This window comes from Bacteroides sp. NGMCC 1.200775, assembly GCF_040798045.1.
GTDB lineage: Bacteria > Bacteroidota > Bacteroidia > Bacteroidales > Bacteroidaceae > Bacteroides > Bacteroides hominis.
On sequence record NZ_JASCQK010000002.1, the window covers coordinates 403,699 to 461,369 of the forward strand.

Consider the following 57,671-nt stretch of genomic DNA (forward strand, 5'->3'; position numbering starts at 1 on the left):
GAGTGATGTGAAGCGGATCGGCAATAATCATTTCCACATCCCGATAAATACCACTGTAATAATAAAAATCCATTCCTCCCTGTGGCTTACCGGGAGGTGTAAGCGGATCATACTCTGCTGAAACTCTGACAGCCAACAAATTATCTTGATTCCAATTAAGATAAGAAGTGAGATCTGCCACAAAACCAATATATCCGCCTCGATGAGTATATACTTTTTGCCCGTTCAGAAATACCTCACAGGCGTTCATCACTCCTTCGAACGAGATACTGATCCTTTTATCTTTGTATTGTGACGGTACCTTGAAAGTGCGTCTGTACCAACCTATTCCATCATAGATAATATCCCCGCCACAATGTTTCTTCTCTAATTGCATAATATGAGGAAGGGTAGCGGCTATCCAGCTGGAATCATCTAAATCAGGATATTCACCATTTACAATATCCCCGCGGTGAAAGGCCCAACCAAGATTCATGTTCAGCGAAATTCTTGTCTCCACTTCCCCCGCATAAAGCAGAGAAAGTGGAAACAGAATAGCTAAACAAGAAAAAATAATCCTATAATACAATCTTTTCATCTTCACAAAAAACTTTAATCATTTGTAATCCTTTCGCTTCAAACTCAATAGGACCCGGACAATAAGTTATCTTACTCTTACGTCTTTTACCCCAGTAGTCCTCCTTTAACGACACAGGTAGTCCGCCCATTTTGTCAAAAGCTTGATTTGAAATAATTGCATATCTCAACTGTCCAACAGTAGGAATAACCCGTTTTTTTTCTTTCTCCCAACTTTCGGGAACATCTATTTGTAAGTACCAGCCATCCTCACATTTCCTTATCCCAACCAGATGTTGAGTGGTATCTACTGCACACATAGTCTCATGAATGGATGGTATAGCCCCTGACCAAAACACGTTATCCTTCATTTGCACTGGCAAACGACACTGATCATAAGGAGTCAAATCTGTCCGCATGAAAATATTGTTGAAATAGGACACGTTGCCGCAAGGACAATCATGAAATCCGATAATAGATGTACCATGCGGCTCTAAATAAGGGGTCTCACGCTTATCAACGCTATCAGTAGGCCAAATCTCCCAGGCAATCAAGTTATTGACGAACGCAACTCCCTGCGAAAGTCTAATCTGCGCCAGTTCCGGAGATAAAAACAAGTTATGATCTATCAGTATGGGACCATGATTCACTTCCAAAGAAAGATCTTGTGTCTGGTTGTCATGTAACAGATTACCTTTTATCCGGGTTCCCTGTGCCATCCAATCAAGCCAAATTCCTCCTTCTGTCCGATAGATATGATTCCCGCTTATCATTACATCCACTGCAGCATGCAATTTTATTCCGGCTAATTCGTATCCCCAAAAAGTTTCCTGTAACCCGATATCATGTATGACATTCGTTTCTATTCTACTAAAAACAGCTCCAAGACTTCCGGCTATTCCAGCTTGACCACAATAGGAAATATGGTTATTCCTCACCAAATGGTTACCAATCCGCTTTTCATCCCAACCATTTTCAAGTGCCCGTTGGGTAGTTTGTATATAGCCTTCAACAGATTCGGATTTATTATCCCATTCATCTCCATATTTTCCCAGTGTAATGCCGACACACTTGGAATGGCTTATCGTATTATTTTCTATTATCCACCCCTTACTCCAATGTGTACCCACCAATCCTATCTGTTCAGCAGTCGGCGGTGCCCATGGAGTAGCGGCATGGCTCATGCGAAATCCGCGCACAACAATATAATTGACGAATGGCTTTTCCGGATAGAACACAGCTTGCCGAACATTTATTTCGGTCAATTCTTCATTCGGGTCTTTCTGACCGAAATTAGCCCACAAATAAGTTGTGTCTTTAGTAACTTTACAAAACCACAGGGCACTATCTGTCTTGTTTAATAATACATTTTCCAGTCGTGGAGCTTCCGTAAGCGCCCGATCATTCAAATAAACTTCTCCGGTATGTGCCCATTTACCTTTTTCAAGCCAGTCTCCTTTCAAAGTATCAGCATAGGGATTGAACGCAGCGAATATATTATTCGAGATTGCTACACTCCAGGTAGTATTACTCAGCCTTTTCCAGTTTTTAATTCTCTCCGAACCTTTGATTTCCACATACTCTCCTCCGGCAGCCTGATAAATAATAGGTTTATCCGCTGTTTCCCCTCCAACGGGGGGATTCACCCATTCCCGATAGACCCCCTCATGAACAGTAATGACATCTCCCGGCCGCGCAATATTGGCAGCAGCCTGTATGGTCTTTAAAGGCCGGGCTTCCTCTCCTCCATAAGAATCATTACCACGCGAAGAAGACACATGAATTTCCCTACCCGACGGGCATGATTCAACACAATTCGAGTAAACATCTGTAGTAACAAAGAGTGCAAACAATAATATTGCACTCTTTGTATATAAGTATTCAAAGTTCCCCATCCAAATCAATAATTGGGATTCTGTACAATTGCCGGAGTGGCATCGATCACTGTCTGCGGAATAGGCCACAGATAATGCTTTGCCGGATCAAATTTCCGGTTCTCAACAAAAATCCGTTCATTTGTCAATGAAAGGGCACCGGTTACAGGATCGACCGTTCCAAGTAAACAACCGTATACCTTACCGTTCAACACTTGTTCACCGATTTTCCAACGGCAAATATCGAACCACCGAAGTCCTTCCATAGCAAGTTCCACACGTCTTTCTCTTCTGAGTAATTCGCGCAACTTCTCCTGACCGGTATATCGGGTTCTGTCTACAACCGGCATTTTAGCACGGGTACGTATGTCGTCCAAAATATCGTAAACGGAATTATCAATCTGATTCAGCTCTATTTTACATTCGGCATACATCAACAGCACTTCTGCATAACGCATGACAATGGCATTCATGCCACAATCCCACATATCCGCATAATCAGACAAATCGTCCACATATTTACGAACCAAATATCCTGTTTTAGAACGTCCGTAGGGAGCATAATAATCTCCATTCGGATCTTTCACATCAATTGGGTCGTAACGTTTTCCTTCGTATAGATTTCCCGGAGCTAATACGGTAACAGCCAAACGAGGGTCTCTGTGCAAGTAAGGTTCTTTCGGATCATATACCTCAGACTCTTCGATCGTTTTTCCATCTTCACACTCAAAAGCATCTACCAGTGATTGAGTAGGATTGATAGAACACCATCCACCCACACTGGCCGGAGGCAATACTCCTAAAACCCAGTTACCATACAAGCTTTCTACATATTGTATATCCAGAATAACTTCCGAATTATTTTCATTCGCAATCTTAAACAAACCTTTATAATCGGGAAACAGTTCGTAGCCCAATCCCATTACTTCGCTACAAGTAACCATACAATCATCATACTGGTGTTCGAACAGTTCCAGACGGGCTTTCAGTGTCAAAACTGCGCCACGAGTAATACGTCCGACATCACTTCCGGAGTAAGATTCGGGAAGTTGCGGAGCGATCTCTTTCAGTTCATTCAAGATAAACTCAACCACTTTCGCTTTCTCGGTACGTGGTAAATTGGCATTTTTAATTTCAAGTACGGAAGTTACCAACGGGACATCACCATAATGTGTCACTTTCTGAAAATAATCCCACGCACGCAGAAAACGTACTTCGGCTGTCAAGCGTTTGCGTAAATCTTCATTCATTTCGGGGCGGTGGATATTCTCCAGGAAATTATTATAGCGAACCATGTTCCCATATCCCATATAGCTATAACCCGGATCGGTAGGGGTCGCTGTTCCTGCGGCCTGTACCGCCCAGCCTTCCCAAGTAAAAGGATTATAAGCATTATCCGACGCACAGTCGGCATAAATCACTTCATCCATAGAAAACCAACCATTATAACATCCTGTAGCTGCGGCCATGGCATCTTTTTCAGTTCTCCAAAAGGCTTCGTTTGAGGGTTTGTCCAAAGGATTCCGATCCAGAAAATCGGTACTACATGCCGAGAACAAAGCGGCAAATAACAAACTATATATTATCTTTTTCATACGTATTATCTATCAGAAAGTTATGTTTAAACCAAATGTATTTGTTTTGACTTGAGGATAAGAGCTTCCTCCTTCGGGTGATTCCGGATCGAAGCCTTTATCAAATTTGGTAAAGGTAAGCAGATTCTGCCCGCTATAATAAACTCTGATTCTCGAAATCCCCATCACATTACACCATTCTTTGGGCAGTGTATATCCCAACTGGAAGTTCTTCAAACGTAAATATGAAGAGTTGACAATCCAGAAAGAAGAGGGATTATAGATACTGTTGTTCTGGCGATAAGAAGAGAATGCTCTCGGAAACTTGCCATTCGGATTGGTTTCAGCATCCCAACAATCACGATACATATAAGAAGGTTTTCCCTTAGCTCCGATCATTTCGCCCACTACACCGGGGCCTGCAAGATACCCTTGCACATCAGCAGCTCCCTGGAACAGGAAAGTAGCATCAAACCCTTTCCATTCAGCAAACAGATTCAGCCCGAAAGTCCACTTAGGCATTGTATTACCGATATAAACACGATCCTCTCCGTCAATTTTTCCATCATTATTGATATCGCGGTATTTGATGTCACCGGGTGCAGTTTCGGTACCGGGTATCGTAGCGCTATTGGCAACCTCTTCTTCTGTTTTGAAAAGTCCTTCCGCAATATATCCTCCGATAGAATTGATGGCATAACCTTCCTGATTAAAATACTTACCGCTCCAGATACGTGCTCCGCCATTCTTCAGGTCAAGTACTTCATTCTTGTTATATGCAGCATTAGCCGACACCTGGAAGTTCCAGCCATGAGTATTCAGTTTATAGCCTGCAGTCATTTCAAAACCGGTATTTTTTACTTTACCTGCATTCTGGTAAGGAGCATTCAGACCGTACAAGGTGCTCACCGGCAATTTCATCAGAATGTCATAAGTCAGTTTACGGTATCCTTCAATAGACAAAGTATACTGATTGCCCAAGAATCCCATATCGAGTCCGAAGTTCAATGTTTCTGTGGTCTCCCAAACAAGGTTACGGTTAGCACCATCTACCGGAGCCACTCCCTGTACAACTGTTCCACCGAAGGAATAATTGGCTTGATCAAGTACAGATTGATAAGAATAGTAAGAAATAGCCTGATTGCCCAGAACGCCCCAACCTCCACGCAGCTTCAGATCGGACAGTACATTGCGGGTTCCTTCCATAAACGGTTCATTGATGATTCGCCATGCCCCCGAGAAAGAGGGGAACACACCCCAACGGGAGTCTTTAAAGATGCGTGAAGTTCCGTCACGACGGATATTTGCCTCTACCAAATAGCGATTGTCATAGTCGTAAGTCAGACGCCCAAAGAATGAACGCAATGCGTATTCATTGGCTGAGCCATTGGCTGTCTGTCCATCAGGTGAACCGGCATTCAATTCCCAAAGATCATTGTTCAAGAAATTTTTCCGGTATCCCTTAGTCCAGTCCTCACGGTAATATTCCTGTTCGTATCCCGCCAGTGCACCTACAGTATGTTTTCCAAACGTATTGTTATAACTGACCAGTGTCTGTAAATTCAGTTTCAGCCCATTCTTACGTTCATCAGTCTGACTGTTAGGTCCCTGATATTTTGTAGGCTCTCCTGTTTTCCAGTTATAATACTGGATATCCTTAATAAACTTCTCGTCGGAGATCGATTTATATTCATAACCCACGATTTCCTGAATCTTCAATCCCTTGACCGGTTCATAGCTCACATTTCCGATGGCTCTGGTGATGTGTTGCTTGGTGGTACGCAAGTTGCCTTCCTCGATAAAAGCCAACGGGTTACCGTCATTGGCATATCCATAATATCCGTTTGAATATTTATAAGGAATAAAAGGAGCGATCTGGTTGATTTGTGAAAAAATATTAGACATCTCACCGGTAAAACCACTCACAGGTTCCTGTGCCTCACCATACGTGAAAGAAAGGTTCATCCCTGCTGTAAACTTTCCCATCTTGGCATTCATATTACCCCGTACCGAATAGCGATCGTATTTAGCAATATCGATAATACCGTCCTGTCCCAGATAACCGGCAGAGAACATATAAGTCATCTTATCCGTACCTCCCGAAATCTCGGCACGGTGGCTGTGTTGCAAACCGGTTTTGTAGAATAGCCCCTGCCAATCCGTATCGGGATAGTTGTCAGGATCTGAACCGTTTCTGAACTTTTCAATCTCTTCGTCCGTATAAATAGGTTTCTTACCTTCATTAACCATGGCTTTATTGTACAGCTTTGCGTATTCCCATGAATGAAGATATTCGGGAAGAGCTGTAGGTTTCTGCCAGCCCACATAGCCGTCATAACGTAGAGTAGGTGCTTTATCACCTCCCTTTTTAGTAGTAATCAGGATAACTCCATTTGCCGCACGTGAACCGTAAATAGCTGCTGAAGAAGCATCTTTCAGTACTGAGATATTCTCGATATCGCTGGGATCTACCTCATTGATACTCGATACGGGTAAACCATCCACAACATACATCGGATTAGAGTTATTTAAAGTCCCGACACCACGCACACGAATGGTTGTATTGTCACTTCCCGGCTGTCCGGTTCCGGAAATAACAGTCACACCGGGCAATAACCCTTGGATGGCATTCGATACGTTAGTCACCGGACGGTTTTGCAATGATTTGGAATCGACTGCAGCAACTGCTCCCGTCAGATTCACTTTCTTCTGAACACCGTATCCCACAACTACCACCTCTTCCAGGGTTTTGGTATCCTCCTTCAGAATGATGTTAAACGCATCCTTCCCCTTTGTTGAAACATCTTGTTGCAGATAGCCGATGTAACTGACAGTCAAAGAAGCATTCTCCGGAACCTCCAGCGTAAACTCCCCATCCAGATTTGTTATCACCCCATTGGTACCTGCTCCTTTTTCAACAACATTGGCTCCGATGACAGGTTCCCCCATAGCGTCCTTCACCACTCCGGATACCTTCTTCTTCCGGGAACCGGGTTGTTGGTCCGTTTTCTTTTCAATAAAATAAATCTTATTATTTCTGACCTCAAAAGTAACTTTCGTTCCTGCCAATAGTTTTGTCAACGCATCCTCCAGAGTGGCATCTTTCAACTGAATGGATACTTTACGGTTTACGTTGATCAATTGATCGCTGAACACCAGCCCTAGCCCTGTCTGGCTTTTTATAGAAGACAGTACCTTCTCTACCCTCTCATTATTAAAATTTAAAGAAACTTTTTGTGACCATGCCGAAACAGTGAAGCCAAATAAAAGAACTCCTAAGAGCAACAGCATTTTCGTTCTGGTTCTTGTTTTCATTTCATACAGTATTAAATTAGTTATTTTTATGATTTATAAAAAGGCCTTTCTATATAGGCTAACACACCATCCCAAAGAAGGTATGAGTGTCATTTTCATTTTTCTGCAAAAAAATGTGCAGAGAAATGATAAGCCTTGCCTTCACGTAGCTGTAATCGTGTTCTCCGATCCCCATAAGCTACTTCATAGGACTCGTTTTGCCGTGCATGCAGGACGGCTTCCACCAGCTGTCCGGATTTCCACGTAATATCCAATGTGTGTCCACCGTACACCTGTATCCCTTTTATGCAGCCATCGGCATATTCATGGGGCCAAGCCGGCAGTAGTTCTATTTTCCCCTCTTCCGTATAAACCAGCATTTCCATCAAAAGACGCGGAAAACTCAGAACCGCATCCAGATTGTAAACCTGATGTTCGGGATCATGCGAGGTAACCAGTCCGTCATATAAATAATGGCGGCGGCAAAAGCGATCCAGATTGGTCTTCACTTTCTCTATATCGCCCAGCCGTACAGCCTGTAGTGCTACATGGATTAGTCCATGAGCCGAACCGGTATCGAAGGCAAAACGTTTGTCCAAAGCTATACCTGCTGCTTTAATAAGACGGGGATCTCCTTTTGACTTACCCAACCGGGAACCGGGAAACACCGGATATAAGTGTGAAAGATGTCTGTGGTTATACACATCCGGATAACAGGGATCAATCCATTCGGCCAATGCTCCATCGTTATTTATCCGATAAGCCGGCAAGTGTTGCAGGTAGTGACTCCACCGTTCCAGTTCTTTCTTATCCACATGGAACTTATGCCCCATCTCCAGAAGCAGATCAAACACTTCTCTGGCAATGGCAACATCCATCGTAGCATCTTTGCTCAGCCAGGTATCAGTTCCGGGAGGTGCGTTTTCCGGTGAAACACTCGGACAGATATGATAAAGGCTGTCACAGCCCATAATAAGATAATCTTCATAAAAACCGGCCATCTCCCGATAGAGGGGGAATACGTGTTCTTTTAGGAAGATCTCATTACCAGTCAGCATAGCATACTCGTAGAATGGCCGTATATTCCAACCGGCTCCACCTGCCCAGAACATCCAGGGGAAAGATCTTCCGAAATGGGTCAGATATCCGTTTTCCGGATCATTGTAATGGGCTACAAGAAAGCCCCGGCATCCCAAGTAGTTTTTCGCATTCAGTCTCCAACCCGGCAATAGATTTTCGACATATCCAATATAAGACTCCGCACATTCGTGCAAGTTGCCCATAGATGCTGCCGAAATAGCCAGATTAATATTTGAATCCCAGACAAATCCGCCAATCCATCCGGGTTTCCAGCCTCCTCCCCAAATTCCTTGTAAGGGAGGCGGATATTTGCCGGACGAAGAAATCAAGAGATAACGGCCCATTGCGTGAATCTGCTCCAAAAACAAGGGAGTAACCCCACATTCGTGAATCGTCGAAAGCATTTTCTCAGTCGGAACGGTCTTCCAGTCGGACGAACATCCCAGATCCAACTGCATGCGACGGAACATTTCCCCATGTATCCGGCTATGAGGTTTCAGCAATTTGCCATAATCAAGCGGCAAACCCGACAGTTCTTTTTGTACGGACGAACGCACGGATAAACGGGCCTCCTCCAGAGGAGCGATCCTAATGAGCACCAACACCTCTTCAGCGTCCGTTATCCGTAGAGAATCTCCTTCAGCCGTCATACTTCCTCCCTTAACCGTCACACGGGCTAACCCTTCATAGCCACCGGCATCATATTTATAGCCGGCACGATAGGATAACCAACCCGACACGGCTTCTGCTTTCACCGATGAAAAAGCACTGTCCAAGTTATGTTCAAAGTGCATGCCTTCACGTCCAGGAGTCTCTTTCAGACTCAGCACCAGATTCATCTTATTACACTCATCGGCTTTCAAGCGGACTACATTCACATTATGCTCTCTGGACGAGAACACAGATTCCGTCACCTTCCCATTTTCGTACCAGGAAGTGAGCACTTCTCCAGTCTCCAGGTCGAGCTGCCTTCTATACTGTTTTTCGGTTTGTAAAGGTATACCCGTATGCCGGATACACAGGTCGAAAGCCGGATGAGGAATCAAAGGCCAACGTTGGCGGGCTCCCATGGCAACCAACTGACGGTCCGCTTCGCTCGTCATCAACGCATCCGCGGCATCACTTTTTCCTGATTCCATCAGACTTCGTACTTGCGGGAGCAAAGAAGCGGTGCAAGGAACCGCCACTTTATTGCGGTCCCATCCCCTTATAAATAATTCTTCGTGGACACAGATAATCCTTTCTTCTCCCGGCTGTCCCATCACCATTGTTCCATGACTTCCATTACCGGTAACGAATGCATCCTGCCAGGATGCAGCAGGTTTTTCGGACCAAACTACCCATCGTCCGGACGAATTTAGAAAAGATGGATGGCTCTTAATCCCATGAGTAAAGGAAAACGGGAGACAGGCCATCAACAAAGTAAACAAATACTTCATATAAACACATAATCATTGTGATATCTTTATGTACAGACATCTGGTTCATACTCAAAATAAATATTCCGAAAGGCCTTTTTAGTATACATAAGCTAACACCTCACCCGAAAGAAAGTATGAGTCTTCTGTTTCAGAGTACATCTAAAAAAATAGATGCAGTCCCTTTTGTCTGGTCTGCATCTATCTATATGGGAATGATGAAATCCATCTATTCTTTCTTCAAGACTTCGAACACCCCGTCTTCTGTTTGTGAGAAACGTATCCATGAAACCGCCTCCAAATCACGCAATACATCATCAACGTTCACTTTGCTGGTAGACAGAGTAAACCTGTTATTCAATAAAGTAGAATCACGCACTATGAAATGAACATCATACTGCCGTTCCATCACTTTTATGATCTCTTTCAGCGGAGTGAGATAAAAGTTCAGGCTATTGGAACGCCAGGAAGAGATCTGGTTCATATCTTCCGGTTCGGATATCTGGCAACGTCCGGACTTTCTGTTATATTCCGCACTTTGACCGGGTACAAGAGGGTACTCCTTATGCTTCGAATCCTTTAGCAGAACTCCGCCCTCTTCCAGTGTCACCCATACATTCTGCTCTGCAGGATATGCCTTCACATTAAATTTGGTTCCGGTCACCTTCACCTCGATTCCCTTCAGATCAACAATAAACGGACGGTTCTTTTCTTTGGCTACCACAAAATAACCTTCTCCCCACAGCTCAACACTACGATTGAACAGCCCAAATTGTTTGGGATATCGCAAACGAGTATCCGAGTTCAACTGTACGACCGTGCCATCCTGCAAAACAACCTGCATCTGTTCACCGCAAGGAACCTTCAGTTCAGCATACTCCGTAGCAGAGAATACACCGGTCCTGTCGGCCAGAAACCAAAGCGACAAACTGAGAAAAAGGAAAGGGATCAACACGGCCGCCGCTATCAGTCCGCGACGATAAGATATTGTTTTTTTCTGTGGTTTGATCTCTCCCATAAAGCGTTGCCGCATCCGTTCTTCCGGCACCGGATGGTCCAGCCAATCCAAGGTCTGCTCTTCCGTCAACCGCAAAGATTCATTTTCCAGCCGTTCCGACAGATAGCGGCTACCTTTCTCTGTAGCAAACCATTCCGCCACCTTTCCGGCCTCCTCTGCAGAAGCTTCATTATTGAGCACCTTATCTATAATCGCATCATCTATTTTCATTTCTACTTTTCTTTATCTACTAATAAAAACACTTCACCAACTTAAAAGTATGAGTTGACACTCACCCTAAAAAATGAATCCACAATACATGAAGTAATACAATCAACGATTCTATTTCTGCACGAAGTATCTTAATGGCCTGGGTATAATGTGATTTTACGGTAGGAACCGTGATGTGCATCTCGTCCGCTATTTCCTGATTGGAAAGCCCTTTCTCTATTTTCAAACGGCATATTCTTTGCTTTTGAGGGGGGAGTTTGCCGATAGCAGCCCGGAGATGCTCCCTGAAGTCTTTATCCTCGAAATCTTTCAGGAAACCATCATCGGCTTCTTCGTCTTTCTGGGCCATTTCATAGTGCTTCTCGAAAACAAGGTTACGATGTCGTAATTCATTCAGTATGTAGTTCTTTAAAATAGTAAATAATAAACTCCGGATTCCGGACTGAAAGTCAAACCTTTCCCGCTGTTCCCACAGTTTCATAAAGGTGTATTGTACGGCATCTTCAGCTTCTTCACCGGATTTGAAATACCGATAGGCCAATGCATACAACAAGCGATTGTACTGCCGGAAAACAGTAACGAAAGCATGCTCGCTACCTTTACGGAGTTCTGCATACAGTTTCTGGTCAAAGTCTAAGAACTGATTCATTATCGAATATTCCCCACTTAAAGATTTAAGGCAAAATACAGAGACCGCAAAGATAAGAAAAAACAGATTGAACCTTATACTCTTTCAGAATGTTTTATCTGTAGAAATTTAAAACAACAACGGTTATGGAAAAATATCTTATTCACAGTAATGAGCTGCACCTGATCGATCAAGAAAGAATCCACCAGGCAGTAGAACAGATGGTAGAGTCATTGGATATGGCAGCCGGATCTACATTCAGTTTCGATCTTTACAAAGTGGTGGAAACCTATTTCAAGGATTTGGATAAGCGGAGAGAGATAAACCATCTGTTAGGCATCACAGACAACACGTATGATCCGACAGAAGATTTTGGAGTGTGTTAATCGGTTAAATATAAATCTTGAAAAAGGGTGGTTACCTCCGACGAAGTAGCCACCCTTTTTGCATGAGTTATCAGTTGGGTGCCTGATGAACTGTGAGTTGAGGGAAGGGGAAGTTAATGCCTTGTTCGTTGAATGTAGCATAGATCGCCTTGTTAATATCGAAATATACTCCCCAATAATCGGCACTGTTCACCCAGACACGGGCCACCACGTTCACACTGCTCGCATCCAAGGCATGGAGAGCTATAAAGGGAGCAGGATCATCCAGGATACGCTTATCGGCAGCCAGCACCTCACGTACCACCTTCTCAACCTTATTATAATCTTCACCGTAATCCACACCGACAATCCACTCTACCCGCCGGGTTGTCTGATTGCTGTAATTAGTCACGACCCCACTGCTCAGTGCACCGTTCGGAACATAAATCAATTTATTGTCGGCAGTGGTCAGGATAGTGTGGAAGATCTGGATTTCCTTGACAGTACCGGAAACGTTCTGTGCATCTATCCAGTCGCCCACCTTATAAGGCTTGAACAGCAGGATGACCAGTCCGCCGGCAAAGTTCTGCAGATTACCCGAAAGAGCCATACCGACAGCCACACCGGCAGAAGCCAGCAGAGCGGCGAACGAAGTGGTTTCCACTCCTAATGCACCTACCACGGAAATAATCAGCAATACGGTGAGAAGGATATTAACGAGGCTCCTTACAAAAGTTTTGATACTGATATCGACATTTCTCTTATCCATAAGACGCCTTACAAGTCGGTTCAGCATCCGGATCAGAAAACGTCCGACCAGAAAGACAATCACAGCCTTCAGGATGTGACCTCCGGCCTGTATACCCGAATCGATCAACTGCTGGGTAACCAGAGCCAGTTTATCCAGTCCATCGGCCTGTGCAATGGCCTGATCAAGCTTATCGGCCGCCACCTGCAGAGAGTCTGCCACTTGTTGCGCGGCTTGAAAGAATAGTAGCATAATAGTACAATTTTAGAAGTTTTTCATTTAATAACAGCAGACAAAGCTACAATGTTTTTATCAAATAGCGAAGTGTTTCTTGCTTAACACGCCCAAAAAGCGTAAATTTGCCACCGATTCACTGAGTAGGGGTGCCTTAACATGACGGGCTGAGAACATACCCTTTGACCTGATCCGGGTAATGCCGGCGTAGAGAAAAATAAATTAGCAACATGAAAAAGATGATTTTTGCCGGCTGTCTGATAGCCGGAGCAAGCGTCTTCGCGCAAGCGGGCGAGACAGACAGCTTGAAAGTAGTAAACCTGCAAGAGGTGCAGGTAGTATCCACACGTGCCACTTCGAAGACTCCCGTAGCATTTACCAACGTGTCGAAAGAGGAACTCAAAAAGCAGAACTTCGGGCAAGATATCCCGTATCTGCTCAGTATGACACCTTCAGCACTGACCACCAGTGATGCCGGAGCAGGCATCGGCTATACCACCCTGCGTGTGCGCGGAACGGACGGGACACGTATCAACATCACCGCCAACGGCATTCCGATGAACGATGCCGAAAGCCATACGCTTTTCTGGGTGAACATGCCCGACTTTGCCTCATCGGTGAAGGATATACAGGTGCAACGCGGTGCGGGAACTTCGACCAACGGTGCCGGTGCTTTCGGTGCCAGCGTGAATATGCAGACGGAGGGGATTTCGATGAAGCCGTATGCCGAACTGAATGCTTCGTACGGAACCTTCAATGCGCACAAAGAAACGGTAAAATTCGGTACCGGACTGTTGAACGACCATTGGGCCTTCGATGCCCGCCTGTCCAACATCGGTACGGACGGATACATCGACCGGGCTTCGGTAGACCTTTATTCTTTTTATGCACAGGGGGGATATTTCGCCGACAACACTTCGGTGAAGTTCATCACTTTCGGCGGAAAAGAGAAAACGTATCATGCCTGGAATTATGCCAGCAAGGAAGAAATGGAGAAGTACGGACGACGTTTCAACTCGTGCGGCATGTACACGGATGATGACGGCAACATCCGTTTCTACAAAGACCAGACAGACAACTATCTGCAAATGAACTACCAGCTCTTACTGAACCACACTTTCTCGCCGGAATGGAACCTGAACGCAGCACTCCATTATACGAAAGGAGACGGATATTATCAGGAGTATAAGGAGGACCGGACACTGAAGGAGTATCGCCTGCCACCTTTCATGCACGATGGCAAAGAGGTGGACAAGAGCGACCTGATCCGTCAGAAGAAGATGGACAACCACTTCGGTGGCGGCGTGTTCTCGGTAAATTACCAGAACGGAAAGCTGAACGCTTCACTGGGAGGTGCGCTGAACCATTATGACGGATGGCACTTTGGACGGGTGATCTGGGTGAAAAACTACATCGGCGAACTGCTCCCCGACCACGAATATTACCGGAATAAAGCGAAGAAGACGGACGGCAACCTCTATCTGAAAGCCAACTATAACCTGGTGGCGGGGCTCAATGCGTACGCCGACCTGCAATACCGCTACATCAACTATAAGATAAACGGCGACAACGATAAGTTTGACTACAACGCGGATGCCCTGCAAAAACTGGCGGTAAACGATCACTTCAACTTTTTCAACCCGAAAGCCGGGCTGAACTGGGACATAGACGCCAACAACCGGGTTTACGCATCGTTCTCCATCGCCCAGAAGGAACCGACACGGAACAACTATACCGACGGCAACGCGGACGAGTATCCAAAGGCGGAAAAACTGCTCGACTATGAGTTGGGATATACCTACCGGAACACTTGGCTGAGCGCCGGGGCCAACTTCTACTATATGGACTACAAAGACCAGTTGGTACTGACCGGAGAGCTGAACGAGATAGGCGAGGCTATGGCGCGCAACGTGCCCGACAGTTACCGGATAGGAATGGAACTGATGCTGGGTGTGAAGCCCTGCCAATGGTTCCAGTGGGACATCAATGGTACACTGAGCAAAAACCGGGTGAAGAACTTCACCGAAAAGCTGTATGAAGACGAATGGAAGAATCCGATCGAGGTCAGCCACGGAAATACACCGATTGCCTTCTCGCCGGACCTGATCCTGAACAACCGCTTCTCGTTCAGCTATCGGGGATTCGAGGCCGCCTTGCAATCACAATACGTCAGCAAGCAGTACATGAGCAATGCCAGACAGGCTGACCAGACGCTGGACGCCTATTTCGTGAGCAACCTCAACCTGGCTTACACCTTCAAGCTCCCTCACGTAAAGTCGGTTACGGCAGGATTCACCATCTACAACCTCTTCAATGCCGAGTACGAAAACAACGGATATGCACGCAGCGGTTATAAGATAGTAAAAGGAGAGGTAGAGCGCTACAACTATGCCGGCTACGCCGCACAGGCCGGAACGAATGTAATGGGTAACATTTCCATCCGCTTTTAAGCCATGAACTACCTCGAAATCACAGGTACCCTGATCGGGCTGATTTATCTCTGGCTGGAATACCGTGCCAGCATTTACCTCTGGATAGCAGGCATCATCATGCCTGCCATCTACATCTTCGTCTACTACCGGGCGGGACTGTATGCCGACTTCGGAATCAACATCTACTATCTGCTGGCGGCCGTTTACGGATGGATTGTCTGGATGCGGGGTGCCGGCCGGGAGTCGAAAGCCGAACTCCCCATCACATATACTCCGCTGAAAAGGTATCTTCCGCTGACCGCGGTATTCTTAGCAGCCTTCCTCGGCATTGCCTGGATACTGATCCGGTTCACGGACAGCAACGTACCCTGGCTCGATTCGTTTACCACGGCACTGAGCATCATCGGCATGTGGATGCTGGCGCGCAAATACGTAGAACAATGGTGGGCATGGATACTGGTCGACGTGGTATGCTGCGGACTTTACATCTACAAAGAGCTTTATTTCACATCCGCCCTTTACGGACTTTACTCAATAATTGCTATCTTTGGCTACTTTAAATGGAAACAAATGATGCACTATGAAAGTAAATGATATCGATATGGATGCCGTGATACTGGGCAACGGCGAATATCCAACCCACTCCATGCCCGAAACCATGCTGATCATGGCTCCCTATGTGGTATGCTGTGACGGATCGGCCGATGAACACATCCGCCGGGGATTCATCCCGAATGCCATCATCGGTGACGGGGACTCCCTCTCGGCGGAGAATAAAGACCGTTTCAGGGAAATATTCCATCAGATAGACGACCAGGAAACGAACGATCAGACCAAAGCGGTCCATTTCCTGCTGGACCAAGGCAAGAAGGTGATCATCCTTGTAGGTGCAACCGGCAAACGGGAAGACCATACATTGGGAAACATCAGCCTGCTGGTGGATTATATGAAGGTGGGAGCACAGGTGACGATGCTGACCGATCATGGCATGTTCGTTCCCGCATCGGGACGGAACACTTTCAAATCACGCCCCGGACAACAGGTCTCTGTCTTTAACTTCGGTGCCACCGGACTCAGAGGAGAGGGATTGGTATACCCGCTCAGCGACTTCGACAACTGGTGGCAAGGGACACTGAACGAGGCGACAGGTGACGAATTCACGATCCATGCGGAGGGAGACTACCTGGTTTATCTGAATTACTGAGAGGTTTCTCCTTCGTTTCCGCCACCTCGACCAGATAGACACTGATGCATATCATGCCGATGGCAATGGTCTGCGCCCAGCTGAAGCGGTCCTGCCCGACCAACAGGGAAACGATGGTGGCCACCATCAGAATCAGATAACCATAAATGGCGACCACGGTAGTCTTCAGATATTTCAGTCCTATGGGCACCAGCAGATAACTGACGACCGTAGGGAAAATCAGGACGAACAGGAGGACAGACAACGGAAACCAATGCACCGGTCCGGAAAATACCGGTGCATGAAAACCGGTGATGGCAGAGACCAGAATGCTCGAAAAGGCTGCTCCGGCAAAGGTATACTTCAGCACCGTAAACATTCCGACCGATTTCAGGATACGGTTGCTCGCCACCAGATAGATGGCATAGGCAATCGAACTCAACAGGCACAGCACGTTCCCCGTCAGGGCGTCCGAAGCCAAGTCGTCACTCTTTTGTGCCAGGATACAGAGGATGGCCCCGCCGAGTCCGAGGGAGATGCCGGCAACCTTCAGGACACTGATTTTCTCTTTGAAGAAGACAACGGCGATGACAAACACCCAAATGGGCTGGAGACTGGTGAAAATGGAACTGGAGACGGGGGTCGTCTTACTCAGCCCCACCAGATAGAGAAACATAAAACCGTAAATGCCCAACGCACCAAGGAGGAAAAGGTAGATCTTTTCTTTGCGGGTAGAAGTCTCGGGCTTGACAAACATTCCGATGATCCAGAAAGCAACGGCGGCAAACACGCACCGGAGGGCCACTCCCGAAAGAGGGCTGACCCACACGGGAAGCAGGTATTTCAACGCATTCATATTCAATCCGCTAAAGGTTTTGGACACCACCATGCTCAGATTGGCCTCCACTTTTTTATTCTTCATCATACACAAGGGGTTAGGTTTTATTGGGGTACAACAAAAGAGGCGGCGGAAAGTTCGGGAAAAGGAGGGCGATAAAGCCCGGAGCGGGAAGCGGATTCCAGTTATTTAGTTTTACACAAGAACCGGCTTTCACCCGCATGTGGAACGAAAAAAAAACCGCATACGCGCGGAAGCGAATCCGGGGGAAAAACCGGCGGCGGGGGAAAAAGCATATTTCATCACCGAGGGCACAGAGCGGCACAGAGTATTCACGTCAATAATCCATGACCTAAATCGTCTGCGTTACCCTGTGCCCTTATGTGTCTCCCTGTACCCTCAGGGGTGAGTTTCTACCTGCCCAGCAGGTAGCTCTTGAAATCGGCAAACTCCTTCGTCATCGGCAAGCTTTGCTTCTCACCTTTCATAAATGCCCGGAGTTTGGCAGGTATCTCGACCTCAGTACCGATGATGGCCTCAACCGTCTGCAAGAATTTTGCCGGATGGGCCGTCTCCAGGAAAACACCTGTCTCACCCGGCTGCAAGCCCTCTTCCAAGGCACGGAAGCCGCATGCACCGTGGGGATCGAGCAGATAGCCGGTCTCCTGCCATACGGTTTTCACAGTCTCACGGATCTGCCCGTCGGTATACGTCGCACCGGAAATCTCGGCTGCGACAGCCGCATGCGAGTCACCATACAGATCGAGTACACGGGCAAAGTTACTCGGATCGCCCACATCCATCGCATTGGCAATGGTAGCAACCGATGGACGAGGATTGTACTGCCCCGTCTGCAAGTATTGATAGAAAATGTCATTCCTGTTATTGGCAGCGATAAAACGCCGGATGGGCAACCCCATCTTCTTACCGAACAAGCCTGCCGTAATGTTTCCGAAGTTTCCGCTCGGCACGCAGATGACGGCATTCGCTGCCCGTCCCGCCCGTTTCAACTGTGCGTAAGCGTAGAAGTAATAGAAAGCCTGCGGCAGGAAACGGGCCACATTGATGGAGTTGGCCGAAGTCAGCAACAACCGCTCGTTCAGTTCACTATCCATAAAGGCCGCTTTCACCAGCGCCTGACAGTCGTCGAAAGTGCCGTCCACTTCGAGTGCCGTGATGTTCTGCCCCAGCGTAGTGAACTGTTTTTCTTGTATCTCACTCACCTTTCCCTTCGGATAGAGCACATACACATGGATGCCTTCCACTCCCAGAAAGCCATTGGCCACGGCACTGCCCGTATCTCCGGAGGTAGCCACCAGCACATTCACCTGCTTCCTGCCTTCCTTGCGGATAAAGTAGCTCAGCAAACGGGCCATAAACCGTCCGCCCACATCCTTAAAGGCAAGCGTGGGACCGTGGAAAAGCTCCAGTGAGTAGATATTGTCCTTAACCTGTACCAGCGGAACATCAAAGTTCAATGTGTCATAAACGATCTCTTTCAATATTTCCGCCGGGACATCTTCGCCCAAAAAGGCATCCGCCACCCGATATGCGATCTCCTGAAAAGAAAGGCTGTCTATCTCGTCGTAAAACTCCTGCGGCAAACGCCGGATGGTCATGGGCATAAATAAGCCCTTATCGGAAGCAAGCCCTTTTACCACTGCTTCTTCAAGTGAAGCAAGCGGTGCCTGCTTGTTTGTGCTATAATATTTCATAGATACTTTTATAATGATTATGCGCTAAATGTTTCATTTCCGTTTCACCACAGATTACACAAATTTTCGCAGATTAATAATATAGATCGTTGATATTTAAGATTAAAAGTTCTGTGTTAATCCGTGTAATCTGTGGTGAACCGTATTCGCTAATGATTCATAAACTCTTTGATAAATTCGTCCTCTTTCATCAGCCCGTAGCTCCCTTCCACTGCTGCCATTTCATCGAAAGTCTGCACACTGTCCGGTTCGATGCCCGGATACCAGATGAAAAACGGTACCGGTTCATTAGTATGCGTGCGCAGCTCGCAAGGAGTGGGATGGTCGGGCAATACGGCGATGGCCACCGGTTCGTCCCAATCCTTCACCGCCTCGTAGACAGGGCCTACGGCACGGCTGTCCAGGTTCTCGATGGTCCGCAACTTCAGTGCTACGTCACCTTCGTGCCCGGCTTCGTCACTGGCTTCGATGTGCAGATAGACAAAGTCATCCGTCCTCAAGGCTTCCAATGCGGCGGCCACCTTATTCTCATAGTTGGTGTCGTACAGTCCCGTCGCCCCTTCCACCGCGATGCGGCGCAGTCCGGCATAATATCCGATACCGTTGATCAGATCGACAGCCGAGATTACGGCTCCCCTCTTCACTTGCGGAAATGTATCGGACAGACGTTCCATCTGCGGACGATAACCCGGACTCCACGGCCAGATACTGTTGGCAGGGTCCTTGCCTTCGGCCATCCGCTTCAGGTTCAGCGGATGATCCTTCAGCAGTTCCTGCGACTTCAGGATCAGTTCGTTGAGCAAGCCGGCTGTCTCTTCGGCCTCCGGCACCAGCGGTTTCACCATCAGCGGACGGAAAGGCTTTAAAGGCACATCGTGCGGCGGAGTGCAGTCCAACTGCTTGTTCCCCCCTTTCACCACCAGCAAATGGCGGTATTGCACACCGGTATGAAACCGCACCCGGTCGTCACCTAACTTCTCCTGAAGATATTGAATCAACACATCCGCCTCTTCCGTGGTGATATGCCCGGCCGAATGGTTCTTCAGGATATCCCCTTCCGTACAAATCAGGTTGCAACGCATCGCCATCTCGCCCGGCTGCAGATCTACACCGATACTGGCGGCCTCGAGCGGCCCGCGCCCCTCGTATACCTGCGGAAGATTGTATCCCAAAACCGACATGTTGGCTACTTCACTTCCCGGATGAAACCCGTCGGCTACGGTCACCAACCGTCCGACCCGTCCCATGCGGGCCAGTTTATCCATATAAGGCGTTTTTGCATATTGCAGGAGCGTCTTGCCTCCCAACGATTTCACAGGCCAGTCGGCCATTCCATCGCCTAACAGGATGATGTGTTTCATAAGCTTCTTTTTATACGTTTGCAATACTCATGATGTCGGCAAACACACCGGCGGCTGTCACTCCGGCACCCGCACCGTATCCCTGAATCATCATCGGGTATTCCTTATAGCGCTCGGTAGTCAGCAGGATGATGTTGTTGCTGCCCTCCAGTCCGTAGAAAGGATGGTTGCGGTCCACTTCCTGCAAGCCTACGGATGCCTTACCGTTTTCCAACTTGGCAACGAAACGCCAATGTTTATTCTCGCTTTCGAGCACCTTGCGGCGGGCCTCGAAGTCAGCATCCAGACTGGGTACCTTCTTCCAGAAGTCTTCCAGCGAACCTTCGAAAAAGTCGTTCGGCACAAACAGGTTCTTTTCAACCTCTTCCTGCTCCAGCTTATATCCGGCTTCGCGGGCCAGGATCACCAGCTTACGGATCACATCCTTGCCACTAAGGTCGATACGCGGATCAGGTTCGGAGTAGCGTTCCTCCTGCGCCATCTTGATGGTACGGCTGAAAGGCACATCGGCACTGATCTTATTGAAGATATAGTTCAGTGTGCCCGAAAGGACGGCTTCGATTTTCAGGATCTTGTCACCGCTATGTATCAAGTCATTGATGGTATTGATAATCGGAAGTCCGGCACCCACGTTGGTTTCAAACAGATATTTCACACCACGCTGACGGGCTATCAGCTTCAGTTCGCGGTAATTCTCGTAAGCCGACGAAGCAGCGATCTTATTGGCCGCCACCACAGAGATGTTGTGTTGCAGGAAGTCCTTATACAAAGATGCGATGTCCGGACTGGCCGTACAATCCACAAATACCGAGTTGAATATATTCATGCCGATAATCTCTTCGCGGATAGTGTCCAGCGAACTGTCGGTTCCTTTCTCTTTCAACTCCTCACGATAGTTGCCCAAGTCGAATCCGGCACGGCTGAACATCGCTTTCGTCGCATCGATGATACCCACCACATGCAGTTTCAGCCCATTCTCCATCATCAGTTTCTTCTGTTGCTGGCGTATCTGTTCGACAAGGCTTCCACCCACCGTACCCACACCGCAGATAAAGAGGTTGAGCACCTGGTATTCCGAGAGGAAGAAAGAGTCGTGGATCACGTTCAGCGATTTACGCAGTGATTTTGAATCGACCACAAACGATATATTGGTTTCGGACGCTCCCTGCGCACAGGCAATCACATTGATGCCATTCCGTCCCAGCGTGCCGAACAGCTTTCCGGCAATACCCGGTGTATGTTTCATATTCTCACCTACGATAGCCACAGTAGCCAGGTTCTTTTCTGCCTGGATAGGCGAGATCTCACCCATCTCGATCTCTTTGGCAAACTCTTCGTTCAGCACCTCACAAGCCAGATCGGCATCGGCATTACGCACACCGATAGAGGTACTGTTCTCTGAGGAAGCCTGCGAAACGAGGAACACACTGATGCCGTTCTTTGCCAACGCCTTAAAGATGCGGTAGTTTACACCGATCACCCCCACCATACCCAAACCTTGCACCGTAATCAGGCTCGTGTCGTTGATAGACGAAATACCTTTGATGGCCTTGCTCTTCGTATGGTCTACATTCTGCTTGATCACCGTTCCCTGCCCATCCGGATTGAATGTGTTTTTAATCAGAATCGGTATATTCTTGTGACACACCGGATAGATGGTAGGCGGATAAACCACTTTTGCACCGAAGTTACAAAGCTCCGTCGCTTCAACATAGGTCAGCTCACTGATGGTGTAGGCCGTACTGATCACCCGCGGATCGGCAGTCATAAAGCCATCCACATCTGTCCATATCTCCAGGCTATCGGCACCGAGGGCTGCAGCAATGACGGCGGCAGTATAGTCGGAGCCACCGCGTCCCAGATTGGTCACGTCTCCCGAAACCTTATCAGAAGAAATAAATCCCGGTACGAGTGATACCTGTGGAATCTCTTTGAAAGCCTCCCGCACCAACCGATTGGTCAGTTCCGTATCCAGTGTATGCTTATTGTGTTTTTTTTCTGTCTTGATAAAAGTGCGTGAATCGAACCACACAGCCCCCTGAATCAGCCGTGACGCAATCAGTGAAGACAGGCGTTCACCATAGCTGACAATGGTATCGGATGTTTTCGGGGAAAGGTCTTTAATCAGATAAATGCCCTGAAAAATATCTTTCAGTTCATCAAGCAATTCATTCACTTGATAGTGCAACAAAGTTTGAGTTTCTCCGGCAGGAATCACTCCCTTTACCATTTCTTCGTGACGGCGTACTATTTCCCGATATGCCCCTTCGTAAGCTGCATCGCCGGTGGCGGCCATTCGGGAAGTACTAATCAACTGGTCAGTGATCCCGCCCAATGCGGACACTACAACGATTACCGGCTCACCGGCAGACTCTACGATTTTCTTTACGCTTAAAATGCTGTTCACGGAACCTACGGACGTTCCGCCGAATTTCATTACTTTCATGCAGATACTTATTTAATGAAATGCTTTGTACGCTCCTTAAGGCATACAAAACCACTTTTGTTGATACAAATAATAAAATATAAAATTGAGTTTTGCTTACTTCCTGTAAGCGTGAATCACGTAGATACACATCATACTATATATTAACCCCTAAGGGTCATCCCCATTGTCCCCTGTGTCCCGATCATCAGGATACACATCGATGTGACTGTATGTGGATAGTAATGCATCATTGTCTCTGTTTCTACTTTTGATTTTGATAAGATGTTGCAAAAATAAGAATAATTTCATTCAATCTATCACTTTTTGCGATTATTTTGCGATAAAAATACAGATAAGCTCCGAAAGAGAATAAAAAATGTAGAATAGCAAGCTCCATGCCGTCCTCTTTCCATCTTACCGGGAACCGCTTCCTTCTTTCTATCGCCTCCTGTTTATGGCAAATTCCATAAAAGAAAAAAGTTAAACCGGACTTATGATGAAATAAAGAATCAATATTATTGCCTTTTATAAATTATTGATTATTTTTGCACTCAGTTTAAAGAGCGTTGATGTATCTTTTAAACTAAACATATTTAAGTAGTTAGAAGCGTTTACCATATTATTCTTGTCAAAGGAAATCGCCAATTTCAGAGGAGTATAAGAATAATAGGCAACAAAACGCTCATGCTCAATGTATATCCTTCAATAGTATATAGTTGGGCGTGGGCTGTTGTCTTTATTATCTATACTCAGGCGTTTGGCGATGCCTCTTTGACAGATAACAGCAACAGTTCCCACGCTTTTTTTATTTACTCAAACGCCGGTTCGGGGAATGACGGGCAGCGATATACAATGATGAAAGAAACCGTATGGACAGCGTTATTTTGGTGCATTCTCTGCACATCATGTTCCTCAAGCAAACGAGTAGCTTATTTACAGCAGTTAGGTACGGAGCAGAACAATGCTCTTGTAGAGTTCAATGCCCGTATCATGCCGAAAGATTTGCTTACGATTTCCATTAGCTGCTCCGAACCGGAAGCGGCCCTCCCTTTCAATTTAATAGTACCCACATCACAAAACGAGCTTAATACCACCAACTCGACGAGCCAACCGATCCTGCAAAACTATCTGGTGAACAGTGAGGGAAGGATTACCTTACCCGTACTTGGAGAGTTAAAGGTAGAGAGAATGACAACCCAGGAGATTTCGGATATGATCGCCGAGAAGCTGAAACGCTATCTGAAAGAACAGCCCATTGTTACGGTGCGCCTGGTGAATTATAAAATCTCCGTAATCGGAGAAGTAAACCATCCCGGCATATATACGGTAAACAATGAACAGGTGAATCTTCTTGAAGCAATAGCAATGGCAGGTGACCTTACCATCTATGGCAAACGGAACAACGTACGCATCATCCGCAAAGAAAACAACCGGCAACGATTAATCACCGTCAACCTCAATGATGTAAACGTCATCCACTCTTCCGATTTTTATCTGCACCAGAACGACATTGTATATGTGGAACCCAATAAAGCCAAAACACAGGGAGCCAATATCGGTTCTTCCACCAATCTGCTGATTTCTATTACATCTATATTAATATCAATGGCCGGACTGATTGTGACCATATTAAGATAACAAAACAAATTACGCCCCATGGAAAACGAACAGAAACAACAAGAACAGGAAATAGACTTAATCGAACTATTCTATAAAATCATAGTACACTGGAGGTGGTTCCTGATAGCAATCGCTGTCGCACTGACAGGCGCATATATCTATGTACACATCACCACACCGGTATACCAGGCTTCAGCCTCGGTAGTGATCAAAGATTCTGAAGGAAGCGACAAAGCAATCAACGATCTGTTTAATCAAGTATCTCCGTCCAATATGGCGGCAACAAATACTCAGATAGAAGACGAACTGGAAATATTGCGTTCAAGATCCATATTATTGCAAGTCATCAACGAACTGAATATGCACACGAGCTATAGAATAAAGGAAGGACTCGGATATACGGAGACCACCACCCCTCCCATCAGCGTGACGTTGGAGAAAGCCGCAATGGATACTTTACAGGAGGCACTGCTGATACAAATAGAGAAAATGGGCGATCATTATGAAGCGCGGAGTGCCCTGCATGACATTTGCCTGACAGAATCTTTCACCACCTTTCCCGCAACCATAAAGACTCTGGCAGGATTATGTACCTTGGAGTTACTTCCCAATAGAACTTTCGACCGGACCGTCAAGGTAAATATCTGCCGGCCGACAGACGCAGTAAACCATTACTTGCAAAAGCTGACCGTTGCCACAACTTCGAAAAAGACATCCATCATCAGCCTCACTTTCAAGGATACAGATAAGAAGCGGGCAGAAGCATTTCTTATCAAACTAATAGAAGTCTACAACCGCGATGCCATGAACGACAAGAATAAGGTAACAGGAAATACATTGATCTTTCTGGAGGAAAGGCTGGACAGCATCAGCCGTGAATTGGGATTTGTAGAAAAACATCTGGAACAGTATAAAGAAAAGGAAAGACTGATCGATCTTAAAACGAACATGGATCTCGACTTGAACACCAACAACGAATACGAAAAGAAGCTGCTGGAAGTGGAAACCCAATTGAACATGACCACCTACATCTACGATTATCTGAAAGATGAACAGTATCACTTCTCCCTATTGCCGGTAAATACCGGGATTTCGGACATGGAATTGATGCGTCTGATTAACGAATACAATAAGGAACTACTGGAACGTGAACGCCTGTTGAATACCATGAAGCCGGACAATCCTACCATTGTAAACCAAAATATAAACATCACGGCTTTGCGAAAAAACATCTTGTCATCTGTCACGGGAGTCAAAGAGGGACTCGAGATTGCCCGCAAGGATATCATACGCAAGACGAACTATTTCAATTCACGTATTGGCAACATGCCCAAACAGGAGAGAGAGTTCAATAACATAGACCGCCAACAGCAGATCAAGGCTAACCTGTATCTGATGCTATTGGAACGGCGCGAACAGGCCACCATCTCTTTGGCGGCAACCATAAATAAAGCAAGGGTGATCGACGCACCGTTAACCGCCGATGCTCCCATTGCCCCCAAGAGTCCGATGATTTATGCAGGAAGTTTGTTTATGGCTTGCATCATGACCATAGCACTGATTCTGTTCAAAGACATGTTCCGTACCAAGATTTCATCAATATCCGAGGTAGAAGCCATACAACTTCCCATAGTAGGGACGATTCCCCTCGATAAAGAACAAATCGGTGTGACCGAAGGCAAGAACGGGCTTATGGAAGAGTCTTTCCGCCGACTGCGAAGCAACCTGCGTTTCTTGACGGAAAAAGGAGACGAGAAGTGCATACTCATTACCTCGTCCACCAGCGGAGAGGGCAAGAGCTTCATCAGTATCAACTTAGCCCTTTCCTTTGCTTTTCTCGGATGCCGGGTACTCATTGTCGGTTTAGACATCAGACGCCCCCGGTTAGCAGAGCATTTTCATATTCAGAACCGGCAAGGAATAACGAATTTCCTTGCCGGAAACGAGGTAAAACCGGAAAGTATCATTTATCCATCGGGGGTACACGAACTGTTATCCGTGGTTCCATCGGGTCCTGTCCCTCCCAATCCGGCAGAACTGTTGGAAAGGGAAAGGCTGAAGGATGCCTTTACTTACTTCCGGAAGCACTTCGACTATATCATTGTAGACTCAGCACCTACCGGCTTAGCCAGTGATACGCTGAGCTTAAGCAAAGTGACGGACTTCACACTATACGTTTGTCGCATAAATTATACCTACAAGAATGTATTGCCTGAGATTGTGAATACGGAACGTACAGGACGGTTAAACCACATTTCACTGATTGTAAACGGTGGTAATCTGTCAGAGAAGAAATACGGATACGGTTACGGATATGGACATACCCATTAAACGTATCATCAATAATACCAACTTTTCATTTCATCTTTTCAAAAGAGAATGCTGTTATAACGGCAGACGTAAACTCTGCACAAACGGCATTCTCTTAAAACCACCCTCTCTTTTTCTTTTTCAGTACATCATCTCCTGAAGCATAAATGTCCCGGTACGTTTTGTGTTCTTTTATCATCCGGTATACAATACCCCAATCGAGCAGTCCTCCCACATTACGGTCGTCAATAAAGAGATCGGCTTTCAGTTTCCTGGAGAATCCGTCATCCTGAAGTTTTTGTTCGGGGTACTCCTTGTTAACGGCATAAAACTCCACCCCTCTTTCTTTGCACCATGCCACGGCCTCGTCCAGTAGTTTGCCTTCGCGCACACTCCATAAAATAAGTCTGTGGTGCTCTTGTTGCAACAGCTTCAAGGTTTCCACCGCAAAAGGAATCTCATTACCAATGCCGGGATAGCGGTCCGTCACTATAGTTCCGTCAAAATCAACTGCAATCGTCATAGTGTCATGCTTTTATAATTATCCAAACAAAGATAATACTTACCAATCGAATTTACTCAAAACCTACAGAATAAAATAACAGCACACAGTATCCAAACAGATCCGCCGGCAATAAAAGAAGCAATTATCTTTTTGTCAAAACGATATTCCTAAGAGCTCAGAATCCATTATTCTGGGCACAGGATAAAGAATGGTTCAAAAAACGCCGTCATTTTGTTTAAGACACAATCAGATTGATACTGAAACGCGTTTTTCTCAAACAAGAAGAAAGTAAAGAAGTCTTTTCTGCCCGATTCAGACGGATATAGTTACCAAATACCATCTTTTCAACAGCTTCAGCCCGATCAAGATCCATAACCAACCAGCGCTACAAGAAGTACAATCTCTCCCCGGCAGAGGCTCTCTTTTCAGGAAACGAAGCCTCTGCCGGCAGGAAGTTGACACTCTACTTGCACGAAGTTAACATTGTGCCGTCACGAAGTTAACATCCTGCCGCTATGAAGTTAGCATCTTACCGCAACGAAGTTAATAACCTGAAGCCCTAAAACCGAATAAACTAACGACGGAAATGCGGAATATGCAGTTATTTGGGAATATTTATTCAAGTTCCATTTCCGGAATGCAATCTTATCGCACAAAGCTTGTCAGCGAAGCCGGCCAATAGGCGACATTGAGTCAGCAATCCGTTCATTTCGCTGACAATCGGCCAGATGCTGTATCCAAAAGAATAACGGCTTCCCGGCATTCAAAAGTCAAAAGCTATATTCTGTTTGGCAGAAAAAGACGAAATGCGTAACTTTGAGACCTATTTATCAAGAGATCAATGGCAAAAGAGAAAACCGTTTATGTATGCAGTAACTGCGGACAGGAATCACCCAAATGGGTGGGCAAGTGTCCTTCGTGTGGCGAGTGGAATACTTATGTAGAAGAAATCGTACGCAAGGAGGTTCCGAATAAACGTCCGGTATCGGGCATCGAATCGCCTAAAGCCAAACCTGTCACCCTGAACGAGATCGAAGCGGACGAGGAACCCCGCATCGACATGCACGACGAGGAGTTGAACCGGGTACTGGGCGGCGGACTGGTGCCGGGATCACTGGTGCTGATCGGTGGCGAACCGGGTATCGGAAAATCGACTCTGGTACTTCAAACCGTGCTCCACATGCCCGAACGCAGGATACTCTACATCTCCGGAGAAGAGAGTGCAAGGCAACTGAAGCTCCGCGCGGACCGACTGACACAAACGTCGAGCGACTGCCTGATTGTGTGCGAAACGTCGTTGGAGCAGATCTATGTGCACATTAAGAATACACGTCCGGACCTGGTAATCATCGACTCCATACAGACCATATCCACCGAAAGCATCGAGTCTTCGCCGGGAAGTATCGCGCAAGTGCGGGAGTGCTCGGCCTCCATTCTCCGTTTTGCCAAAGAGACGCATACTCCGGTATTACTGATCGGGCATATTAACAAAGAAGGCAGCATTGCCGGTCCGAAGGTACTGGAACACATCGTAGACACCGTGCTCCAGTTTGAGGGGGACCAGCATTATATGTACCGCATCCTGCGCAGCATCAAGAACCGCTTTGGCAGTACGGCCGAACTGGGTATTTACGAGATGCGGCAAGACGGTCTTCGCCAGGTCAGCAACCCGTCGGAGCTGTTGCTATCGCAAGATCACGAAGGCATGAGCGGGGTAGCCATCGCATCTGCCATCGAAGGAGTCAGGCCGTTCCTGATAGAAACACAGGCACTTGTCAGTTCTGCCGTTTACGGCAATCCGCAACGTTCGGCAACCGGATTCGATATCCGCCGCATGAACATGCTGCTGGCTGTGCTCGAGAAACGTGTCGGCTTCAAGTTAGCACAGAAAGATGTCTTTCTAAATATTGCCGGAGGGCTGAAGGTGAACGACCCTGCCATCGACCTGGCTGTTATCAGTGCCATCCTTTCATCCAATATGGATGCCGCCATCGAACCGGAAGTCTGTATGGCAGGTGAAATCGGGTTGTCCGGTGAAATCCGTCCGGTGAACCGGATCGAACAACGTATCGGTGAAGCCGAGAAGCTTGGATTCAAACGGTTTATCCTGCCTAAGTATAATATGCAGGGAATCGACATGAAGAAGCTGAAGATAGAACTGGTGCCGGTGAGAAAGGTGGAAGAGGCGTTCCGGGGACTCTTCGGATGAGTTCACCACAGAGGACACAGAGGACACGGAGGACACGGAGTTAAAAAATAGAAAGACATAGGAATGGAAGAGATTAATATACTTACCAGCAAGGTTCTGGGATTAGCTTTCGAAGTACATACGCAACTGGGAGCGGGATTATTAGAAAGTACTTATGAGACATGCTTATTCCACGAAATTATCGAAGCTGGCATAAAAGTGGAAAGACAAAAGAAATTGCCTATCATATATAAAGGTAGTAAACTGGATACCGACTATCGGTTGGACTTACTAATTGACGACCGGCTTATTATAGAGCTAAAAAGCGTGGAAGCGCTACTTCCGGTACATTCTGCCCAAATCCTGACTTATATGAAATTGAGTAATATTAAGTACGGACTATTATTAAACTTCAACGTTGCAAGCCTCAAATACGGCATCAAACGTTTCATATTATAAACTAATTAAACTCTGTGACCTCTGCGTCCTCTATGGTGAACCTATGATACAAGAATACCAACTACGAATCCTCCCTGAAATTGCCGCCAACGAGCAGCAACTCAAGACATACCTTTCTCAGGAGAAAGGGCTGAACCTGCGTGATGTAACCTCTCTCCGCATACTGAAACGGAGCATAGACGCCCGGCAACGCACCATCTTCGTCAACCTGAAAGTGCGGGTATACCTCAATGAAATGCCGACGGATGATGAATACGAACGTACTATATATAATAAGGTGGAAGACAAGCCACAGGTAATTGTTGTGGGCGCCGGACCCGGCGGATTGTTTGCCGCACTGCGACTGATAGAACTGGGGCTGCGTCCCGTCGTCGTAGAGCGTGGCAAAGATGTACGCGAGCGCAAGAAGGACCTGGCACAAATCAGCCGGGAGCACCGGGTAGACCCGGAATCGAACTATAGTTTCGGTGAAGGGGGAGCAGGCGCTTACTCGGACGGGAAACTATATACCCGGAGCAAAAAGCGGGGAAACGTGGACAAGATACTGAACGTATTTTGCCAGCACGGGGCTTCCACCGCCATCCTGGTGGACGCCCATCCGCACATCGGTACGGATAAACTGCCACGGGTGATAGAGAACATGCGTCATACGATTATCGAATGTGGCGGTGAGGTGCACTTCGAAACCCGGATGGACGCACTGATCATCGAGAAGGGGGAGGTGAAAGGCATTGAAACCCAGACGGGCAAGACATTCCTCGGACCTGTCATTCTGGCGACAGGGCACTCGGCACGGGATGTATACCGATGGCTGGCGGCCAACAAGGTGCCCATCGAGGCGAAAGGCATTGCCGTCGGGGTACGCCTGGAACATCCGGCAGGACTGATAGACCAGATCCAATACCACAACCGGAACGGGAGAGGGAAATACCTGCCGGCAGCCGAATACAGTTTCGTCACACAGGTGGAAGGCCGGGGGGTATACAGCTTCTGCATGTGTCCGGGAGGATTTATCGTACCTGCCGCCAGCGGGCCGGAGCAGGTGGTGGTCAATGGAATGTCGCCCTCCAACCGTGGCTCCCGGTGGAGCAACTCGGGCATGGTGGTGGAGATACAGCCGGAAGACATCATGAACGACGAACGGTTAACGATGAACGATGAAGCAGAAGGGAGCCATCCCGAGCTGGCGGTGCTGCGCTTTCAGGAAGAGCTGGAGCGCCAGTGCTGGCTGCAAGGAGGCAGACGACAGACGGCTCCCGCCCAGCGCATGGCAGACTTCACACGCAGGAAGCTGAGTTACGACTTACCGGAATCGTCGTACAGCCCGGGGCTTATCTCTTCTCCGCTGCACTTCTGGATGCCGGAGTTCATCACCGGCCGGCTGTCACAGGGTTTCCAGCAGTTCGGACGCAGCAGCCACGGATTCCTCACCAACGAGGCGGTGATGATAGGCGTAGAGACACGGACTTCATCGCCGGTACGCATCGTGCGGGACAAGGATACATTGCAGCACATCACCCTGCGCGGACTCTTCCCGTGCGGTGAGGGGGCCGGTTATGCGGGGGGCATCGTCTCGGCAGGAATCGATGGAGAACGATGCGCAGAAGCAGTAGCACAATTTATGAATCAATAGGACTTATGATGAATCACCAACCCGAAATAGCCATCGTAGAGGCGAACACCCTCACCAGCCTGGGACTGAAAACAATCCTGGAGAGGATGATCCCCATGGCAGTCATCCGCACGTTTCCCGGTTTCGGCGAACTGATGGACGACACGCCGGACATGTACGCTCATTACTTTATCTCCGCACAGATATATGTGGAGCATAATGCTTTCTTCCTCCCCCGGAAACGGAAAACCATCGTACTGGCGGGAGACAGTCACCAATTCCAGCTTTCGGGCGTCCCGATACTCAACATCTACCAAACGGAAGAGGGGTTGGTGAAGGATATCCTGAAACTCCACCAGCACGCGCACCACGACGGTTATCCGGTGAAGGACATGCCTCCTGCCCCGCCTGCCGCCACCGGACACGAGCTTTCGGCACGCGAGATCGAGGTGCTGGTGCTGATCACCAAAGGGCTGATCAACAAAGAAATCGCCGACAAGCTGAATATCAGCCTCACTACGGTGATCACACACCGGAAGAACATCACCGAGAAGTTGGGCATCAAGTCGGTCTCCGGGCTGACCATCTACGCGGTGATGAACGGATACGTGGAGGCGGACAGGATATAAACCGGGAATTCACCACAGAGGACACAGAGGGCACAGAGGATATTTTGAGTTATCGATTGCGCTGTGGGCGCTGTCCGCCTTGTCCGCTCTGTGTATCCTATATGCACTACCCTATATTCACCATATACCTTACTCTGTGCCCTCTGTGTCCTCTGTGGTGAATCCGATATATCCTAATAAATGAGGATTGCCGTTTAACATTTTTTGCTGCATCTTTGCAAACGAATCAATGAAAAGATACAGTAAATGAAGAAAAACAGCATTCTTATTGCTCTTGCCCTCTTTTCGGCCAGCGGAACATGGGCCGGGGAGCTGCCGAAGGACACACTGAAGGTGATAGACGTAGAAGAAATCGTAGTCATCGCCGCTCCGAAAGAAAACCGCAAACTACGGGAGCTGCCGACCGCGGTCACCATGCTCTCGCAGCAGGATATGCAGGCCAACCAGGTAAATTCCATCAAAAGCCTGACTGCCCTTGTGCCGAATATCTTCATACCGGACTATGGTTCCAGGCTGACTTCCGCCATCTATATCCGCGGAATCGGCTCACGCATCAACACGCCTTCCGTGGGGTTGTATGTGGACAACGTACCTTATATCGACAAATCGGCGTTCGACTTCAACTACGCCGACATCGAACGCATCGACGTGCTGCGCGGCCCTCAGGGGACTCTCTACGGGCGCAACACCATGGGCGGACTGATCAAGGTGCACACCAAATCGCCTTTCAGCTATCAGGGCACCGACCTCCGTCTGGGTGCCGGAAGTTACAACAATTACAACGCTTCGGTGACCCACTACCATCGTGTATCGGATCAATTCGCTTTTTCAACGGGCGGATTCTACGAATACGGCGGCGGATTTTTCAAGAATACCTACCTTAACAAAAGAATAGACAAGAGTCAGGCAGCAGGCGGACGGTTCCGCGGCATTTACCTGCCCGGCGAGAACCTGAAGCTGGACCTGAACATCAGCTACGAGTACAGCCACGAAGGGGGATATCCGTACTTCTACACAGGAAGAGTGGACCCGGCGGAAAGAGAGGACGATCCGCGAAAAGAACGAATCGGCAAGATCTCGTACAACGATGAGAGCACCTACCGCCGCGGGCTGCTGAATGCGGGAGTCAACATAGAGTACCAGGCGCAGAAGTTCATCCTGAGCGCCGTAACCGGATTCCAGAACCTGAACGACCGCATGTTTCTCGACCAGGACTTCACGGAGAAGAACCTGTTCAACCTGATTCAGAAGCAGAAGCTGAATACCCTCTCGGAGGAAGTGATGCTGAAATCGAAACCGGGAAGCAACTGGCAATGGACTACGGGCGCCTTCGGTTTCTATCAGTGGCTGAACACGGACGGACCGGTGATATTTAAAGAAGACGGGGTAAAAGAGGTGATAGAGGGAGGCGCCAACAAGGCCTTCGCCAACTTAGGCCCCAAAGCCCCCCGGATGGCGCTGACGGTGAACAACCCGACACTCCGCGTCAGTGGCAACTTTGACACTCCGATACTGAGCGGAGCGATCTACCACCAGTCTACATTCAACAACCTCTTCACCGAAGGGCTCTCCTTTACCGCCGGCCTGCGCCTGGACTATGAAAAGATATCGATGACGTACAACTCCGTCAGCGACCCGATGGACTTTGATTTCAGCATCAGCATGCCGCCCATGCTGAACCTGAAGGACCAGCACATGAAGGCCCCGGCATCCTTCAAAGGCAAACTGAAGAACGATTACCTGCAATTGCTCCCCAAATTCGCCCTGCAATATGAATGGCAAAAAGGGAACAGCGTCTATGCCACGGTTTCACGCGGCTATCGTTCGGGAGGATACAACGTGCAGATGTTCTCCGACCTGGTGCAGAGCGAACTGAAGAACTCGATGAAAACCGCCATGATGGAAAGCGACGTGTTCAAGAAATACGCCGGGATGATCGGCCAGATGATGCCGGAAGAGAAGATCGACGTGAAGGCATCGACCACGTATAAGCCCGAATACTCGTGGAACTACGAAGCGGGCGCGCACCTCACCCTGTGGGAAGGCCGTCTCTGGGCCGACCTCGCCGCCTATTATATGGATACGCGCGACCAGCAGATAGCGCAGTTTGCCGAAAGCGGACTGGGACGCATCACCATCAATGCCGGCAAGAGCCGAAGTTATGGCGCCGAAGTCGCCCTGCGCAGCAGCCTGACAGACGCGCTCAGCCTGAACGCTAACTACGGATATACGTATGCCACGTTCACCGATTACGTCGTCCGCCAGAAAACGGAGGACGGCAGCCTGCAAGAAAAAGAGAACTATAACGGCAACTACGTGCCTTTCGTCCCCAAACACACGCTCAACGTGGGCGCGCAATACATCTTCCGCATCGCTCCCCGCCACTGGCTGGACCGGGTACAGGTGAACTTGAACTACAACGGTGTCGGACGGATCTACTGGACGGAGCAGAACAACGTCAGCCAGTCGTTCTACGGAACCCTGAACGGACGTGTCAGCCTGGAGAAGGGAAACGGACAGATCGGATTCTGGGTACGCAACATACTGGATAAGGAATATGCCGCGTTCTATTTCGAATCAATGGGCAACGGATTCATGCAAAAAGGCCGTCCGGTGCACTTCGGGGTAGACGTGCGCTGCCGGTTCTGACGCCGAAGCCTGCGCCTCCGGAAGGACGCCCGAAGGGGGCGGAAACAACGGTGCACCGTTCTTGAGGAAACGGTGCACCGTTTTTCCGACGGCGGTGCACCGTAATTTTGGCTGTTCTCACCACAGAGGACACAGAGGACACAGAGTTTTAATTCCGCTCGCCCTTGGAGGGTGGAGGACAGAGAAAAGAGAGAGAGAAAAACTCCTCTGTGTCCTCTGTGGTGAGAAGATCTTATTCGTTGATCGCCCCGCAATGCGGGCATACCCCCTTCTCCCGGAGTTTCTGCCCACAGTTTCCGCACCGGTATTTATAGCCGGAATTCCTACGCACCTTCTTCACAAAAAGCCAGATGAAGCAAGCTAAAAACAGGTAACCGATATAAATGTGCGTGGTCAGGATGAAGAAGAAGTAGCAGAAGATGCAGCAAGACATCAGCCCCAGCAAATAGAAAACGGCGGCGGCAGGAGTGAGCTGGCGGAACAAATCGTCGAGCACGGCCAGCGTGACGACAATAAACAACCAGATGCTCAGCAGAAAAACCGAAAGGATGAAAGGCACCTTGAACGGCGAAAGGGTGGGATTAAAGTAGAAATGCTCCCAGGTATCGGGGACAAACACCTGCATCGTCTCGTAAACCGTAGCACTGAACGCCATCAGCAGACAGAGGAAAAGGGGATAGACGCTGTCGATATCATTGAAGTAAACCATCTGCAACTGCTTCTTCATGAAAGCACGGAGCAGGTAGACCCCGACAAAGAGGGCGAAAATGATGACGAAATACGAAGCGTGAGTATTGCTGAAAAGGTGGATAAACTGCGAAATACTATCGGTGGGCACGAAGGAGCGCACCAAATCACGGTTGCGCACCCACCCCTGGACGTCCTGCGAGTGGGCCAGCTTCACCCATACGCTGTCCACGCTGTCCTGCGGATGAATGGAGAACTCTGCCACGACCACCCGGTCACCCTTGTTCAGACTGACATAGGCATCCTTCACCGGAAGATATTCCAACCGGACGGAGTCGTCCAGCACCTCCAGATTCGTGTTCCAGGTATAATGGTACCGGAAAAGATAAGCTAAAGAGTCCTTTGTTTTCTCCCCCAGCCCCTCGGCAGTGAGATCGGGCGGTGAATAATGGCAGGCCGCCAGCAGGAAAAAGCCTATCACAGCATAACACAGACGCGCGCAGAGCCCCTTCATTTTCATAAGGCACTCACTTTCATCTGGCAGTTCCGGCAGTCAAATTCCAGGCGGAAGCGTTTGCCGTCCGTCGATACCAGATAATAAGGTTCACGATACGGAGAGCGTTCCCGTTGATGAACCGGACACCAGCCCATGCTGTAGCGCAGGCAATGTTTGCAGAACATCAGCACCGCCTTCTCCACAGGCGTCTGTTCAAAAGCAGGAGCAATGCTTGCCACGCCATGCCCGGCATAAAAAGAGGCAGCCCGCGCATTCATCACATTTCCCAGATAGGTCAACGTCGTCTGCGGAAAAGCATGAGTCGTAGGCCTAAGCACCGCCAGCTCTCTCCGGTAGTTGATACGGCGGGCGGCAATCAGTTTCTCAATCGCCTGCCGGCGGAAATCGGCCAATACCGAAGCAGGCAGAAACCAGTTCTCCGTGAAGTCGATGTCGACGCGTTCCGCTTCGAAAGGAGTATTCCCCAACTTAGCCAGCTGCGTCTTCAGGTTCTCTTCCTGTGGCGTACGCGCCGGCTCTTTCGCACGCGGCAGCGACAGGGTCACACGGTTATCATCCTCATCCGTCAGCGTCAGGGCGAATCCGAAGGCAGTGTCCGCCAGCCGGATGGCCACGGCCATCTTGCGTTCGGACGACCGGCGGGCGAGTATCTTCTCAAACTCCTGGTCGAAGTTACGGTACAACACCGTTCGGGGCTTGATGCGGGGCATCTCCTGCGGATAGAGCTTATTGCCCTCCACACGGTTGATGCGGAAACCTTGCAGTTTGCCTTGCTCGTCAATGTAGCAAACACCGTCACCGTTATTGAACGACTTCAATCCCGCCACGGTCAGATAATTCCCCCTGGCCTCTTTCATCGTCCCCATCTCCTCTCCCAGCGACTTGGGGGTGTCGAACGAAAAAACATCCCTGGTGCGCCCGTGCAGGAAATAATGCGTAAAACCACGGCTGAAACTCTTGTCCAGCTGAGGCTTGAAAGCGTAACGGCAGCTGCCGGAAGAAGCACGCACATACTCCTTGCGGCGGGCAAGGATGGCATCCAGCTTCTGGCGGTAGGCGGCCGTCACGTTCTTTACATACGAAACGTCCTTCAACCGGCCTTCTATCTTGAAAGAAGAGGCACCGGCATCGAGCAGAGCCTCCAGCTCCTCACTTTGGTTGAGATCCTTGAGTGAAAGAAGATGTTTGTCCTTCGCAATCACCCGGTCGTTCGAATCGACCAGGCTGAACGGCAAACGACAGAACTGGGCACACTCACCCCGGTTGGCACTACGCCCGAAACAAGCCTGGCTGACGTAGCACTGCCCGCTATAACTTACACAGAGCGCTCCGTGCACAAAGATTTCCAGAGGCACGTCGGGACAAGCCTCGTGTATCTTGCCGATCTCCCGCAACGAAAGTTCACGCGCCAACACCACTTGGCGGAAGCCCGCATCGGCCAGAAATCTCACTTTCTCTGCCGTACGGTTATCCATCTGCGTGCTCGCATGCAACGGAATGGGCGGCAACTCCAGACCGGCGATTCCCATATCCTGCACAATAAGCGCATCCACTCCGACACGGTACAGGGCCCGGATCATCTCCTCCGTCTCCTTCAGTTCTTCATCTTTCAGGATCGTATTGACCGTAACATAAATCCGCACATTATACAAATGGGCATACTCCACCAAAGCGGCTATATCTTCCAATGAATTGACCGCTGCCGCACGGGCACCGAACTTCGGCGCACCGATATATACGGCATCCGCCCCATGATCGATGGCAGCCATGCCGCATTCCAGGTTTTTGGCCGGAGCCAGCAATTCTATCTTACGTTGTTTTATCATCTGATATCTTCAATATTATAAGGAGTCTCCTGATAGACGAAATAGTTCAGCCAGTTGGAGAACAACAGGTTGGCATGTCCGCGCCAACGCACCAGCGGCCCCTTGTCCGGATCATCATCTACATAATAATTGCGAGGAACCTCGATAGGCAGACCTTTCGACACATCCCGGCGGTATTCCGTATCCAGTGTCAACGGCGAATATTCCGAGTGCCCTGTCACAAAGAACTCACGCCCACCGCGAGCCACCACCATATACACTCCCGAATCGTCCGACTCCGAAAGCAATGTCAGTTCAGGCACCTTTAGTATATCTTCTTTCCGCACTTCCGTATGCCGGCTATGGGGAACATAAAATTCATCATCGAACCCGCGGAAGATGGGATGCAACGGAAGCAACGTGCGATGTTTGAAAATGCCGAACATCTTCTTGCCCAGTGCATACTTGGGCACACCGTAATGATGGTACAGACCGGCCTGCGCGGCCCAGCATATATAGAGCGTAGAGGTGACATGGGTACGTGCCCAGTCAAATATCTCCGTTATTTCGTTCCAATAATTCACCTCCTCGAAATCCATCTGCTCTACCGGCGCACCGGTAATGATCATACCGTCGTACTTATCGTCCCTCATCTTGTCGAAGTCGGTATAAAATGTCTTCATGTGTTCTATCGGCGTGTTCTTCGAAGTGTGGCTCTTTATCTTCATAAAAGATATCTCCACCTGAAGCGGAGTGTTCGAGAGCAGACGCACCAAGTCTGTTTCTGTCGTAATCTTCAACGGCATCAGGTTGAGGATGACAATGCGTAGCGGGCGGATGTCCTGTTGTGTTGCGCGGGAGTTATCTATCACAAAGATATTCTCCTCTTTCAATAGTTCTATCGCAGGAAGCTTATCGGGTAAATTTAAAGGCATAATTGCATACGTATTTAATAATCAATGCAAAAATAGTGTTTTCCTTATTTAGAAGATATACAAATTAAAACATTTTAATCAAAATCGATACCAACTAATGATTAAAAACTCTATTTTTGTACCTACAAATTAGTACTAATAATTAAAATATCAAACAAAATGGCTTACGTAATTAGTGATGATTGTATTGCTTGCGGAACTTGTATTGACGAGTGTCCGGTTGGCGCTATCTCTGAAGGTGATATTTATTCAATTGATCCTGAGCAGTGTACAGACTGTGGTACTTGCGCAGATGTATGTCCTTCTGAAGCAATTCACCCAGCTGAATAATACAATCCCCCAAAACAAGATAAAGGCTGCTTTCCTGATGGAAAGCGGCCTTTATTGATTTTTACCCCTACCCGGCTATTGAAACCGGATACTCTTAAAAAGAAAGAAGGATGTATCTTTTCACCGATACATCCTTCTCCTTTATCTGATTGGCAGAGTCTTATTTCAGCTTAGCCAATGCTTCTTTGATGCGACGGATCGCTTCAACTATATTTTCATCGCTGGTGGCATAGCTCATACGGATGCATTCCGGAGCACCGAACGAAGTACCGCCTACGCAAGCTACATGAGCATCCTCAAGCAGATACATCGCCAGATCATCCGAATTCTCAATCTTACGATCCCCAACGGATTTGCCAAAGAAAGAACTGCATTTAGGGAACAGGTAGAAAGCGCCTTCCGGCACATTCACCTCAAATCCCGGAACTTCTTTCGCCAACTTCACAATCAGGTTACGACGACGTTCGAAAGCCTTACGCATCTCTTCCACCGGAGCCTGAGAACCTATATAAGCAGCCTCAGCAGCCTTCTGAGAAACTGAGCAAGGACCCGAAGTATACTGTCCCTGAAGTTTATTGCAGGCTTTCACAATCCATTCCGGACCGGCAATGAAACCAATTCTCCATCCGGTCATCGCATATGCTTTTGACACACCGTTTACAATCACCGTACGTTCTTTCATCTCGGGGAACTGAGCGATACTCTGGTGTTTTCCGATATAATTGATGTGCTCATAAATCTCGTCGGCAATGACGATAACCTGCGGATACTTAGCCAATACGGCAGCCAGACCGGCCAACTCTTCTTTGCTGTAGACAGAACCGGTCGGATTAGACGGTGAGCAAAGAATCAAAGCTTTGGTCTTCGGAGTGATGGCAGCTTCCAGTTGGGCAGGAGTGATTTTGAAATCCTGTTCGATACCGGCAGTTACAATCACCGGAGTACCTTCGGCCAGTTTCACCATTTCCGGATAGCTTACCCAGTAAGGAGCAGGCACAATCACCTCATCACCCGGATTTACCAGCACCATGATGGTGTTACATACAGATTGTTTTGCACCATTTGCACAAGAAATCTGAGCGGCTGTATATTCCAGACCGTTTTCTTTCTTCAGTTTCTCTACGATTGCATTGCGCAAAGCCGGGTAGCCCGGAACCGGAGAGTAGCGAGAGAAGTTGTCATCTACCGCTTTCTTGGCAGCTTCTTTGATGTGATCGGGAGTATTGAAGTCGGGTTCTCCCACACTGAGGTTAATTACATCAACACCCTGAGCTTTCAGCTCAGCGCTTTTTTGCGACATAGCAAGAGTCGCCGAAGGCGACAAGCTGTTCAAACGGTCTGATAGTTGGTTCATTTCGTATCTATTTTATTGTTGTTGAGTGAATTTGATTGCAAAATAAACTATAATATTTGATATATGAAAGCAAATAGACAGTTTACTTATTAAAATGAAGCGTATGCCCCATCCGCTCTTTCTTTGTCTTCAGATAACGTACATTATAAGGATTCGGTTTAACCTCTATTCCCACGTTCTCGGTAATCTCTAACCCATAGGCTTCCAGACCGATACGTTTCACCGGATTATTCGTCATCAACTTCATCTTTTTCACTCCGATCTCACGCAAAATCTGCGCACCGACCCCATAATCACGTTCGTCGGCATCAAAACCCAAATGGAGATTGGCATCTACCGTATCATATCCTTCTTCCTGGAGTTTATAAGCGGCAATCTTGTTCATCAAACCAATACCACGACCTTCTTGATTCATATAGACAATTACCCCTTTTCCGGCAGCTTCGATCATCTGCATAGCTTTATGAAGCTGCTCACCACATTCACAACGGCATGAACCGAAAATATCACCAGTCATACACGAAGAGTGCACACGTACCAGAATCGGTTCGTCTTTGTCCCACGTTCCTTTTATTAATGCAATGTGCTCCATCCCGTTCGATTTCTGACGGAAAGGTATCAGACGGAAATGTCCGAACTGCGTAGGCATATCCACTTCCACTCCTCTATCAACAATCGACTCCATCTGAAGACGGTATGCGATCAGGTCTTTGATGGAGATTATTTTCAATCCGAAACGACGGGCCACTTCCACCAATTGGGGCAGACGAGCCATGGTTCCGTCTTCATTGATGATTTCAATCAACGCGGCAGCAGGATACAAACCGGCAAGTTTAGCCAAATCGACACTCGCCTCAGTATGTCCAGCGCGACGAAGGACTCCACGCGAACGGGCACGCAGAGGATTGACATGCCCCGGACGTCCCAAATCGGAAGGTTTTGTCTTCGGATCGGCCAAAGCACGGATAGTCATAGCACGGTCGTGCATGGAAACTCCCGTCGTGCATCCCTCAAGTAAATCGACAGTAACCGTAAAGGGAGTCTCGTAAATTGAAGTATTGGATGACACCTGCATATCCAGTTCCAACTCGGCACAGCGTTCTTCCGTGATAGGAGCACAAAGTACGCCACGGCCATGAGTCAGCATGAAATTCACTTTTTCCGGAGTAATCTTTTCGGCAGCAATAATGAAATCACCTTCGTTTTCACGATCTTCATCATCTACCACAATTACGAAATTACCCTCTTTGAAGTCGGCTATCGCCTCTTCGATGGTATTCAGTCTTATTGGTTCCATACTCTTATATCTTAATTTTTGTTATTAATATCCTTTATTGTAAGTTCTACATCCCGGTTCAATGCAATTATCCGTTCCATATCCTTATTCAGACGTATACGGAAAGCCCAGATACGGAAATAGAAAAATAAACCGATAGGCATCAAAATTCCAATTGCCATATTAAGCCAATAATTATGGAACGGACGCACATGTGCGTTTACAGGGATAATCGGATATTTCTCCAGCTTCTGAAGCAATATCAACGAACGGGTATTGGACATCTCATCTACCAATGACTCCATACGGTTATTAATCGCAATGATCTCCTGATCCTGACCGGCAGTCATCCACAAACTAAAATAATTAGGAGCTTTAGACAACCGGTTCTTTTCCATATAGTTTTTACACTCCTCCGAAAGTGCATCCAGATCAGAGGGAAGGCGCCGATAATCCGGATCATGAATAATCACCTCCTTCTTTGACAGATGGCGGACACTGCGCACACCGAATACTCGCTTAAACCAAGCAATATAAACATCAGTATTCAATACCACAGAATCTTTATTCGATTTATAAGTCAGGAAATATCCCAGCGGAGCCAGAATGGCGGAACTCATCCACATCCCCATCCATACAATCCACTTCCCGTCTCGAGCCATTTTATAGCCTGTATTATCAATAATATAATAAATGATAAAGGTAAACACGGAAACAATAACCGGCATACCCAATCCACCTTTGCGGATAATACCTCCCAAAGGTGCGCCAATAAAGAAAAATAAGAGACAGGAAAGAGAAATTGTGATTTTCCGATGCCATTCTATTTTATGTCTTCGTATGCTAAGATCATTCTGAGCCATTGTAAAGCTCTTAAACCCCCAGTCACTCGACAGATTCTCCGTACGGCCAACGGCTGAAGCTATGATCTTCTGCTTATTCATCAAGGTAGCAACTTTAAACAGACTATCCACATTGTAATCGCCAATGCGCGCTTCCTCCATCTTCAGGGTATCTTCCTTGGTCAGTCCGGCCGCAGTGCGATACGGCCCCTTACTTGCTTCAATGTAATACTGCCTGCCGATACTATCGGCCAATACAGTCATCGAGTCGATGGAAGCCTGTATTTTTATCATATCTTTGGTGGTAGACTGATTGCTCATAATACTGGCATCAGCCATATTAAAGTCCGAATCGAACTGAATGATCGTATGTTTCTCCCGGAAAGATTCCCGGCGATAAGGAACATTCTTCGAACTCATGCTCTGTGCCTTCAGATTCTCAAACATCTCACCGCTGTACAGATGTAGATAAAGATGCTGCTTATCGGCTGTCATCTCCAGACGTCCCGAATCGGCTACAATAATACGTGCATTATCAAAGTTATTGGAGAAATCATAAATAATCACATCGTAGAGCATGCCCGTCTTACGGTCTTTTCTTTGCACTTTCAAATTATACCCATCAATTTCATCATAAAAAACTCCTTCGGGAATATCTACCTCAGGAGATTTCTGCTTCATCGAAATGAGCAAAGTGCCCAACTTGGCTTGTGCCCGCGGCCCTATGACATTTTGGAAATAGAAGGATACACAACAAATGGCGAAGACAAGGACAATGAGCGGACGCATAATTTTAAGCAGCGAAATGCCTGCTGCCTTCATGGCGAGCAACTCAAAACGCTCGCCAAAATTACCAAACGTAATTAAAGAAGCCAACAACACTGCCAAAGGCAGAGACATCGGTACCAGACTCAACGCAGAATAAAAGAAGAATTGAGCCAGTACACTCATTTCTAACCCTTTTCCCACCAATTCGTCTACATACTTCCACAAAAACTGCATCATGAAGATGAAGAGGCAGATGAAAAATGTACCGACAAAGAGTAATAAGAAACTCTTTATTATAAAAATATCTAATCTTTTTATGCGTAGCATCTTAATAGTTTCATGCAATTAAGATACAAAATTAGCACAAAAAAAGGAGTGCAAAAAATTTTTGGTTGAAAGTTAACTAAAAACCGCATGTTCTACGTAACTTACTCACTTGGGAATCCCACAATTCCTTCAAATCATCAACCTCTTCCGGATCAGAAAAGTCACTAATTTCAAGCACATAATCGCCCGTCAATTCATTATTACTCATTTTTATTTCAAAATACTCCCTTTCATTTTCGTCATCAAGCCAATGGAAACGAATAAACGAATAGGCCCGAATGGCAACAATAGTTGCCTGACGCTGTTCGGTTTTACCCCAACAAAAAGTCACTGTTTTATCATCTGATACTACTTTGTCTGCAAACCAGTCCTCCAAACCGGTAGGTGTGCTTATTGCTGACCAAAGAATATTTTTAGAAGTCGCATTCAGAAGATATTCCAAATGTATTTTCTCCTTTTTCATAGCTTTATTATTGATTGTGTGTGCCAAGATAAATACTTTTTTCTAAATACAAGGCATAATTAATTCACTTTCTTCATTACATCTCTTCTTTCAGAGTCAGAAATAGCCTGTTCATCATACTTTCAGAGATGTTTTTTTTAAGTTAAACACAAAAAAGATAGAAAATGTTTTGGAGATTAAAAAAAAGGCTCTATCTTTGCACCCGCAATCGAGAAACAATGGCGGGATAGCTCAGCTGGTTAGAGCGCATGATTCATAATCATGAGGTCCCCGGTTCAATCCCGGGTCCCGCTACCAAAAGAAAATTAGCGTTTAGGAGGCTTCCACTCTTGGGCGCTTTTTTATTGCACGACACGCTGCTCCCCTCATACATTCCACTCAGTTATCAACAAGGTTATTAACAGGTATCCACTAAAGTTATCAACAGGATAACAAAATAAGCTTCAATTGATTACAAGTTTACATTCATTCTATTAACCATTACTTCAAACAGGCTATCAACAAGGGAAAATGATAATGTTTCAACTATGTAAGTCTATTTACTGAAATGAGATAAATACAGGAAGTCTGAACAAACAATCTTATCGAAAGGTTCAACCACCTACTTTTTTTATCAAAGCACATATACTTATTAAAATAGCAAATATCCCCGCTAAACCTTATAGGAGAAAATTGGGGAGTAAAAGTTCTGACACTACTCCATAAGATTAAAAATCAAGTAATTATAAGCATTAGTTACATTCCTGCAAAAGGCTTGTTTTAACAGTACGTTAAAACAAGCCTTTTGATAATAAAGAAGAAGTCTTTTGTGCACAAAAGACTTCTTCTCTGCAAATAGAAAAAAAACGTTCTGAAAAAGGCATTAACAATGTTAATAGAAAAGGGCTACGCTCCTATCTATTTTCAGATCCCGGCAAGCCGTATGCTCCAATCGAGATTCACAGAAACGTAACCTTTTGGGGCTTGAGAAGTTATTTTAAGTTCAAATTACTCCTTACCGATGTGATTGCTGCATTAACTGGTGTAACGGACTTTTGAGTGCAATAATCAAACTCTGCAGATTTGTCGCCGGTAAATGATTTCCATTTTAGTTTTAATTTGACTGTTTTACCATTTGTATCCGGCAGACCATCCAGTTTAAAAGCGACCAGACCATCTCCCATCGTACCATATGTGTCTCCGTACGCATGATGACGGAATTCTACCTCATAAGGATTCTCCGGATTCTGGCTTAACAATAAATTTACGAAATGGGCTTTATGATAGTCTCCCCACGTTGTTCTGAAACGTAGAGTCAAATAACCATCTTCTGCAATAGTCACCCAATCATTCACAATTTCGACTGGATCCGTGCCATATACAACATCATTTTCCGTCCCCAGATCAGGTGCAATCGATTTGGTCAGAATACTATCTATCCAGTTCACCTGTATGGCCTTATCATATTTTCCACCTGATTCATCCAATTCATCATAATTCACCAATGCCCTTACTTCTTTCTCGCCAAAAGGAGAAGAGGTCATATTAGTAGGCAACAATGTCGTGCTATCATTCAACTGTAAAAAGCATGAACCATCAGTCGCGTTTTTCACTGTTACAAGAGCATTAGGAAATCCTCCTACATAATAGTACTTATCATTGTCATCCAGACAAGACTGTAAACCGGCAGAACAAACAACCGCCATCGCAATTATAACTCCTTTATTCAAGAATGAACAGACTTTCATAATAGATTTCATTTTCATTAGACATTCAAAATAGGTTCTCTCTATTTATAGAAATAAAACAATTCCGAAAAGCCTGCATCCAAGAATGTTAATTAAAAATAATATCAACGGCAAAGAGTACTTTCAGGTCCCAAATATGATCTTTTGAGACCGCCCATATCAATTACTATTTTTTGATGACAAGTTCATCACTTACATCATTAAGATAAGTATTCCTATGGGTAAGCCAAAGTTTCTCATAAAAACAGTTTCTTCAAAAAACATCCCCTATATTCATAAAACGAAACATATCACACATCTCGTTTTATGAATACAGGGGATCAATGAAAGTTATCGAATAATTAATAACCGGATTGCCCAAAGGCCCAATCACAGTATCCTTTGGGTAAAGAGCGGGATTTGCCACCAAAAGTCACAGAGAACGGTTGTTTTAAGTTACAATGCAGATTCACGATTTGTTTTTCATCTGCCTTTACTGTCAGTGTATTACCTTTTCCGGATACACGACAATTATATCCAACCACCTCACCATTTGGACGTTCTATCACAAAAGCATTAGTCAGTACCGTCTCACCAATACACTTAAACAGTTCGTGCACATCATTATCCTGAGTATTGACTGTCTGCCAATCGCTGATCATGTTTACATATTGTTCGCCAATAACAAACTTACGGGTATCATATAATTTGGGATGCGGATTGCCAAAACTAAGATCTGAAAAGTTCAATTTTGTATCAGCACTGCATGCCTGCTCTACTTCAAGGTGTGGATCAACAACAAAAGCCCAACGCAACTGTCCTGTCTTATAATCAATCAAATTAGCAAAGGCCCCCATTGCATTAAATGTCTGTTCCAACCATTTTTCGTCACCTGTCAACAAATAGGCATAATAGGTAGCATATGCACGCCATCCGCTCCAACCATGTGGCGAATTAAACATATTCGGTAACATTTGCACATCGTATTGCGCTTCCCAATAACGCATAGTACCTTGCCGGCGACGTCCATCAGGAACACGAAGCTGAGTCAGGCAATCGTGACTATTAAGAATCTTCAGCATTGCATCAGTATAATATTTACGTGTTTCAACATCTTTTTCAAGAACCCCCATCATACCGATCTGTAAAGCCGAACAAGAAATCATTCCATCCTCAAATGTCAGCTCTCCCTCTGTCTGGAAATCACCTTGTGATGCAACCAATTGGTCGATTGCCTTTTTGGCAGATAAAAAATGACGTTCGGCACAATCTTTCCAAAACGGATCTTGCTCACCCAGTTTACGTTCAAGAACGGCAAGTTCTAAAACACTTTTAGCAATATAAATAACACTGGTATAGACTGTTCCGTGATTATAATAGGCTCCGTCATCACGCTGAGAAGTCCGAATCATCCAGTCAGCCAATTTCGATGCTTTCTTCAGATCCTCCAAATTTCCCTGTGCCTCATACTTATCTGCCAACATCCCAATTGTAGTAGAAGTATTTTGAATACGAGTTTTAAAATACAATGGCTCCACTTTTTCCGGATCATGCAATTTATTGTAGAGCTGATCAAAATAATCACTCAATTGTTTATCCAATGTTTTATCCGGAAAATAACGGGCGGCCAGAAAGGCCGAATAGAACCCATACCAACTTTCGGCATGTGATGTGGGTTTCTGATGATAACGGGCTACATTCTCACGTGCCTTTTTCATCACCCACTGCCAAGGATGATGCACCGTCCATACCGCTTCGGCAACCTTATTGCCCGAACGGACGGAAAGAGTATAAAGTCCTGCATCTTCCAGTTTAACCTTTCCTATCCAACGTTTACCCTCCGCTTTAGTCAGCACAACAGGTAACTCTGCCCCCGCATCATTAGTTACTTTTACCTCTGGAGTATCCGCTGTAAGCATGAATGACGCTTCCTCATGCGCAGCATAAGAGGTCTGACGAATATCAATCAAAGGAATATCTGCAGCTTGTGTTATAGCATATTCCAAATTATCCAGCTTCCCCACATTGATGAACAGGAAGGTCCACTCTTTACTTTCGCCTTGTTTCAACTCATACAAATCTTGCGGATGACGAGACGGTAAAGGTAAAGCATTCAACAAGTCAAGATTTAGCGATTCAATGCGATGCCCCATGAACCAAAACGGTGCCGGATCCTGATATCCCAAATTATAGTCCACACTCCAAGATGCTACAGGCTGTTGTGACACAAGTCCCAATGTATGTCCGGAAGGAGTCTGCAGATACCCGTAAAAATGAGTCTTTTCATTTCTCATCAAAGTTGGAAAATATTTACCGAACCAATCCGGATATTTATCCATATATGTATCGATACCTAACTTAAGCCCTGCCTTCTGAGGTTGAAAAGGAACTGATGACTCGTTAGTCAACTTTACCTTCAATGCAGGTTGCCCATGAACTTTTGTATAGGAAATGCAGCAAAGCACCCCGTCTATTTCGCTGCGATAGGAAGCATATCCATCCGGAATCCAAAGCGCACGTATCTCTTTTCCCTCGCGTTTAGCATAGAAAGAGGGGCCGGCATGATCGCCCTTACGGAAAAAAGGTACTGTATCATTTCGTTGTTTATTTTTAAATATTAGTTGTTCCGCACATCCGGTTTCAGAAATTCTCCATTCCCAACCAGGGTGTTTCAAAACAATTTGTGCCGGAGTCATTGGACTGAAAATCAACATTCCGGATAATAAAACGGCTAAACGTATTCCTTTAAAAAGCATAATCTGTTTTTTCTATTCTAATTGTGAAAAAACGGATCCCGGCAATTTAAAGAATCATAAGATGCCCCATGACAAATTGCGGAATCCGTTTTGAATAAATTTATAATAATCTCTTAATAAGCATTAGTACCCCTCATTCTGAATAACCTGTCCACTACTTTCGGTAATGACACTCTGCGGCAACGGCATCAGGTTCATATACTCTTTTGCAGTAGTAGATCCCTTATACTTGATAGCATAATCAATATACAATCCATAACGAATCAGATCACTACGACGGCAGCCCTCACCCCATAATTCATGCCCACGTTCTTTAAGAACAGCTCCAAGAAAATCGTCCAGTGAGGTAAAATCACTCAACTGATAAGCAGTCAATCCTGCACGTGTATGTACATCATTCAGACGGTCCACAGCTTCCTGAGTAACCGCATTATTACTACGTGCCAATGCCTCAGCCATCAGAGTCAATACATCGGCATAACGGTAAACAACAACATCTACTTCACTGCTTTCACTGGTTTGTGTCGGATCTTCTCCATACTTGATGGGCAATGCACCTTTATCCAGATACTCGCCCGGATTAGTTTCATTGTATGTCACCCCATCTGTTCCTACATATTCACTACAAATAACTTCCAGACGCTTGTCCTTAGGATCGAAACTGTGGTAAAACTGCCATGGCATACGATAGCCATTCCATTTTTGGATATTGGGATTAGTTGTAGGATAATTACTTGGCAACACATGTGCATGCCACATTTGCTCATTTACCCCTCTGGTTTCAATACATGAAAAGATCATTTCATCATTGCCTTCATTATCTAAAGTAAAGATGTCCTTATAATTAGCAACCAACGAATACCCACATTTCATAACTTCTCTTCCACATTCCACAGCTTTGCCCCATTCTTTTTCATGCATATAAAGTTTCATCAACACTGTATATGCCAGTCCTTTGGTAAATCGTCCGAAGTTCTCATCAGACTTGCTATATTTAGCAGGAAGTACTTCAGCTGCCGCTTTCAAATCATCTTCAATCAACTTCACTGTTTCCTCTTTTGAAGAACGAGGTACAATGACCTTCTGGGTAGGATTCTGTAAAACTTCTAATGAAGGAATCTGAATAGGGCCATACAAGTCGTAAAGAATATATGCTAACCAGCCACGTCCACAACGTGTTTCGGCAACTAAACGTGTTTTTTCCTCTTCTTTCATATCAATACCAGAAATACGGTCTAATGTCAATGTCATCTTTCCGATATGATTCGCCCACGTACCATAAAAAGAAGTAGGGATATCAGAGGTAGCAGTGAAATTCAACTGTAATACAGCCGGCCACCATGAATCTCCCCATTTACAATCCAATAGGTCGGTAGACATATCTGTATTGGAGGCCAGACCACCTTTAGCGCATTGAAATAATCCGCCATATCCATCTGCACGGAACGGACCGTAAGCTGCTGCAATAACCAGTGCATCTGCATCATCTGCATTAGTTGGAAATATAGTTGTATTAATAGAGTCGTATGATTCGGATTCCAGGTTAATGCAAGAATCCAATAAACCAATCACTGCGATAAACAGGGAAAATATATAAATTATCTTTTTCATATCATTCTTTATTTTTTATTGCTTAGAAAGTAATATCCAGACCAATACTAAAACTGCGCACATTAGGATATGCCCAATAAGAATCATCCGTTTCCACATCCAAACCATCATACGGAGTAATAGTAAACAAGTTGTTTACATCAGCGTAGATACGTACATTGGAAATCAGCTTCTTTGCCGATTTAACAGGCAATGTATATCCCAATGTAATATTACGGCAGCGAATAAACCAGCTCTTTTCCAGAAAATAGTCTCCATATCCATAATTACTCATATATTGAAAATAACCCGGCATCTTACCCGATGTATTATCATGTGACCACACATCTTTAGCCGAAGTCGGCATGTTATAGCCACGATATAAGTTATTCACTCCAGTCATTGTACCTGAACCAACAATCCAATAATCTTTATAAGAACCACTCTTTAATAAATCCAGCTGCCCATAGAAGTAAACATTCAGATCGAAATTCTTATAACGGAAAGTATTATTCAATCCCAACAAATACCCCGGATCACTGCAACCTTTAAATACAGCATCCGCATAATCGATCTTTCCATCCGGCTTTCCAGTCCTCAATGGAATGCCATGTTTATCGGTTTTATAAGTTCCGTCTGCATTGTATGCATATCCATCAATATCTTTTAATTTCACCTGTCCCGGTAGGGCTCCCGGCATCCATGATACTTCCTCTCCCGGCTGAATCAACCCGTCAGACAGATACATATAGTATCCCCTCAACGGAGCATTATACATATCGTATGGGTTCGGGCTCCAGCTCTCGTCACGTTCTTTCCATTTATCACGATAGAATGAGAAGGTGAAATCGGTATTCCAGCTAAAATCTTTTGTATCAAAGTTCTTTGTATTGACTGTCAGTTCAAATCCTTGGCTTTGTGTTTTACCAATATTGGCCGCAATTGAACCTACTTCATTATATGAAAGCACACTGCGGGAACTAAGCAAATCAGAAACTACCTTATGAAAGTATTCTGCCGTTACATTAAAACGGTTGTTTAAGAAGCCCAGATCCAATCCTACATTCCACTCGGTCGTCGTCTCCCATTTTAAATCCGGATTACCGATCTGACTGACATAAACTCCTGTATATTCTTTATTACCGAAAACTTTATTATATCCAGTACCATAATAAGTGACTGATTTATCTCCAATATTCGAGTTACCTGTTTGTCCGTAACTTAACCTTAACTTACCGTTAGATAGCACTTTATCCAAATTCAAAGACCGGGCAAAATTTTCCTCCGTAAATCTCCAACCCAAAGCGACAGAAGGGAAATATCCCCAGCGGTTATTTTTTGCAAAGTTAGAGGCACCATCAGCACGAAGAGTGGCAGTCAGCAAACAACGATCTTTATAGGTATAATTTACACGACCGAAGAAAGAAGCCATTTCGCTTTTAGAAGCGGAAGAACCAACCCATGGTTTCTCATAAGTACCTGCACCCAGATTATTAAACAGAAAAGCATCCGTCAAAAACCCCTGGTTACCGGCATTCAGATATTTGCTGGTGAAACGCTGGAAAGAATACCCGACCAAAGCATTCAAATTATGGTTACCAAAACGCTTTGCATAATTGGCTGTCAGTTCCAGCAAATAATCAGATCTGTCATATTGCCCGATATCTGCACGTCCATCTGCCTTTTCTCCATAAAGAGTTGTTTTGGGCATATAGACTTCACGACGCTGGTAGTTGCGGTCAATGCCGAAGCTCGCTTTTAATGTGAGTTCATTAATAGGTTTAATTTCAACAAACGGAGTAGCCAACAAACGTTCTTTAGTCGTTTGGTCACTAATCTCAAGTAATGAAACAGGGTTTGGAATATAAGCAGCTTGTTGATTCAAACTGTAATCACCATTTTCATCTTTGACCGAAAGTAGAGGACTAAACTGAGCTGCCGACACTAAAATACTGGCATATTCATTTTGCCCCGCTCCCAACGGAACATTGTCCAATGTATTACGGCTCACAGTCAGGTTGATACCGACTTTTGCATATTTACTAAGTTTCTGATCCAAATTAACACGCCCGGTATAACGCGACATACCATTATTCTTCACAATACCCTTCTGATTAAAAAAGTTACCCGAAATCAGATATTTGGTATATTCTGTACCTCCATTGATAGAAATATTATGCTGTGTCTGAAAACCAGTACGCGTAATGTGATCATACCAATCCGTATCGTTCACCGGATTCGCAATCTCCGCATCCGAATATTTTGGACTATATGTACTGGTGACATCCGATTCACTCTCACCGCCATAAATACCAACTTTATTGTCATACATCCATTTTTCCTTGAACCAGCGGTTAGACTGAATCATAAAATCCTGTGCATCCAACATTTCATATTGGGTAGCCATGGTCTGTACAGTAGCCGATCCTGAATAGGTAACTTTGGGTTTCCCCTCTTTTCCCCGTTTAGTCGTAATAATGATAACACCACTGCCTGCGCGCGCACCATAGATGGCAGTAGAACTGGCATCTTTCAATACTTCAATTGATTCTATATCATTGGGATTAATAGAGGCCAATATATTATCAGTTGTACCATTATCGCTGTTATAACCGACACTGACATTTCCCGCATTACTTACAGGAAATCCATCCACAATAATTAACGGATTATTACCTGCACCGGTCGAAGCAGCTCCACGAATACGAAATGTCGTACCCCCACCCGGCTGGGCACTAACTGTGTTTACTTGCAATCCAGCAGCCTTACCAGCCAATGCATGACTTACCGTAGAGATTGTACTTAAGGGAGTATCATCCATCTTCACTGATGCTACAGCTCCGGTCAGGTCCTTTTTCTTCATAGTACCATAACCTACGACAACAACTTCATCTAAAGTTTTAGTATCTTCCTTCAGCGAGATAGTTAATTGATTCCGGTTTTTTACAGCTATATCCTGCTGTACATATCCAATATATGTAACCTGTAATACTGCGTTATCCGGCACTTCTAACTCAAAATCTCCATTGAGATTGGTAATTACTCCTGTTGTCGTACCTTTTACTAATACATTTGCTCCGATAATCGCCTCGCCACTGGCATCTTTTACAACTCCTTTCACTTTCTTTACTTTTGAAGCAGGCTTTTGCTCCACCGGCACAATAACGATGTAGTTGCCGTTTTTTTTGTATGTATAACCCGTATCTTTCAGGATGGTTGCCAATATCTCCAGGACTTCAGTTTCTTTCTGGTTTAACGAAACCTTACGAGAGACGTTCAGGTGTGAATCATTATAAGCGATTTTATACTTCGAAGATGCTTCGATCTTCTCAAACGCTTGTTTCAATGATACTGTTCCATCCCGAAACGTAACTTTCTGGGCATGTACTTGCAGAGAACCCGCCAACATCAAACCAAGGCAAAAGGTTGCCACTCGGATTGATCGATTTTTGTTCATAATATTATTTTTTTTAGTTAAACAATAGCCGTCCTTTGGCGACTTTTACAATAGGACAGTCTGTTATTTAACTACACCCAACGACAAAACGTTAACAAAAGCTAATATTTAAAATCTTATTCGATATAAATATCTTTCCCCTCTATCTGATATTCAAGTCCCGGAATCATTTCTTTGATCAGCATCATTACATTTTCTATCGACTCATTAGGATAAAAATGAATAGTTAGATTATTGGATTGATAAATAGAAGTCTGTAAATGTACCTGAACCGAATAGGCGCGTTCTAAGGTCTGTATCACTTCTTTAAACGGACTACTACTAAAATATAAACCTCCATCTCTCCAATCAGAATAATCAGAAGCTTTTACCCGTTTTCGCTCTATATGTCCGGTAGACGGGATATAAACGATTTGATCATCAGGCTCCAGTAAATAGGATGAATTGGAACGATTCAGCAACATACGAATGGATCCTTCTTCCAAAGTTGTCACGACCTTATCGATATTAGGATAAGCATTTATATTGAACTCCGTACCAAGTACACTGATTGAAATAGAGTTCGTTTTCACAATGAAAGGACATTCTTTATTTTTCGTTACTGAGAAATAACCTTCACCGGCCAGATAAACTTCACGTTCATCTCCAATGAACGAAGATGGATAAACCAACAGAGAACCGGAATTGAGCCAAACTTTCGATTGATCGGGTAAGATAATTTGTTCCCTCTTCCCATTATTAACATAGTATTGGATGAAGGTCACATTACTGAGTTCATTCTTGATAGTAAGAGTTTCTGTATATAAATAAGCAGAACCGAATAAAAGCAATAGAGGGATGATGATAGATGCAGCAACCCAAGTCCACCGGGGAATACGGAAACGCGGAGAGTCCGGTTCCAACTTCACAGAGCTTCCTCCAATCTGTTGTTCCAGCTTCTCAAACGCTCTTAATGTTTCGTGTTCATCCCCTTCCGGGAAACCGATCTGTTCCCAAATACCAGACAAAGCCTCCTCTTTCTCTTGCTTGCTGTTTGTGTCGGTTAATCGTTTATACACTCTCCCCGCCACCTCTTCCGATGCCGGATGATGGAAAAAGTAAGTGATTATATTTTTTAAATAACTCATTCTATTAGTAATTTATAATAGGACGTATAAATCCGAGTTTATCCCTAACCGTATTAACATAAATAGAGAAAAATAAAGAGTAACAAAGCATTTTTCAGTTCTTTCAATGCCAGGTTAAGATGGTTCTCAACTGTTTTTTTACTTATCTGCAACTTTTCCGCTATTTCTGCATTGGTAAGCCCAGCCTCCCGGTTTAACCGGAAAATCGTTTGCCGTTGAGGAGGCATGTTCTCTACCACCATATCAATCAATAATTGCAAATCTTTGGCAACTAACTCTTCGTAAGGTGTAGTATCCGTAGACTCTTCCACTGAATCAGCCCTTTGATCATCCTGACGATTCTGCCTGGAACGCAAATAATTGAAAGTTGTATTTTTAGTCAAAACATACAGATAAGTACCAAAGACTTCCACTTCACGAAATCGTTCCCGATGGGTCCACAGCTTAAGAAAAACCTCTTGTGCCAAATCTTCCGTTTCACTCTCTGATTTAACCAATCCCATAATAAAAGAGCGCACCTTTGGATAATAACGCACAAACAATGTCTTAAACGCTATATGGTTTCCTTGTGAGAATTGGACGACCAGCAATTTTTCATCTGCGATTTCAGAATGCATTATTATACCTCGCTTAAAAGATTAACTTAGACAAGTATCAGATTATATATCAATACGCTGACAAAAATAACAAAAAAAGCTTAATATAAAGATGTTATAAGTTGTTTTTTCCGGAAAATGCCCTACAGAGCCACAAGTTCACCTCTGTCATTTACAATCATCATCAAGCCTTCAGTCTCATCACGAAGCAGCTCCCCTTACCCAATTCGCTCTGCACGGTCAACGTACCTCCATGTGCTTCTACAAAGTCTTTTGAGATAGACAATCCTAAACCACTCCCCTGCACCTTGGTGCCCGGCACACGGAAATAACGATCAAAAATACTTTGGTGATATCGCGGATCAATACCCTTCCCAAAGTCCTGGACATAGAGTTCGATATACTCTTCTTCACGCCGTGCACCAATCACCACCCGTCCATTCTCTTTAGAATAGCGGATTGCATTGCTCAAAAGATTAGTAAGCACCCAAGCTATCTTTTCACTATCCACAAATAACTTAGGTATCTTCTCTTCAGGGTACTCCACTTCTATCTGTATATTGAATTTATCGGCCTGTACCTGATTGGCCTTAATGGCATATTCAATCAGTTCGATAGGTTTTGTAATTTTCGGCATCATCTGAAGTTTACCGGCTTCCACCTGAGTCATATTCAGTAATTCTCCGGTAATATCAAGCAAACGTTGGCTGTTATCCTTTATATTCTTTGACAGCTGTTCTTGTTCTCCATTCAGAACTCCTACCCTCTTGTCCTCCAATAGCTGAAGGCTCATCATAATGGCAGAAATGGGGGTCTTCAGTTCGTGAGAAATAGTGGAAATGAAGGTTGTTTTTGCCGAATCGAGTTCCTTAAATTCTGTGATATTTTTCAGCAAAATGACGTCTCCCAAATTACGGGCTTCTCCTTTTTCTGCCTCTGCATTCTCAATCGGGATATAAGAAGCCTGGAAATAACTTTCTTTATTATCCGCATAGATTTTCAAGGGTTCATTCTTTTCGCCGGGAGTCACCAGTTCACGTATCAGTCTGCGCAGCAGATCATTCTTCAAAGAAAGTTCCTCAGCCGAGTGCCTAATCACATTCTCACGCTTCATATTGAGCACATTCAGTGCTTCATTATTAATAAAAAGAATTTCCCGTTCGGTATTCAGCCCGATAATCGGTTCATGGATACTATTGACTACAGCCTCAAGAAATTTTTTTGCAGAAAGAATATCAGCTAACGTACTATCACGATATTCTGTCAGTTTCTCTGCCATACGATTAAAACTATCGGAAACCTCCCTGAATTCTTCATACCCCTTCATCTCCAATCTCTTTTCATAATTATGATTGGCTATTTCCAGAATTCCACGAGTCAGTTCCTTTACCGGTCTATTAATGGAGCGGGGTAGCCAAATAAGCAGAACCAACCCCGTCAAGATACAAATACCACCCGTTATGGAAATCCATAAAAGAGCACGTTCCAGAGCAGGCATAGCAACCGGACTGTCAGGTTCCGTAGCCGTCAAAATCTGAAGATTAACCACTGAAAGTGTTACCAGTAAAATGATCATTCCGGCCAATATTCCAATGCCGAAAAGTAATTTGGTTTTTATATTCATAATCGATAATGAGACTAAATCATTTTTTATGCAAGTATAATCAAATCTACGTTCGCTTGTGCCAGATTATTTAAAAATCTGCGATATTTCAATATTCCGCACACAGCGCCGGGCAATCGGAGGAAAGGGGATCCCATACAAACAGTGGATATTTGTTTTTCTTTGCAAACCTGTACAATGCTCTGCAATACATCTCTCGACTGTACCTGAACCACTTCTCCCCCCAACTCTGTCACCAGTTTGAAATGATTCAGCAAATGACGCTGACTGGCCAGATCGATACGCTCCATGCTCTCTTTGGGAGTCTGTACATAGAGTGCTACAAACGAGGTGTTGTACCGGGTAGCCAAACGGGCTGCTTTCCGTATAATACGCCGGGGAGCCTTTTCCTGACTACTGATGCAAGCCATAAATTTTTCATGACGAACCCCAAGGCCAATGCTCATCACAACTTCATTTTCCACTTTCTTCTCTACTCGCAATGCGACCTCTTTCAAGGCCAATTCACGGAGTTGCAAAATGTTTTCAGTCTTAAAAAAGTTATTGAGTGCGGTCTGAATCTTCTCCGCTTTATATATCTTCCC

At 45.8% G+C, this 57,671-nt stretch carries 40 protein-coding genes, 1 tRNA gene, 1 pseudogene and 1 riboswitch (2 of these 43 only partly in view); of the genes and pseudogenes, 13 read left to right on the plus strand and 29 right to left on the minus strand.

Annotated features, from left to right (window positions below):
- The 7 genes from QK890_RS08080 to QK890_RS08110 form a co-directional block, all read right to left on the minus strand.
- Positions 1–577 carry the beginning of a glycoside hydrolase family 2 TIM barrel-domain containing protein gene (locus tag QK890_RS08080; protein WP_032540274.1) on the minus strand. The gene continues 2,342 nt to the left of window position 1, outside the view, so the window shows 577 of its 2,919 coding nt (coding positions 1–577); its start codon is at positions 575–577; its stop codon lies beyond the left edge, outside the window.
- Positions 558–2,450, minus strand: a complete 1,893-nt coding sequence (locus QK890_RS08085; RefSeq protein WP_032531720.1) for a right-handed parallel beta-helix repeat-containing protein — start codon at positions 2,448–2,450, stop codon at positions 558–560. The genes QK890_RS08080 and QK890_RS08085 overlap by 20 nt, the downstream gene beginning before the upstream one ends.
- Before the next feature lie 5 nt (positions 2,451–2,455).
- Positions 2,456–4,024 carry a RagB/SusD family nutrient uptake outer membrane protein gene (locus QK890_RS08090; RefSeq protein WP_005810627.1) on the minus strand — a complete coding sequence of 523 codons (1,569 nt, stop codon included), beginning with the start codon at positions 4,022–4,024 and terminating at the stop codon, positions 2,456–2,458.
- A gap of 12 nt (positions 4,025–4,036) precedes the next feature.
- Positions 4,037–7,318: a TonB-dependent receptor gene (locus QK890_RS08095; protein ID WP_032540275.1), complete on the minus strand. Its 3,282-nt coding sequence runs from the start codon at positions 7,316–7,318 to the stop codon at positions 4,037–4,039.
- Positions 7,319–7,413: 95 nt separating this feature from the next.
- The gene (locus QK890_RS08100) at positions 7,414–9,816 is read right to left on the minus strand and encodes a glycoside hydrolase N-terminal domain-containing protein (RefSeq protein WP_367627297.1); all 2,403 of its coding nucleotides are present in this window, start codon (positions 9,814–9,816) and stop codon (positions 7,414–7,416) included.
- Between the two features lie 208 nt (positions 9,817–10,024).
- A complete protein-coding gene (locus QK890_RS08105; protein WP_308919706.1) occupies positions 10,025–11,023 on the minus strand; it encodes a FecR domain-containing protein in 999 nt (332 codons plus the stop codon).
- 61 nt (positions 11,024–11,084) lie between these two features.
- Positions 11,085–11,672: an RNA polymerase sigma-70 factor gene (locus QK890_RS08110; protein ID WP_005778610.1), complete on the minus strand. Its 588-nt coding sequence runs from the start codon at positions 11,670–11,672 to the stop codon at positions 11,085–11,087.
- Between the two features lie 125 nt (positions 11,673–11,797).
- Between QK890_RS08110 and QK890_RS08115 the strand changes: the two genes are divergently transcribed.
- Entirely contained in the window at positions 11,798–12,037 is a 240-nt protein-coding gene (locus tag QK890_RS08115) for a hypothetical protein (RefSeq protein ID WP_005778611.1), read from the plus strand.
- 70 nt (positions 12,038–12,107) lie between these two features.
- On the opposite strand, the gene QK890_RS08120 is transcribed toward QK890_RS08115, so the two are convergent.
- Complete coding sequence (locus QK890_RS08120) at positions 12,108–13,016, minus strand: mechanosensitive ion channel family protein (RefSeq protein ID WP_195316668.1); 909 nt, start codon at positions 13,014–13,016, stop codon at positions 12,108–12,110.
- A gap of 117 nt (positions 13,017–13,133) precedes the next feature.
- Positions 13,134–13,230, plus strand: a riboswitch (TPP riboswitch).
- On the opposite strand from QK890_RS08120, the gene QK890_RS08125 reads away from it, so the two are divergent.
- From QK890_RS08125 to QK890_RS08135, 3 genes are all read left to right on the plus strand, one after another.
- On the plus strand, positions 13,229–15,448 hold the full coding sequence (locus tag QK890_RS08125) for a TonB-dependent receptor (protein WP_005810630.1): 2,220 nt from the start codon (positions 13,229–13,231) through the stop codon (positions 15,446–15,448). Its footprint overlaps the riboswitch before it by 2 nt.
- A 3-nt stretch (positions 15,449–15,451) precedes the next feature.
- Positions 15,452–16,024, plus strand: coding sequence for a nicotinamide riboside transporter PnuC (gene pnuC, locus QK890_RS08130; RefSeq protein WP_005810632.1), 573 nt, complete (start codon positions 15,452–15,454; stop codon positions 16,022–16,024).
- Complete coding sequence (locus tag QK890_RS08135) at positions 16,011–16,634, plus strand: thiamine diphosphokinase (RefSeq protein ID WP_005810634.1); 624 nt, start codon at positions 16,011–16,013, stop codon at positions 16,632–16,634. The genes pnuC and QK890_RS08135 overlap by 14 nt, the downstream gene beginning before the upstream one ends.
- Here the strand turns inward: QK890_RS08135 and QK890_RS08140 are convergent.
- The 4 genes from QK890_RS08140 to thrA form a co-directional block, all read right to left on the minus strand.
- Complete coding sequence (locus QK890_RS08140) at positions 16,588–17,535, minus strand: DMT family transporter (protein ID WP_032531769.1); 948 nt, start codon at positions 17,533–17,535, stop codon at positions 16,588–16,590. The genes QK890_RS08135 and QK890_RS08140 overlap by 47 nt on opposite strands.
- Positions 17,536–17,864: 329 nt before the next feature.
- Complete coding sequence (gene thrC / locus QK890_RS08145) at positions 17,865–19,166, minus strand: threonine synthase (RefSeq protein ID WP_032543353.1); 1,302 nt, start codon at positions 19,164–19,166, stop codon at positions 17,865–17,867.
- Between the two features lie 149 nt (positions 19,167–19,315).
- The gene (locus tag QK890_RS08150) at positions 19,316–20,527 is read right to left on the minus strand and encodes a cofactor-independent phosphoglycerate mutase (RefSeq protein WP_032531726.1); all 1,212 of its coding nucleotides are present in this window, start codon (positions 20,525–20,527) and stop codon (positions 19,316–19,318) included.
- Positions 20,528–20,537: 10 nt separating this feature from the next.
- Positions 20,538–22,973: a bifunctional aspartate kinase/homoserine dehydrogenase I gene (thrA, locus tag QK890_RS08155; protein WP_005823094.1), complete on the minus strand. Its 2,436-nt coding sequence runs from the start codon at positions 22,971–22,973 to the stop codon at positions 20,538–20,540.
- A gap of 666 nt (positions 22,974–23,639) precedes the next feature.
- Between thrA and QK890_RS08160 the strand changes: the two genes are divergently transcribed.
- Entirely contained in the window at positions 23,640–24,593 is a 954-nt protein-coding gene (locus QK890_RS08160; protein ID WP_005823092.1) for a polysaccharide biosynthesis/export family protein, read from the plus strand.
- A gap of 18 nt (positions 24,594–24,611) precedes the next feature.
- Complete coding sequence (locus QK890_RS08165) at positions 24,612–26,906, plus strand: tyrosine-protein kinase (RefSeq protein WP_022011551.1); 2,295 nt, start codon at positions 24,612–24,614, stop codon at positions 26,904–26,906.
- 94 nt (positions 26,907–27,000) lie between these two features.
- On the opposite strand, the gene QK890_RS08170 is transcribed toward QK890_RS08165, so the two are convergent.
- On the minus strand, positions 27,001–27,408 hold the full coding sequence (locus QK890_RS08170) for a BT0820 family HAD-type phosphatase (protein ID WP_005778632.1): 408 nt from the start codon (positions 27,406–27,408) through the stop codon (positions 27,001–27,003).
- An 823-nt stretch (positions 27,409–28,231) separates the two neighbouring features.
- Here QK890_RS08170 and radA point away from each other — a divergent pair.
- The 5 genes from radA to QK890_RS08195 all read left to right on the plus strand — a co-directional run bounded on the left by radA (position 28,232) and on the right by QK890_RS08195 (position 34,927).
- Positions 28,232–29,599 carry a DNA repair protein RadA gene (gene radA / locus QK890_RS08175; protein WP_005810649.1) on the plus strand — a complete coding sequence of 456 codons (1,368 nt, stop codon included), beginning with the start codon at positions 28,232–28,234 and terminating at the stop codon, positions 29,597–29,599.
- Positions 29,600–29,662: 63 nt separating this feature from the next.
- Positions 29,663–30,037, plus strand: coding sequence for a GxxExxY protein (locus tag QK890_RS08180; RefSeq protein WP_005778635.1), 375 nt, complete (start codon positions 29,663–29,665; stop codon positions 30,035–30,037).
- A gap of 43 nt (positions 30,038–30,080) precedes the next feature.
- Positions 30,081–31,670 (plus strand): NAD(P)/FAD-dependent oxidoreductase, encoded by a 1,590-nt coding sequence (locus QK890_RS08185; RefSeq protein ID WP_032538157.1) that lies wholly within the window; start codon positions 30,081–30,083, stop codon positions 31,668–31,670.
- A gap of 8 nt (positions 31,671–31,678) precedes the next feature.
- Positions 31,679–32,278 (plus strand): response regulator transcription factor, encoded by a 600-nt coding sequence (locus QK890_RS08190; protein ID WP_032531771.1) that lies wholly within the window; start codon positions 31,679–31,681, stop codon positions 32,276–32,278.
- A 246-nt stretch (positions 32,279–32,524) separates the two neighbouring features.
- On the plus strand, positions 32,525–34,927 hold the full coding sequence (locus QK890_RS08195) for a TonB-dependent receptor (RefSeq protein ID WP_122141495.1): 2,403 nt from the start codon (positions 32,525–32,527) through the stop codon (positions 34,925–34,927).
- 232 nt (positions 34,928–35,159) lie between these two features.
- Here the strand turns inward: QK890_RS08195 and QK890_RS08200 are convergent, their stop codons facing one another.
- Genes QK890_RS08200 through metA form a run of 3 tightly spaced genes read right to left on the minus strand, consistent with a single transcriptional unit; the run spans position 35,160 to position 38,871 of the window.
- The gene (locus tag QK890_RS08200) at positions 35,160–36,134 is read right to left on the minus strand and encodes a zinc ribbon domain-containing protein (RefSeq protein WP_005810656.1); all 975 of its coding nucleotides are present in this window, start codon (positions 36,132–36,134) and stop codon (positions 35,160–35,162) included.
- Positions 36,131–37,957: a U32 family peptidase gene (locus tag QK890_RS08205; protein WP_005810657.1), complete on the minus strand. Its 1,827-nt coding sequence runs from the start codon at positions 37,955–37,957 to the stop codon at positions 36,131–36,133. The genes QK890_RS08200 and QK890_RS08205 overlap by 4 nt, the downstream gene beginning before the upstream one ends.
- Positions 37,954–38,871 carry a homoserine O-succinyltransferase gene (gene metA, locus QK890_RS08210; protein WP_005778646.1) on the minus strand — a complete coding sequence of 306 codons (918 nt, stop codon included), beginning with the start codon at positions 38,869–38,871 and terminating at the stop codon, positions 37,954–37,956. The genes QK890_RS08205 and metA overlap by 4 nt, the downstream gene beginning before the upstream one ends.
- 159 nt (positions 38,872–39,030) lie before the next feature.
- Between metA and QK890_RS08215 the strand changes: the two genes are divergently transcribed.
- Positions 39,031–39,201, plus strand: a complete 171-nt coding sequence (locus tag QK890_RS08215; RefSeq protein ID WP_005810660.1) for a DUF362 domain-containing protein — start codon at positions 39,031–39,033, stop codon at positions 39,199–39,201.
- Between the two features lie 160 nt (positions 39,202–39,361).
- Here QK890_RS08215 and QK890_RS08220 read toward each other — a convergent pair whose 3' ends face one another.
- From QK890_RS08220 to QK890_RS08235, 4 genes are all read right to left on the minus strand, one after another.
- Entirely contained in the window at positions 39,362–40,555 is a 1,194-nt protein-coding gene (locus tag QK890_RS08220; RefSeq protein ID WP_367627298.1) for a pyridoxal phosphate-dependent aminotransferase, read from the minus strand.
- An 82-nt stretch (positions 40,556–40,637) separates the two neighbouring features.
- Positions 40,638–41,852 (minus strand): bifunctional 3,4-dihydroxy-2-butanone-4-phosphate synthase/GTP cyclohydrolase II, encoded by a 1,215-nt coding sequence (locus tag QK890_RS08225; protein WP_005778652.1) that lies wholly within the window; start codon positions 41,850–41,852, stop codon positions 40,638–40,640.
- 11 nt (positions 41,853–41,863) lie between these two features.
- A complete protein-coding gene (locus tag QK890_RS08230) occupies positions 41,864–43,768 on the minus strand; it encodes an LptF/LptG family permease (RefSeq protein ID WP_005778654.1) in 1,905 nt (634 codons plus the stop codon).
- Positions 43,769–43,844: 76 nt separating this feature from the next.
- Positions 43,845–44,231 carry an START-like domain-containing protein gene (locus QK890_RS08235; protein WP_005778656.1) on the minus strand — a complete coding sequence of 129 codons (387 nt, stop codon included), beginning with the start codon at positions 44,229–44,231 and terminating at the stop codon, positions 43,845–43,847.
- Positions 44,232–44,451: 220 nt separating this feature from the next.
- On the opposite strand from QK890_RS08235, the gene QK890_RS08240 reads away from it, so the two are divergent.
- Positions 44,452–44,528: transfer RNA gene (locus QK890_RS08240), tRNA-Met, on the plus strand.
- Between the two features lie 674 nt (positions 44,529–45,202).
- Here QK890_RS08240 and QK890_RS08245 read toward each other — a convergent pair.
- The 9 genes and pseudogenes from QK890_RS08245 to QK890_RS08285 form a co-directional block, all read right to left on the minus strand.
- The gene (locus tag QK890_RS08245; protein WP_005810665.1) at positions 45,203–45,958 is read right to left on the minus strand and encodes a NigD-like protein; all 756 of its coding nucleotides are present in this window, start codon (positions 45,956–45,958) and stop codon (positions 45,203–45,205) included.
- A 104-nt stretch (positions 45,959–46,062) separates the two neighbouring features.
- Positions 46,063–46,134, minus strand: a pseudogene (locus tag QK890_RS08250) (hypothetical protein); the annotation flags it as partial.
- Between the two features lie 165 nt (positions 46,135–46,299).
- Positions 46,300–48,693, minus strand: a complete 2,394-nt coding sequence (locus QK890_RS08255; RefSeq protein WP_032531733.1) for a hypothetical protein — start codon at positions 48,691–48,693, stop codon at positions 46,300–46,302.
- Positions 48,694–48,816: 123 nt separating this feature from the next.
- On the minus strand, positions 48,817–50,304 hold the full coding sequence (locus QK890_RS08260) for a RagB/SusD family nutrient uptake outer membrane protein (RefSeq protein WP_032531734.1): 1,488 nt from the start codon (positions 50,302–50,304) through the stop codon (positions 48,817–48,819).
- Positions 50,305–50,326: 22 nt separating this feature from the next.
- Positions 50,327–53,740: a TonB-dependent receptor gene (locus QK890_RS08265; protein ID WP_367627299.1), complete on the minus strand. Its 3,414-nt coding sequence runs from the start codon at positions 53,738–53,740 to the stop codon at positions 50,327–50,329.
- Between the two features lie 116 nt (positions 53,741–53,856).
- On the minus strand, positions 53,857–54,867 hold the full coding sequence (locus tag QK890_RS08270) for a FecR family protein (protein WP_032536840.1): 1,011 nt from the start codon (positions 54,865–54,867) through the stop codon (positions 53,857–53,859).
- A 53-nt stretch (positions 54,868–54,920) separates the two neighbouring features.
- Positions 54,921–55,484, minus strand: coding sequence for an RNA polymerase sigma-70 factor (locus QK890_RS08275; protein ID WP_022011483.1), 564 nt, complete (start codon positions 55,482–55,484; stop codon positions 54,921–54,923).
- A 163-nt stretch (positions 55,485–55,647) separates the two neighbouring features.
- Complete coding sequence (locus QK890_RS08280) at positions 55,648–57,087, minus strand: ATP-binding protein (RefSeq protein WP_032531737.1); 1,440 nt, start codon at positions 57,085–57,087, stop codon at positions 55,648–55,650.
- 26 nt (positions 57,088–57,113) lie between these two features.
- Positions 57,114–57,671, minus strand: the 3' portion of a protein-coding gene (locus QK890_RS08285) for a sensor protein KdpD (protein ID WP_005778793.1). The gene runs 570 nt beyond the window's last position; only the last 558 of its 1,128 coding nucleotides appear in the window; its start codon lies beyond the right edge, outside the window; its stop codon occupies positions 57,114–57,116.

What these genes read in the sequence shown, in the direction of transcription:
- QK890_RS08085 (WP_032531720.1), bottom strand. Translation starts at nt 2,450, where the DNA reads ATGGGGAACTTTGAATACTTATATACAAAGAGTGCAATATTATTGTTT.
- QK890_RS08090 (WP_005810627.1), bottom strand. Translation starts at nt 4,024, where the DNA reads ATGAAAAAGATAATATATAGTTTGTTATTTGCCGCTTTGTTCTCGGCA.
- QK890_RS08095 (WP_032540275.1), bottom strand. Translation starts at nt 7,318, where the DNA reads ATGAAAACAAGAACCAGAACGAAAATGCTGTTGCTCTTAGGAGTTCTT.
- QK890_RS08100 (WP_367627297.1), bottom strand. Translation starts at nt 9,816, where the DNA reads ATGAAGTATTTGTTTACTTTGTTGATGGCCTGTCTCCCGTTTTCCTTT.
- QK890_RS08105 (WP_308919706.1), bottom strand. Translation starts at nt 11,023, where the DNA reads ATGAAAATAGATGATGCGATTATAGATAAGGTGCTCAATAATGAAGCT.
- QK890_RS08110 (WP_005778610.1), bottom strand. Translation starts at nt 11,672, where the DNA reads ATGAATCAGTTCTTAGACTTTGACCAGAAACTGTATGCAGAACTCCGT.
- QK890_RS08115 (WP_005778611.1), top strand. Translation starts at nt 11,798, where the DNA reads ATGGAAAAATATCTTATTCACAGTAATGAGCTGCACCTGATCGATCAA.
- QK890_RS08120 (WP_195316668.1), bottom strand. Translation starts at nt 13,016, where the DNA reads ATGCTACTATTCTTTCAAGCCGCGCAACAAGTGGCAGACTCTCTGCAG.
- QK890_RS08125 (WP_005810630.1), top strand. Translation starts at nt 13,229, where the DNA reads ATGAAAAAGATGATTTTTGCCGGCTGTCTGATAGCCGGAGCAAGCGTC.
- pnuC (WP_005810632.1), top strand. Translation starts at nt 15,452, where the DNA reads ATGAACTACCTCGAAATCACAGGTACCCTGATCGGGCTGATTTATCTC.
- QK890_RS08135 (WP_005810634.1), top strand. Translation starts at nt 16,011, where the DNA reads ATGAAAGTAAATGATATCGATATGGATGCCGTGATACTGGGCAACGGC.
- QK890_RS08140 (WP_032531769.1), bottom strand. Translation starts at nt 17,535, where the DNA reads ATGAAGAATAAAAAAGTGGAGGCCAATCTGAGCATGGTGGTGTCCAAA.
- thrC (WP_032543353.1), bottom strand. Translation starts at nt 19,166, where the DNA reads ATGAAATATTATAGCACAAACAAGCAGGCACCGCTTGCTTCACTTGAA.
- QK890_RS08150 (WP_032531726.1), bottom strand. Translation starts at nt 20,527, where the DNA reads ATGAAACACATCATCCTGTTAGGCGATGGAATGGCCGACTGGCCTGTG.
- thrA (WP_005823094.1), bottom strand. Translation starts at nt 22,973, where the DNA reads ATGAAAGTAATGAAATTCGGCGGAACGTCCGTAGGTTCCGTGAACAGC.
- QK890_RS08160 (WP_005823092.1), top strand. Translation starts at nt 23,640, where the DNA reads ATGCTCAATGTATATCCTTCAATAGTATATAGTTGGGCGTGGGCTGTT.
- QK890_RS08165 (WP_022011551.1), top strand. Translation starts at nt 24,612, where the DNA reads ATGGAAAACGAACAGAAACAACAAGAACAGGAAATAGACTTAATCGAA.
- QK890_RS08170 (WP_005778632.1), bottom strand. Translation starts at nt 27,408, where the DNA reads ATGACGATTGCAGTTGATTTTGACGGAACTATAGTGACGGACCGCTAT.
- radA (WP_005810649.1), top strand. Translation starts at nt 28,232, where the DNA reads ATGGCAAAAGAGAAAACCGTTTATGTATGCAGTAACTGCGGACAGGAA.
- QK890_RS08180 (WP_005778635.1), top strand. Translation starts at nt 29,663, where the DNA reads ATGGAAGAGATTAATATACTTACCAGCAAGGTTCTGGGATTAGCTTTC.
- QK890_RS08185 (WP_032538157.1), top strand. Translation starts at nt 30,081, where the DNA reads ATGATACAAGAATACCAACTACGAATCCTCCCTGAAATTGCCGCCAAC.
- QK890_RS08190 (WP_032531771.1), top strand. Translation starts at nt 31,679, where the DNA reads ATGAATCACCAACCCGAAATAGCCATCGTAGAGGCGAACACCCTCACC.
- QK890_RS08195 (WP_122141495.1), top strand. Translation starts at nt 32,525, where the DNA reads ATGAAGAAAAACAGCATTCTTATTGCTCTTGCCCTCTTTTCGGCCAGC.
- QK890_RS08200 (WP_005810656.1), bottom strand. Translation starts at nt 36,134, where the DNA reads ATGAAAATGAAGGGGCTCTGCGCGCGTCTGTGTTATGCTGTGATAGGC.
- QK890_RS08205 (WP_005810657.1), bottom strand. Translation starts at nt 37,957, where the DNA reads ATGATAAAACAACGTAAGATAGAATTGCTGGCTCCGGCCAAAAACCTG.
- metA (WP_005778646.1), bottom strand. Translation starts at nt 38,871, where the DNA reads ATGCCTTTAAATTTACCCGATAAGCTTCCTGCGATAGAACTATTGAAA.
- QK890_RS08215 (WP_005810660.1), top strand. Translation starts at nt 39,031, where the DNA reads ATGGCTTACGTAATTAGTGATGATTGTATTGCTTGCGGAACTTGTATT.
- QK890_RS08220 (WP_367627298.1), bottom strand. Translation starts at nt 40,555, where the DNA reads ATGAACCAACTATCAGACCGTTTGAACAGCTTGTCGCCTTCGGCGACT.
- QK890_RS08225 (WP_005778652.1), bottom strand. Translation starts at nt 41,852, where the DNA reads ATGGAACCAATAAGACTGAATACCATCGAAGAGGCGATAGCCGACTTC.
- QK890_RS08230 (WP_005778654.1), bottom strand. Translation starts at nt 43,768, where the DNA reads ATGCTACGCATAAAAAGATTAGATATTTTTATAATAAAGAGTTTCTTA.
- QK890_RS08235 (WP_005778656.1), bottom strand. Translation starts at nt 44,231, where the DNA reads ATGAAAAAGGAGAAAATACATTTGGAATATCTTCTGAATGCGACTTCT.
- QK890_RS08245 (WP_005810665.1), bottom strand. Translation starts at nt 45,958, where the DNA reads ATGAAAGTCTGTTCATTCTTGAATAAAGGAGTTATAATTGCGATGGCG.
- QK890_RS08255 (WP_032531733.1), bottom strand. Translation starts at nt 48,693, where the DNA reads ATGCTTTTTAAAGGAATACGTTTAGCCGTTTTATTATCCGGAATGTTG.
- QK890_RS08260 (WP_032531734.1), bottom strand. Translation starts at nt 50,304, where the DNA reads ATGAAAAAGATAATTTATATATTTTCCCTGTTTATCGCAGTGATTGGT.
- QK890_RS08265 (WP_367627299.1), bottom strand. Translation starts at nt 53,740, where the DNA reads ATGAACAAAAATCGATCAATCCGAGTGGCAACCTTTTGCCTTGGTTTG.
- QK890_RS08270 (WP_032536840.1), bottom strand. Translation starts at nt 54,867, where the DNA reads ATGAGTTATTTAAAAAATATAATCACTTACTTTTTCCATCATCCGGCA.
- QK890_RS08275 (WP_022011483.1), bottom strand. Translation starts at nt 55,484, where the DNA reads ATGCATTCTGAAATCGCAGATGAAAAATTGCTGGTCGTCCAATTCTCA.
- QK890_RS08280 (WP_032531737.1), bottom strand. Translation starts at nt 57,087, where the DNA reads ATGAATATAAAAACCAAATTACTTTTCGGCATTGGAATATTGGCCGGA.